Annotated in this window: 39 protein-coding genes (1 of these 39 only partly in view); 17 read left to right on the forward strand and 22 right to left on the reverse strand. The window is 71.0% G+C overall.

Annotation, left to right across the window (positions count from 1 at the left end):
* The 9 genes from fahA to ACWCQM_RS17090 all read left to right on the forward strand — a co-directional run.
* Window positions 1–947, forward strand: the 3' portion of a protein-coding gene (gene fahA / locus ACWCQM_RS17050; RefSeq protein WP_450916052.1) for a fumarylacetoacetase. 283 nt of this gene lie to the left of the window's left edge; 947 of the gene's 1230 nt are visible here — the last part of the coding sequence; the start codon falls outside the window, past its left edge; it ends in the stop codon at window positions 945–947.
* Window positions 944–1615, forward strand: a complete 672-nt coding sequence (locus tag ACWCQM_RS17055) for a GOLPH3/VPS74 family protein (RefSeq protein ID WP_450916053.1) — start codon at window positions 944–946, stop codon at window positions 1613–1615. Before fahA ends, ACWCQM_RS17055 begins: the two co-directional genes overlap by 4 nt.
* A 150-nt stretch (window positions 1616–1765) precedes the next feature.
* Entirely contained in the window at window positions 1766–2536 is a 771-nt protein-coding gene (locus tag ACWCQM_RS17060) for a GntR family transcriptional regulator (RefSeq protein WP_450916054.1), read from the forward strand.
* A gap of 45 nt (window positions 2537–2581) precedes the next feature.
* Window positions 2582–2809, forward strand: a complete 228-nt coding sequence (locus ACWCQM_RS17065) for a 4Fe-4S dicluster domain-containing protein (RefSeq protein WP_266479325.1) — start codon at window positions 2582–2584, stop codon at window positions 2807–2809.
* 15 nt (window positions 2810–2824) lie between these two features.
* Window positions 2825–4195 carry an ABC transporter substrate-binding protein gene (locus ACWCQM_RS17070; RefSeq protein ID WP_450916055.1) on the forward strand — a complete coding sequence of 457 codons (1371 nt, stop codon included), beginning with the start codon at window positions 2825–2827 and terminating at the stop codon, window positions 4193–4195.
* A complete protein-coding gene (locus tag ACWCQM_RS17075; protein ID WP_450916056.1) occupies window positions 4192–5058 on the forward strand; it encodes an ABC transporter permease in 867 nt (288 codons plus the stop codon). Before ACWCQM_RS17070 ends, ACWCQM_RS17075 begins: the two co-directional genes overlap by 4 nt.
* Window positions 5055–5807 (forward strand): ABC transporter ATP-binding protein, encoded by a 753-nt coding sequence (locus ACWCQM_RS17080; RefSeq protein ID WP_450916057.1) that lies wholly within the window; start codon window positions 5055–5057, stop codon window positions 5805–5807. Before ACWCQM_RS17075 ends, ACWCQM_RS17080 begins: the two co-directional genes overlap by 4 nt.
* A gap of 11 nt (window positions 5808–5818) precedes the next feature.
* The gene (locus ACWCQM_RS17085) at window positions 5819–8539 is read left to right on the forward strand and encodes a fumarate reductase/succinate dehydrogenase flavoprotein subunit (protein ID WP_450916058.1); all 2721 of its coding nucleotides are present in this window, start codon (window positions 5819–5821) and stop codon (window positions 8537–8539) included.
* Between the two features lie 85 nt (window positions 8540–8624).
* Entirely contained in the window at window positions 8625–9233 is a 609-nt protein-coding gene (locus ACWCQM_RS17090) for a Uma2 family endonuclease (protein WP_450916059.1), read from the forward strand.
* Window positions 9234–9246: 13 nt separating this feature from the next.
* Here ACWCQM_RS17090 and recQ read toward each other — a convergent pair whose 3' ends face one another.
* The 15 genes from recQ to ACWCQM_RS17165 all read right to left on the reverse strand — a co-directional run bounded on the left by recQ (window position 9247) and on the right by ACWCQM_RS17165 (window position 27384).
* Window positions 9247–11223: a DNA helicase RecQ gene (gene recQ, locus ACWCQM_RS17095; RefSeq protein ID WP_450916060.1), complete on the reverse strand. Its 1977-nt coding sequence runs from the start codon at window positions 11221–11223 to the stop codon at window positions 9247–9249.
* 118 nt (window positions 11224–11341) lie between these two features.
* Window positions 11342–13006, reverse strand: coding sequence for an NADH-quinone oxidoreductase subunit NuoN (nuoN, locus tag ACWCQM_RS17100; protein ID WP_450916061.1), 1665 nt, complete (start codon window positions 13004–13006; stop codon window positions 11342–11344).
* Window positions 13003–14574 (reverse strand): NADH-quinone oxidoreductase subunit M, encoded by a 1572-nt coding sequence (locus ACWCQM_RS17105; protein ID WP_073744128.1) that lies wholly within the window; start codon window positions 14572–14574, stop codon window positions 13003–13005. Before ACWCQM_RS17105 ends, nuoN begins: the two co-directional genes overlap by 4 nt.
* Before the next feature lie 4 nt (window positions 14575–14578).
* Window positions 14579–16498: an NADH-quinone oxidoreductase subunit L gene (gene nuoL, locus ACWCQM_RS17110; protein ID WP_450916062.1), complete on the reverse strand. Its 1920-nt coding sequence runs from the start codon at window positions 16496–16498 to the stop codon at window positions 14579–14581.
* A gap of 12 nt (window positions 16499–16510) precedes the next feature.
* A complete protein-coding gene (nuoK, locus tag ACWCQM_RS17115) occupies window positions 16511–16810 on the reverse strand; it encodes an NADH-quinone oxidoreductase subunit NuoK (protein WP_073744124.1) in 300 nt (99 codons plus the stop codon).
* Window positions 16807–17664: an NADH-quinone oxidoreductase subunit J gene (locus ACWCQM_RS17120; protein WP_450916063.1), complete on the reverse strand. Its 858-nt coding sequence runs from the start codon at window positions 17662–17664 to the stop codon at window positions 16807–16809. The genes nuoK and ACWCQM_RS17120 overlap by 4 nt, the downstream gene beginning before the upstream one ends.
* Window positions 17661–18257: an NADH-quinone oxidoreductase subunit NuoI gene (gene nuoI, locus ACWCQM_RS17125; protein ID WP_450916064.1), complete on the reverse strand. Its 597-nt coding sequence runs from the start codon at window positions 18255–18257 to the stop codon at window positions 17661–17663. The genes ACWCQM_RS17120 and nuoI overlap by 4 nt, the downstream gene beginning before the upstream one ends.
* Complete coding sequence (nuoH, locus tag ACWCQM_RS17130) at window positions 18250–19695, reverse strand: NADH-quinone oxidoreductase subunit NuoH (RefSeq protein ID WP_450916065.1); 1446 nt, start codon at window positions 19693–19695, stop codon at window positions 18250–18252. The genes nuoI and nuoH overlap by 8 nt, the downstream gene beginning before the upstream one ends.
* Window positions 19692–22199: an NADH-quinone oxidoreductase subunit G gene (locus ACWCQM_RS17135; protein WP_450916066.1), complete on the reverse strand. Its 2508-nt coding sequence runs from the start codon at window positions 22197–22199 to the stop codon at window positions 19692–19694. The genes nuoH and ACWCQM_RS17135 overlap by 4 nt, the downstream gene beginning before the upstream one ends.
* Complete coding sequence (gene nuoF / locus ACWCQM_RS17140) at window positions 22196–23569, reverse strand: NADH-quinone oxidoreductase subunit NuoF (RefSeq protein WP_267074206.1); 1374 nt, start codon at window positions 23567–23569, stop codon at window positions 22196–22198. The genes ACWCQM_RS17135 and nuoF overlap by 4 nt, the downstream gene beginning before the upstream one ends.
* Complete coding sequence (nuoE, locus tag ACWCQM_RS17145; protein WP_450916088.1) at window positions 23569–24387, reverse strand: NADH-quinone oxidoreductase subunit NuoE; 819 nt, start codon at window positions 24385–24387, stop codon at window positions 23569–23571. The genes nuoF and nuoE overlap by 1 nt, the downstream gene beginning before the upstream one ends.
* 29 nt (window positions 24388–24416) lie before the next feature.
* Entirely contained in the window at window positions 24417–25739 is a 1323-nt protein-coding gene (locus tag ACWCQM_RS17150; RefSeq protein WP_450916067.1) for an NADH-quinone oxidoreductase subunit D, read from the reverse strand.
* Complete coding sequence (locus ACWCQM_RS17155; RefSeq protein WP_450916068.1) at window positions 25739–26455, reverse strand: NADH-quinone oxidoreductase subunit C; 717 nt, start codon at window positions 26453–26455, stop codon at window positions 25739–25741. The genes ACWCQM_RS17150 and ACWCQM_RS17155 overlap by 1 nt, the downstream gene beginning before the upstream one ends.
* Entirely contained in the window at window positions 26452–27006 is a 555-nt protein-coding gene (locus tag ACWCQM_RS17160) for a NuoB/complex I 20 kDa subunit family protein (RefSeq protein ID WP_014154689.1), read from the reverse strand. The genes ACWCQM_RS17155 and ACWCQM_RS17160 overlap by 4 nt, the downstream gene beginning before the upstream one ends.
* A gap of 18 nt (window positions 27007–27024) precedes the next feature.
* Window positions 27025–27384: an NADH-quinone oxidoreductase subunit A gene (locus tag ACWCQM_RS17165; protein ID WP_003992243.1), complete on the reverse strand. Its 360-nt coding sequence runs from the start codon at window positions 27382–27384 to the stop codon at window positions 27025–27027.
* 776 nt (window positions 27385–28160) lie between these two features.
* Between ACWCQM_RS17165 and ACWCQM_RS17170 the strand changes: the two genes are divergently transcribed.
* Window positions 28161–28979: a C40 family peptidase gene (locus tag ACWCQM_RS17170; protein ID WP_450916069.1), complete on the forward strand. Its 819-nt coding sequence runs from the start codon at window positions 28161–28163 to the stop codon at window positions 28977–28979.
* Between the two features lie 66 nt (window positions 28980–29045).
* Here ACWCQM_RS17170 and mptB read toward each other — a convergent pair whose 3' ends face one another.
* Complete coding sequence (gene mptB / locus ACWCQM_RS17175) at window positions 29046–30527, reverse strand: polyprenol phosphomannose-dependent alpha 1,6 mannosyltransferase MptB (protein ID WP_450916070.1); 1482 nt, start codon at window positions 30525–30527, stop codon at window positions 29046–29048.
* 66 nt (window positions 30528–30593) lie between these two features.
* Window positions 30594–31877: a geranylgeranyl reductase family protein gene (locus ACWCQM_RS17180; protein ID WP_450916071.1), complete on the reverse strand. Its 1284-nt coding sequence runs from the start codon at window positions 31875–31877 to the stop codon at window positions 30594–30596.
* 97 nt (window positions 31878–31974) lie between these two features.
* Here ACWCQM_RS17180 and ACWCQM_RS17185 point away from each other — a divergent pair, with 97 nt between their 5' ends.
* Window positions 31975–32493, forward strand: a complete 519-nt coding sequence (locus tag ACWCQM_RS17185) for a GNAT family N-acetyltransferase (protein WP_450916072.1) — start codon at window positions 31975–31977, stop codon at window positions 32491–32493.
* A 12-nt stretch (window positions 32494–32505) separates the two neighbouring features.
* Here the strand turns inward: ACWCQM_RS17185 and ACWCQM_RS17190 are convergent, their stop codons facing one another.
* The gene (locus ACWCQM_RS17190) at window positions 32506–33198 is read right to left on the reverse strand and encodes a demethylmenaquinone methyltransferase (RefSeq protein ID WP_450916073.1); all 693 of its coding nucleotides are present in this window, start codon (window positions 33196–33198) and stop codon (window positions 32506–32508) included.
* Window positions 33199–33352: 154 nt separating this feature from the next.
* Here ACWCQM_RS17190 and ACWCQM_RS17195 point away from each other — a divergent pair, with 154 nt between their 5' ends.
* The 3 genes from ACWCQM_RS17195 (at window position 33353) to ACWCQM_RS17205 (ending at window position 35691) form a co-directional block, all read left to right on the forward strand.
* The gene (locus ACWCQM_RS17195) at window positions 33353–33883 is read left to right on the forward strand and encodes a SigE family RNA polymerase sigma factor (RefSeq protein ID WP_450916074.1); all 531 of its coding nucleotides are present in this window, start codon (window positions 33353–33355) and stop codon (window positions 33881–33883) included.
* 9 nt (window positions 33884–33892) lie between these two features.
* A complete protein-coding gene (locus ACWCQM_RS17200) occupies window positions 33893–34708 on the forward strand; it encodes a hypothetical protein (RefSeq protein ID WP_450916075.1) in 816 nt (271 codons plus the stop codon).
* 173 nt (window positions 34709–34881) lie between these two features.
* A complete protein-coding gene (locus tag ACWCQM_RS17205) occupies window positions 34882–35691 on the forward strand; it encodes a DUF3152 domain-containing protein (protein WP_450916076.1) in 810 nt (269 codons plus the stop codon).
* 81 nt (window positions 35692–35772) lie between these two features.
* Here the strand turns inward: ACWCQM_RS17205 and ACWCQM_RS17210 are convergent, their stop codons facing one another.
* The 4 genes from ACWCQM_RS17210 to ACWCQM_RS17225 all read right to left on the reverse strand — a co-directional run bounded on the left by ACWCQM_RS17210 (window position 35773) and on the right by ACWCQM_RS17225 (window position 40638).
* Window positions 35773–36417 (reverse strand): imidazolonepropionase-like domain-containing protein, encoded by a 645-nt coding sequence (locus ACWCQM_RS17210; protein WP_450916077.1) that lies wholly within the window; start codon window positions 36415–36417, stop codon window positions 35773–35775.
* Between the two features lie 7 nt (window positions 36418–36424).
* Window positions 36425–37624, reverse strand: a complete 1200-nt coding sequence (gene mqnC / locus ACWCQM_RS17215) for a cyclic dehypoxanthinyl futalosine synthase (RefSeq protein WP_450916078.1) — start codon at window positions 37622–37624, stop codon at window positions 36425–36427.
* A 73-nt stretch (window positions 37625–37697) separates the two neighbouring features.
* Complete coding sequence (locus ACWCQM_RS17220) at window positions 37698–39368, reverse strand: serine/threonine-protein kinase (RefSeq protein ID WP_450916079.1); 1671 nt, start codon at window positions 39366–39368, stop codon at window positions 37698–37700.
* A 391-nt stretch (window positions 39369–39759) separates the two neighbouring features.
* Window positions 39760–40638 carry a menaquinone biosynthetic enzyme MqnA/MqnD family protein gene (locus ACWCQM_RS17225; RefSeq protein WP_450916080.1) on the reverse strand — a complete coding sequence of 293 codons (879 nt, stop codon included), beginning with the start codon at window positions 40636–40638 and terminating at the stop codon, window positions 39760–39762.
* 286 nt (window positions 40639–40924) lie between these two features.
* On the opposite strand from ACWCQM_RS17225, the gene ACWCQM_RS17230 reads away from it, so the two are divergent.
* From ACWCQM_RS17230 to ACWCQM_RS17240, 3 genes are all read left to right on the forward strand, one after another.
* On the forward strand, window positions 40925–41128 hold the full coding sequence (locus tag ACWCQM_RS17230) for a cold-shock protein (protein WP_003967102.1): 204 nt from the start codon (window positions 40925–40927) through the stop codon (window positions 41126–41128).
* A gap of 321 nt (window positions 41129–41449) precedes the next feature.
* Window positions 41450–44422, forward strand: a complete 2973-nt coding sequence (locus tag ACWCQM_RS17235) for an AfsR/SARP family transcriptional regulator (RefSeq protein WP_450916081.1) — start codon at window positions 41450–41452, stop codon at window positions 44420–44422.
* Between the two features lie 194 nt (window positions 44423–44616).
* Complete coding sequence (locus ACWCQM_RS17240) at window positions 44617–44784, forward strand: hypothetical protein (RefSeq protein ID WP_450916082.1); 168 nt, start codon at window positions 44617–44619, stop codon at window positions 44782–44784.
* Window positions 44785–44924: the final 140 nt, after the last annotated feature.

Consider the following 44924-nt stretch of genomic DNA (forward strand, 5'->3'; position numbering starts at 1 on the left):
ACCGCCCGGACATGGAGCCCCTGCTGTATCCGCTGGACGAGGTGACCCTGCACCTTCCGTACGAGGTCGCCGACTACGTCGACTTCTACGCCAGCGAGCACCACGCCACCAACGTGGGCAGGATCTTCCGGCCCGACGGCGCGGCCCTCACCCCGAACTGGAAGCACCTGCCGATCGGTTACCACGGGCGGGCCGGCACGGTCGTCGTCTCGGGCACCGATGTGGTGCGTCCCTCCGGGCAGCGCAAGGCGCCCTCCGACCCGGCGCCGGTGTTCGGCCCCTCGGTGAAGCTGGACATCGAGGCCGAGGTCGGCTTCGTCGTCGGTGTCCCCTCCGAGCAGGGCACACAGGTCCCGCTCGGGGACTTCCGGGAGCACGTCTTCGGTCTCTCCCTGCTCAACGACTGGTCGGCGCGCGACATCCAGGCCTGGGAGTACGTGCCGCTCGGGCCGTTCCTGGGCAAGTCCTTCGCCACCTCCGTATCGGCGTGGGTGACCCCGCTGGAGGCCCTGGACGCGGCCCGTACGGCGCCGCCCGCCCGGGACACCCCGCTGCTCCCCTACCTGGAGGACGCGGGCGACGAGGAGCCCGGCGGTTTCGACATCCGGATCTCGGTGGAGATCAACGGGCAGACCGTCTCCGAGCCCCCGTTCTCCTCCATGTACTGGACGGCGGCCCAGCAGCTGGCGCAGATGACGGTCAACGGCGCCTCCCTGCGCACGGGCGACCTGTACGGCTCCGGCACGGTCAGCGGCGCCGAGCCCGCCCAGCGCGGCTCCCTGCTCGAACTCACGTGGAACGGCCGCGATCCGCTGGACCTGTCCGAGGGCAAGCGGACGTTCCTGGAGGACGGCGACACGGTCACTCTGACCGCCTGGGCTCCCGGCCCGCACGGCACCCGGGTGGGGCTCGGCGAGGTCACCGGACGGATCACGGCCGCGCGGTGAACGACGCGCCGGCGCTCCCCGAGGAACTGCTGCTGCTCGCCCTCGATCCCGTACGCGGCAAGCCGTACTGCCGCGGTTCCTTCCTGGAGTACGGCGTCGCGGGGGCCGTCCTGGCGGAGCTGGAGCTCCAGGGCCGGGTGACCGAGGAGCGCGGCCGGGTCGTGGTCGTGAATCCGCTGGACCCTCCCGATCCGCTGCTGGCGGTGTTCCTGCGGAGCCTTCCGGCGGCGGGCAAGAGCCGGTTCGGCTCGGGGGTGTCGGCGCAGCGCTGGGTGCGGCAGACCGGGCGGCGGGCCGAGGGCCTCTGGCTGGACGACCTGGTGGAGCGCGGTGTGCTGCGCAGGGAGACCCGCCGCTTCATCGGGCTGTTCCCGTACCACCGCCACCCCGAGGGGACGGGCGGCGGAGCGGCTGCGGCGCGGCAGCGCTTCGAGGAGTCCCGTGCGGCCGGCCACCCCGACCGCAGGGGGCGGCTCCTCGCCGCGCTGGCCGCGGCGGTCGAGCTGCCGTCGGTGGTGAGGGAGGGCGACCGCCGCGCCCGTGCGGCGGCGCGTGCCCTGGCCCGCGAGGAGTGGCCGGCGCTCGCGGTGCACCGCAACGTACGCCAGGACAAGGCCGCCCGGGCGGGCGGCGGGGACGGCGGCGGGGGCGGGGGCGGGGGCGACTGAGGTCCCGTGTCCGAGGGGTGGTCGTCCGGGGTGGCAGATCTTCGCCGCCCGGACGGATAATCGCTGGTCAGGGCGGTACGTCCCGCCCCCTCAAGTGGCGCAACACTGCAGCAACACCATCGCGTGGACCCCGTCGGTATGGTCCAGCGCATGCCAGCCGATCGCACCCGTGAGCACACCGTGCCCGTCGCCGCCGCCCGCCGGCGCCGGCTGCGCGCGGACCATGCGCGGCTGCTCGCCGACCTGCTGCGCCACCAGGTGCGGACCGGCGGCTTCCCCGGCGGGGTGCTGCCCTTCGAGGACGCGATCGGCAGCGACTACCGCGTCTCGCGCAACACCGTCCGCCAGGCCCTGGACCTGCTGCGTGCCGAGGGCCTGGTGGAGCGGCAGCCGGGCGTCGGCACCGTCGTGGTCAGCGAGAGGTACCCGCACCGCCTCGACCGGCTCCAGGGTCTGGCCGAGACCCTCCGCGAGCACGGCCGTGTCACCAACGAGGTCCGTACCGTCGGCCCCGTGCCCGCGCCGGGCCCCGTCGCACGGCGGCTGCGGATCGCGGAGCACACCGACGTGCTCTACATCGAGCGGCGCCGGCTGCTGAACGGGCTGCCGCTCTCCCTCGACCTCACCTACGTCCCCATGGACATCGGGGCCGGCCTGCTCGGCTGCGACCTGGAGAACACCGACGTCTTCCGGCTGCTGGAGAGCCTCACCAAGCAGCAGCTCGGCACCGCCGAGATCACCATGGAGGCCGTCAACGCCGACGCGCACTCCGCCGCCGTCCTGGAAACCCCGCAGGGCTCCGCCGTCCTGATGCTGGAACGGCTCACCCACCTCTGTGACGGCCGCCCCGTGGACCTGGAGTTCATCCGCTTCCGGGGCGACCGCATCAGCATGAGCGGACTGCTGCACCGGTCCGGCTGACTCCCTCCCTTTCCCGGATCTACTCCCTCTTCCCTGGAGACCGCCATGCCTCTGGCGCCCCAGCGGGCCGACGTGCCCGTGACCATCGACGAGTCCAAGTGCATCGACGGCTGCACCCTCTGCGTCGACATGTGCCCGCTCGACTCGCTGGCCATCAACCCGGACAGCGGCAAGGCGTACATGCATGTCGACGAGTGCTGGTACTGCGGCCCGTGCGCGGCCAGGTGTCCCACCGACGCGGTCACGGTCAACATGCCCTACCTCCTCCGGTGAAAGGCCCTTCCTCCCATGCGACGCACGGCATTCCGTACGGCCGGCGCCCTGCTGGCCTCCACGCTGCTCGCCCCCCTCACGGGCTGCGGCAGCGAGGCGAGCGCGGGTGACGCCGACACGGTCACGGTGACCGTCGGCTATCAGTCCAGGACCATCAACACCGTCACGGCGGGCACCCTGCTGCGCTCGCTGGGCTACTTCGAGGACGAACTGCGTGCCCGCGGCGAGCGGGACGGCGTCACGTACGAGGTGAAGTGGCAGGACTACGCGACGGGCGCCCCGATCACCGCCCAGATGACCGCGGGGAAGATCGACATCGGCTCGATGGGCGACTTCCCGCTGCTGATCAACGCCGCCCGGGGCAAGCAGCTGAACCGTCCGACCAAGCTGGTCTCGGTCACCGGCTACAACCTGCGTGGCGGGCTCAACACCGTGGTGACATCGCCCGATTCGGGGCTCGACTCCTTGAAGGACCTGCGCGGCAGGAAAGTCTCCACGAGCGTCGGCTCGGCCGCGGACGGGACGCTCGTCCGCGCGCTCCAGCAGGCCGGGCTCGACCCGGAGAAGGACATCCGCAAGCTCAACCAGCAGCCCGCGGTGGGCGCGTCGGCACTCCAGGCCGGCAGCGCCGACGCCCTCTCGCAGTTCGTGGCGTGGCCCGGACTGCTGGCGTTCCAGGGCAGGGCGAAGGCGCTCTACGACGGGGCGGAACTGGATCTGCCGACGTTTCACGGGGTCACCGTGGTCGAGGACTTCGCGAAGAAGCGGCCCGCCGTGCTGGAGGACTTCCTCCGGGCGCAGGGCCGGGCGACGGAGTATCTGCGCGAGCACCCGGTGGCGGCCTCCGAGTCGGTGGCGAAGGCGACGGGGCTGCCCGCCGAGGTCGTCCACCTCTACAACGGCGCCCAGGGCATCGCCACGTTCGACACGACGGTGAAGCCCGCCCTGGTCGCGGCGCTCAAGAAGGATGTCCCGGTGCTGCGTTCGGCGAAGCTGGTCGGGGACGTGGACGTCGACTCCTTCGTCGACGAGTCGTACGTGAAGCGGGTGTACGGCTCCGACTACGCGAAGGCGCGGGCCGCCGGTCCGCCCGCCGCGCGGGGCGGCGAGGTCTGGCTGAAGGGTGAGGACACCACCTCGGCGTTCGCCACTCCCGCCGAGGTCCTGCGGTACGCGGCCGGGCACGAGGGCAAGGTCCGCGCCGCGTACGTCCCCGACGCGGGCACCGGCACCCTGTGGTTCGCGGACCGCGCGGTCTGGGTGTCGGACGGTACGGAGCTCAGGCCGTACGTCACCGGGTCCGCGGCCCGCGCGGACGCCGCCGCGCATCCGGGCTCCCGTGTCGTCCCGTACGCCACCGCGCTCGAACTGGCCCGCGCCTCATGAGGGCGCGGCGGTGGTCGGTCGCGCTGCGGGCGCTGTCGCTGGTGGCGGCGCTGGGCATCTGGCAGCTGCTCACCTCCTACGACGTCAACCTGTGGCTGCGCTTCGAGCAGTTCCCCACGGTGACCGACGTGGCCCGTGCGTTCGGCGACCGGCTGGGCAGCGACGCGTACTGGCAGGACCTCACCGACAGCCTGACCCGGATCGTCACCGGTTTCGCCCTGGCCGCTGTCCTGGGCATCACGGCCGGCACGGCGATCGCCCGCTCGCGGCTGGTCTCGGACCTGCTGGGCCCGGTCCTGGAGGTGATACGCCCGGTCCCGGCGATCGCTCTGGTGCCCGTGGCGATCCTGCTCTTCCCCAGCAACGAACAGGGCATCGTCTTCATCACCTGCACCGCGGCGTTCTTCCCCGTCATGGTCTCCACCCGGCACGCGGTGCGTGCGCTCACCCCGGTGTGGGAGGAGGCCGTCCTGACGATGGGCGGTGGCCGGTGGAGGATCCTCGGCTCCGTCGTCCTGCCCGGCGCGCTCCCCGGCATCCTCGGGGGGCTCTCCGTCGGCATCGGGGTGTCGTGGATCTGTGTGATCTCCGCCGAGATGATCTCCGGCGAGTACGGGGTCGGCTACCGCACCTGGCAGGACTACACGGTCGTCGACTATCCGGGGGTCTTCGTCGGCATGGCCACGATCGGACTGCTGGGGTGGATCACCTCGACGGCGGTGGAGGTGCTGGGCCGCCGCCTCACCCGGTGGCTGCCGCGCACGGAGGGCAGCCGCCCTCCGGCCCCCGTGCGGTACCGGAAGCGGAACGTCCCCCCGGTGACGGCACCGGTCCCCCTGGCGAAGGAGCGGGTGCACCCATGACCACGACCACTCCCCCGGGAGTCCGGCTGACGCTGCGCGGCGCCGTGCTCGGCCGGGCCGGGGCGCCGGTACTGGACGGCGTCGATCTCGACGTCGTCCCCGGCGAGATCCTGGCGGTCGTCGGGCCGTCCGGCTGCGGCAAGTCCACGCTCCTGCGCACCCTGGCCGGGCTGCTGCCCGCCCTCGGCGGGGAGGTCGCCCAGGACGGCCAGGAGATCACCGCGCCCGGGGCCGAGCGGGCCCTCGTCTTCCAGGACGACGCACTGCTGCCGTGGCGCACGGTGCGGGCCAACGTCGAACTCCCGCTGGCGATCCGGGGCGTTCCGCGCGGGGTCCGGAGGACGCGCGCCGAGTCCTGGCTGGCCCGGGTCGGCCTGGACGGCCACGGCGCGAAGTTCCCGCACCGGATCTCGGGCGGCCAGCGCCAGCGCGTCCAGCTGGCCCGCGCCCTTGCGGCCGAGCCGCGCGCGGTGCTGATGGACGAGCCGTTCGGCGCGCTGGACGCCCAGACCAGGGCCGGGATGCAGCAGTTGCTCGTCGACGTCCTCGCCGGCACGGGTGCCACGGTCGTGTTCGTCACACACGACGTGGACGAGGCGCTCTTCCTCGGCGACCGGATCGCGCTCCTGCCGGCCGGACGCGTCCTGGACGTACCGCGTCCCCGCGAACGCGCCGCGCACACCGATCCTGCGACCGTCGCGCTGCGCCGCCACGTCCTGGAGTCCCTCGCCCCCGCCACCTCCGACTGAAAGGCCCGACCGTGCAGATCCCCGCCCTCGCCGACGCCGAAGAACTCTCATGCGACGTACTGGTCGTGGGGGGCGGCACGGCCGGCACCATGGCCGCGCTCACCGCCGCCGAACACGGTTCCTCCGTCCTGCTGCTGGAGAAGGCGCACGTCCGACACTCGGGCGCCCTCGCCATGGGTATGGACGGTGTGAACAACGCGGTGATCCCGGGGCGGGCCGAACCCGACGACTACGTCGCGGAGATCACCCGTGCCAACGACGGCGTCGTCGACCAGTCGACCGTCCGCCAGACGGCGGTGCGCGGGTACGGGATGGTGCGGCGGCTGGAGTCGTACGGGGTGAAGTTCGAGAAGGACGAGCACGGGGAGTACGCCGTGCGCCAGGTGCACCGCTCCGGCGCGTACGTGCTGCCGATGCCCGAGGGCAAGGACGTCAAGAAGGTCCTCTACCGGCAACTGCGGCGCCGGGAGATGAGGGAGAGGATCCGGATCGAGAACCGGGTGATGCCGGTCCGGATCCTCACCGGCGACGACGGCCGGGCGATCGGCGCGGCTGCCTTCAACACCCGTACCGGCGCGTTCGTCACCGTGCGCGCGGGGGCCGTCATCCTGGCCACCGGCCCCTGCGGACGGCTGGGCCTCCCCGCCTCGGGGTACCTCTACGGGACGTACGAGAACCCCACCAACGCGGGCGACGGCTATGCCATGGCGTACCACGCGGGCGCCGAGCTGACCGGCATCGAGTGCTTCCAGATCAACCCGCTGATCAAGGACTACAACGGACCGGCCTGCGCCTACGTCGCCAATCCCTTCGGGGGCTACCAGGTGAACCGGCACGGCGAGCGGTTCGTCGACTCCGACTACTGGTCGGGGCAGATGATGTCCGAGTTCGCGGCGGAGGTCGCCTCGGACCGCGGTCCGGTGTACCTGAAGCTGAGCCACCTGCCCGAGGAGTCCGTCAGCGCGCTGGAGGGCATCCTGCACTCCACGGAGCGACCGACCCGGGGCACGTTCCACGCGAACCGGGGCCACGACTACCGCACCCACGACATCGAGATGCACATCTCCGAGATCGGCCTGTGCGGCGGGCACTCGGCGTCCGGGGTGCGTGTCGACGACCACGCCCGCACGACGGTGCCCCGCCTCTACGCGGCCGGGGACCTGGCCTGCGTCCCGCACAACTACATGATCGGCGCGTTCGTCTACGGCGATCTCGCCGGAGCCGACGCCTCCCAGTACTCCGCGTACGAGGGCGAACTGCCCGCGGACCAGCTGAAGGAGGCCCATGAGCTGGTCTACCGGCCGCTGCGGAATCCGGAGGGACCCCCGCAGACCCAGGTCGAGTACAAGCTGCGCCGCTTCGTGAACGACTACGTGGCCCCGCCGAAGTCGGGGGCCCGGCTCTCGCTCGCGCTGGAGCACTTCGAGCGGATGCGCACGGACATCGCGGAGATGGGTGCGACCACCGCGCACGAGCTGATGCGCTGCGCGGAGGTGAGCTTCATCCGGGACTGCGCCGAGATGGCGGCACGCTCCTCGCTGGCCCGTACGGAGTCCCGCTGGGGGCTCTACCACGAGCGCACGGACCATCCGGAGCGCGACGACGAAGGCTGGTTCCACCACCTGGACCTGCGCAAGTCGGCCTCGGGCACGATGGAGTTCACGGCCCGGCCGGTGGCGCCGTACCTCGTGCCGGTGGACGGATTCGACCCGGTGGGCGGGGCCTCGCGGGAGCTCGGCGAGGTCGAGGCCGAGCAGGTGGCGATCGCCGGGGCGAAGGAGGCCGCCCCGTCCGGTGCCACGGCGACCGTCCGCGCCGGGGCCGCCGCGGCCCCCTCGGCCGGACCTTCCCCGCGCATCCTCGAACTCCTCGCCCTGGCGGAGGACCAGCCGGAGCTGGCGGACCTCGCCCCGTATCTCGGCGACCCCGACCCCGTGGTCCGGCGCGCGGTGGTGGCGGCGCTCACCGAGTCGACCCCGGAGGGCGCCGGGCCCGCGCTGGCGGCGACGCTCGCGGACCCGGTCCCGTCCGTGCGGGCGGCGGCGGCATCCTCCCTGCGGGAGCTGGTCGAGGTGCTCCCGGCCGAACCGGCGCTGCGCGAGCCGCTGGTGGCGGCGCTCGGCTCCGGGGACCCCGTCGTACGGGCCACGGCGCTGGACACCCTGCGGGCGCTGCGCCTGGGGGACGCGGAGCTGTACGCCGGCACGCTCGGCGACCCCGACATCGACGTACGCGTCCACACGGTGAGCGCCCTGGTCTCGGTGGACGCCACCGGTCTGCTGGCCGGGGCCGTGGCCGACCCGTCCCGCGAGGTCCGGGTGGCCGTCGCGAAGGGGCTGGCGGCCACCCGCTCCCCCGGGCCGGAACCTCTGGCCCCGCTCCTGTCGGACCGGGACCCGCTGGTGCGGGCAGCGGCCCTGGGTGCGCTCGCTGCCACGGGGTGCCCGGGGCCGTTCGCCGCGACGGCGGTCACGGCCCTTTCCGATCCGGCCTGGCAGGTCCGGGCGGGGGCCGCGACGGCGCTCTCCTCGGCGGACCCCGCATCCGCGGTGGGCCCGCTGGCCGGGGCACTGGACGATCCCAACGCCGACGTACGCAAGGCGGCGGTCCTGGCGCTGCTCCACCACACGGCCCACGACGCGGCCGGGGAGGCGCTGGCCGGAGTGCTCACGGACCCGGACGCGGACGTGCGCGCGTACGCGGCAAGAGGAGCAGCGGTCAACGGCGCATAACTCGCTCACACGTTTGGGCGGCCATGATCGGTTTTCGCCGGATACGCTGAACGCACCCGCGAGACTTCTTCGTATGGGAGCACTGATGAGCATCGAACCCGAGGCCCCTGAGCCGCGGTGGGCGGTTCCGCCCGTGGGCGGCTGGACCGCCGATGACCTGGACACACTCCCGAATCTGCCTCCGCACACGGAGCTGATCGACGGGAGCCTGGTTTTCGTGAGTCCGCAGACCGTATTCCATGAGCGTGCGATCGACTACCTCAAGTGGCAGTTGCAGTCGGTAGCGCCGCACGACCTGGAGGTCTTCCGGGAATTCACCATCGATGTCGACTTCCAGAACCGGCCCGAACCCGATGTCGTCGTCGTACGCGCGGACGCGGTCGAGAGCTTGCGGCAGACACGGTTCCCCGCGAGCAGTGTGCTGCTCGCGATCGAGGTCGTATCGGACGAGTCCGTCACCCGTGACCGGGAGACCAAGCCCGTGAAATACGCCCGAGCGAAGATCCCGCACTACTGGCGGGTGGAGAACCAGGACGGCCGGGCGGTGGTCTATGTCTTCGAGCTGGAGCCCGCGACCGGCGCGTACACCTCCACGGGGATCTTCCATGACCGGATGAAGGTGTCCACTCCCTTCACCATCGATCTCGACCTGACCGCGATCGTCTCGCGCCGCCGGGCGGCGCAGCCGGAGTAGTCCCGGCCTCCGCTCACTCGAACTCCGGCGGCTCCTCGTCCCAGCCGAACTCCGGGTCGGCCTCCTGGACGGCGGGCGGCGCCTTCGGCTCCGGGGTCCGGGCCGCTGCGGGAGCCGGCTCCGGTGCTGCGGCGGGGGCCGCGTCGCCCAGTCCGGCCAGCACCTCCAGCACTCCCTCGCCGTATGTCGCGAGCTTCTTCTCGCCCAGGCCGCTGACCCCGCCGAGCTCCGCGAGGGAGCCCGGGCGCAGCGACGCGATCTCCCTCAGCGTCGCGTCGTGGAAGATCACATAGGCCGGGAGGCCCAGCTCCTTCGCCGTGGCCCCGCGCCAGGCGCGCAGCGCCTCGAAGACCGGGACGGCCTCCTCCGGCAGGTCGGCCGCTGCCGCCGCCGACTTGGCCTTGCGCTCGCCGCCGGACGAGGACCGGGTCGTCGGCCGCTTCGGTTCCTTCCGCAGGAGCACTTCGCGCTCCCGGCCGAGCACGGAACCGCTGTCCTCGGTCAGCACCAGCGTGCCGTACTCGCCCTCGACCGCGAGCAGCCCCTGCGCGAGCAACTGGCGCACCACGCCCCGCCACTCCGCCTCGGCCAGCTCCTCGCCGATGCCGAAGACGGACAGCTGGTCGTGGTCGAACTGGATCACCTTCGCGGTCCTGCGGCCCAGCAGGATGTCGATGATCTGCCCGGCCCCGAACTTCTGATTCCGCTCGCGCTTCAGCCGGACCACGGTCGACAGCAGCTTCTGGGAGACCACCGTGCCGTCCCAGGTCTCGGGCGGGGTGAGGCAGGTGTCGCAGTTCCCGCAGGCCTGGTCGCCGGGCTCCTGGCCGAAGTACGTCAGGAGCTGGGCGCGGCGGCACTGGACGGTCTCGCAGAGCGCCAGCATGGAGTCGAGGTGCGAGGCGGCACGACGCCGGAAGGCCTCGTCGCCCTCACCGCTCTGGATCAGCTTGCGCTGCTGGACGACGTCCTGGAGTCCGTATGCCATCCAGGCCGTGGACGGGGCCCCGTCACGTCCCGCACGGCCGGTCTCCTGGTAGTAGCCCTCGACGGACTTGGGCAGGTCGAGGTGGGCGACGAAACGCACGTCGGGCTTGTCGATGCCCATGCCGAAGGCGATCGTCGCGACGACGACGAGACCCTCCTCGCGCAGGAAGCGCGACTGGTGGGCGGCGCGCGTCCCGGCGTCGAGGCCCGCGTGGTACGGCACGGCCTCGATGCCGTTGCGGCTGAGGTACTCGGCGGTCTTCTCCGTCGAATTGCGCGAGAGGCAGTAGACGATGCCCGCGTCCCCCGCGTGCTCCTCCTTGAGGAAGGTGAGCAGCTGCTTCTTCGGGTCGGACTTCCCCACGATGCGGTACTGGATGTTGGGCCGGTCGAAGCTGGCCACGAAGTGCTTGGCCTCGGGCATACCGAGCCGCTGCGTGATCTCCCGGTGCGTGGCCTCGGTCGCCGTGGCGGTGAGGGCGATACGGGGCACGTCGGGCCAGCGCTCGCCCAGGACGGAGAGGGCCAGATAGTCCGGGCGGAAGTCGTGGCCCCACTGGGCGACGCAGTGCGCCTCGTCGATCGCGAAGACGGAGATCTCCCCGCGGGCGAGGAGGGCGAGCGTGGAGTCGAGGCGCAGCCGCTCGGGGGCCAGATACAGGATGTCGAGCTCGCCCGCCACGAACTGGGCCTCCATCGAGCGGCGCTCGTCGAAGTCCTGCGTGGAGTTCATGAAGCCCGCGCGGACCCCGAGCGCGCGCAGGGCGTCGACCTGGTCCTGCATGAGCGCGATCAGCGGGGAGATCACGATGCCCGTGCCCGGCCTGACCAGGGCGGGGATCTGGTAGCAGAGGGACTTGCCGCCGCCGGTGGGCATGAGCACGACGGCGTCGCCGCCCTCGACGACATGCTCGATCACCGCGCCCTGCTCACCGCGGAACGCCTCGTACCCGAACACCCGGTGCAGCGTCTGCTGCGCAGCGCTCTCGGTCGTCACACTCATGGTCGCGCCCGTCCGTCCGTCTTCACCCGTCCACAGCAACCATAGGCGCCGCCTGTGACAACGCCGGACGGGCTTGACTTTCCAGGCCCGTCCGGCGTCGTCGTGGTGGTGCGGTGCGTCACCGCACGAAGACTCCCGCCTGGCTCGCCAGGTCCAGGAAGTACTGCGGGGCCAGGCCCAGCACCAGGGTCACGGCGACCCCGACCGCGATCGTGGTCATCGTCAGCGGGGACGGGACGGCGACCGTGGGGCCGTCCGCCTTCGGCTCGCTGAAGAACATCAGGACGATGACCCGGATGTAGAAGAAGGCGGCGATGGCCGACGAGATCACACCGACCACGACCAGACCGCCCGCGCCGCCGTCCGCCGCCGCCTTGAAGACGGCGAACTTGCCGGAGAAGCCCGAGGTGAGCGGGATGCCGGCGAAGGAGAGCAGGAAGACGGCGAAGACCGCCGCGGTCAGCGGCGAGCGCCTCCCGAGACCGGCCCACTTCGACAGATGGGTCGCCTCGCCGCCGGCGTCCCGCACCAGGGTGACGACGGCGAAGGCACCGACGGTCACGAAGGAGTACACCCCGAGGTAGAAGAGGACCGAGGAGACGCCGTCCGGGCTGGCCGCGATGACGCCGGCGAGGATGAAGCCCGCATGCGCGATCGAGGAGTAGGCCAGGAGCCGCTTGATGTCGGTCTGGGTGATCGCGACGATCGCCCCGCCCAGCATGGTGACGATCGCGACGCCCCACATGACGGGACGCAGGTCCCAGGTGAGGCCCGGCAGCACGACGTACAGCAGGCGCAGCAGCGCGCCGAAGGCGGCGACCTTCGTGGCGGCGGCCATGAAGCCGGTGACCGGGGTCGGGGCGCCCTGGTAGACGTCCGGGGTCCACATGTGGAAGGGGACCGCGCCGACCTTGAAGAGCAGGCCCATGAGGATCATCGCGCCGCCGATCAGGAGCAGCGCGTCGTTGCCCATGGTGGCGGCGAGGGCGGGATCGATCTCCTGGACGGTGCCGTCGACGACGTTGGCGATGCCCGCGTACGAGACGGTGCCCGCGTATCCGTAGAGCAGGGCGATCCCGAAGAGCAGGAACGCCGAGGAGAACGAGCCGAGCAGGAAGTACTTCACGGCCGCTTCCTGGGACATCAGCCGCTTGCGGCGGGCGATGGCGCACAGGAGGTAGAGCGGGAGGGAGAAGACCTCCAGCGCGATGAACAGCGTCAGCAGGTCGTTGGCCGCCGGGAAGACCAGCATGCCCGCCACGGCGAAGAGTGTCAGCGGGAAGACCTCGGTCGTGGTGAAGCCGGCCTTGACCGCGGCCTTCTCCCCGTCGCTGCCGGGGACGGCACCCGCCTGTGCGGCGAAGGAGTCCACGCGGTTGCCGTGCGAGGCGGGGTCGAGGCGGCGCTCGGCGAAGGTGAAGACGGAGACCATCGAGACGAGCAGGATCGTGCCCTGGAGGAACAGGGCCGGTCCGTCGACGGCGATGGCTCCCATGGCCGCGATGTGGGCGCTCTTCGCGGCGTAGCCGTCGGCGGCGAGCCCCACCACCGCGGCGAACGAGGCGGCGATCGCGACGACGGTCAGGAACACCTGGGTGGTGTACCTGGCCCGGCGCGGGACGAACGCCTCCACGAGGATTCCGAGGACGGCGGCACCGACCACGATCAGGACGGGCGCCAGCTGGGCGTACTCGATGGTCGGGGCGGTGAACTTGTCGCCCGCGGCTGCCGATGTCACCCCGCCCGCTGTCGTCCACAGGCTGTGGACAGCTGTTGCGCTCACTTGGCGGCCTCCACCTCGGGCTGGGGGTCCTTCTTCTGTACGTCGTGCATGGTGTGCTGGACCGCCGGGTTGACGACCTCGGTGAGCGGCTTCGGGAAGACGCCCAGGAAGATCAGCAGGGCGATCAGGGGAAGGGCCACCGCCAGCTCACGGACCTTGAGGTCGGGCATGCCCCCGATGCCTTCCCTGACCGGCCCCGTCATCGTCCGCTGGTAGAGGACGAGGACGTAGAGCGCGGCGAGCACGATGCCGACGGTGGCGATGATGCCGACCACCGGATACGCGCTGAACGCGCCGACCAGGACCAGGAACTCACTGACGAACGGCGCGAGGCCGGGCAGCGAGAGCGTGGCCAGGCCGCCGATCAGGAAGGTCCCGGCCAGCAGCGGCGCCACCTTCTGCACCCCGCCGTAGTCGGCGATGAGCCGGGAACCGCGCCGGGTGATCAGGAATCCGGCGACCAGCATCAGCGCGGCCGTCGAGATGCCGTGGTTGACCATGTAGAGCGTGGCGCCCGACTGGCCCTGGCTGGTCATCGCGAAGATGCCGAGCACGATGAAGCCGAAGTGCGAGATCGACGCGTAGGCGATGAGCCGCTTGATGTCGCGCTGGCCCACGGCGAGCAGGGCGCCGTAGATGATCGAGATCAGCGCCAGGACGAGGATCACCGGCGTCGCCCACTTGCTGGCCTCCGGGAAGAGCTGGAGGCAGAAGCGGAGCATCGCGAAGGTGCCGACCTTGTCGACGACCGCCGTGATGAGGACGGCCACCGGGGTGGTCGCCTCGCCCATGGCGTTGGGCAGCCAGGTGTGCAGCGGCCAGAGCGGGGCCTTCACCGCGAAGGCGAAGAAGAAGCCGAGGAACAGCCACCGCTCCGTGGAGGTCGCCATGTCCAGCGAGCCGTTGGCCCGGGCCTCGGCGATCTCGGAGAGCGAGAAGCTCCCCGCGACGACGTAGAGCCCGATGACGGCGGCCAGCATGATGAGGCCGCCGGCCAGGTTGTAGAGGAGGAACTTCACGGCGGCGTAGCTGCGCTGTGCCGCGGCGTTCTCGTCGCTGCCGGTGTGCGCCCGGTCCCCGAAGCCGCCGATGAGGAAGTACATCGGGATGAGCATGGCTTCGAAGAGGATGTAGAAGAGGAAGACGTCGGTGGCGACGAAGGACAGGATCACCATCGCTTCGACCATCAGGATCAGGGCGAAGAAGCCCTGGGTCGGCCGCCACCGGCTGGAGTTGGTCTCCAGGGGGTCGGCGTCGTGCCAGCCCGCCAGGATCACGAAGGGGATCAGCAGCGCGGTGAGCGCGAGGAGCGCCACCCCGATGCCGTCGACGCCCAGTTCGTACCGGACGCCGAAGTCCTTGATCCAGGCGTGCGATTCGGTGAGCTGGTAGCGCTCGCCGCCCGGTTCGAAGCGGGCGAACACGATGCCGGCCAGAACGAGCGTGGCCAGCGAGACGGCCAGGGCCAGCCATTTGGCCGCCGTGCGCCGGGCGGCCGGGACCGCCGCGGTGGCGATCGCACCGATCGCCGGGAGCGCGGCCGTCGCTGTCAGGAGGGGAAAGGACATGGGATCAGACCGCCCTCATCAGCAGGGTCGCGGCGATGAGTACCGCCGCACCGCCGAACATCGAGACCGCGTAGGAGCGGGCGTAGCCGTTCTGCAGCTTGCGCAGCCGGCCGGAGAGCCCGCCCATCGAGGCGGCCGTGCCGTTGACGACGCCGTCGACCAGGGTGTGGTCGACATAGACCAGGGAGCGGGTGAGGTGCTCGCCGCCGCGGACCAGGACCACGTGGTTGAAGTCGTCCTGGAGAAGGTCCCGGCGGGCCGCCCTGGTGAGCAGCGAGCCGCGCGGGGCGACGGCGGGGACGGGCCTGCGCCCGTACATCGCCCAGGCGATCGCCACACCGATGACGAGCACCACCATGGTGGCGGCGGTGACGGTCGTCGCGCTGACCGGGGCGTGTCCGTGGTCGTGCCCGGTGACGGGCTCCAGCCAGTGCACGAAGCGGTCGCCGATGGAGAAGAAGCCTCCGGCGAAGACCGACCCGAAGGCCAGCACGATCATCGGGATCGTCATGGACTTCGGCGACTCGTGCGGGTGCGGCTCGTGGCCCTCGCCCGCGGCGGAGCCGCCATCGGATGCAGTCGGCTGCCAGCGCTTCTCGCCGAAGAACGTCATCAGCATCACGCGCGTCATGTAGAACGCGGTGATCGCGGCGCCCAGCAGGGTGACGGAGCCGAGGATCCAGCCCTCGGTGCCGCCCTTGGCGAAGGCCGCCTCGATGATCATGTCCTTGGAGAAGAAGCCGGACAGGCCCGGGAAGCCGATGATCGCGAGGTAGCCGAGGCCGAAGGTGACGAAGGTGACCGGCATGTACTTCCGCAGGCCGCCGTACTTCCTCATGTCCACCTCGTCGTTCATGCCGTGCATGACCGAACCGGCGCCGAGGAAGAGCCCGGCCTTGAAGAAGCCGTGCGTCACCAGGTGCATGATCGCGAAGACGTATCCGATGGGACCGAGGCCCGCGGCGAGGATCATGTAGCCGATCTGCGACATCGTCGAGCCCGCGAGGGCCTTCTTGATGTCGTCCTTCGCGCAACCGACGATCGCACCGAAGAGGAGCGTGACGGCTCCGACGACCACGACGACCAGCTGCGCGTCGGGCGCGGCGTTGAAGATCGCGCCGGAGCGCACGATGAGGTAGACGCCGGCGGTCACCATGGTGGCGGCGTGGATGAGGGCCGAGACCGGGGTCGGGCCCTCCATCGCGTCACCGAGCCAGGACTGCAGCGGCACCTGGGCCGACTTGCCGCAGGCCGCGAGGAGCAGCATCAGGCCGATCGCGGTGAGCTTGCCCTCGCCGGTGTCCCCGGTGGCTTCGAGCACCGGCCCGAAGGCGAAGGTACCGAAGGTGGTGAACATCAGCATGATCGCGATGGACAGGCCCATGTCGCCGACCCGGTTGACCAGGAAGGCCTTCTTCGCGGCGGTGGCCGCGCTGGGCTTGTGCTGCCAGAAGCCGATGAGGAGGTACGACGCCAGGCCGACACCCTCCCACCCGACGTACAGCAGGAGGTAGTTGTCGGCGATGACCAGGAGGAGCATCGCCGCGAGGAAGAGGTTCAGATAGCCGAAGAAGCGGCGCCGTCGCTCGTCGTGCTCCATGTAGCCGATGGAGTAGATGTGGATCAGCGTGCCCACACCGGTGATCAGCAGGACGAACGTCATCGACAACTGGTCGAGCTGGAAGGCCACATCGGCCTGGAAACCCTCGACGGGGATCCAGCTGAACAGCTTCTGGTGCAGGGCGCGGTCCTCGGCGCCCTTGCCCAGCATGTCGGTGAAGAGCACGACACCGACGGCGAAGGACGCGGCGGCGAGCACCGTGCCGATCCAGTGGCCCGTCCGGTCGAGCCGGCGGCCTCCGCAGAGCAGGACCGCCGCTCCGAGCAGGGGCGCCGCGACCAGCAGCGCAATCAGGTTTTCCACGATTCCGACCCCTTACAGCTTCATCAGGCTGGCGTCGTCGACCGAGGCCGAGTGGCGGGAACGGAACAGCGACACGATGATCGCGAGCCCCACGACGACCTCCGCGGCGGCGACGACCATCGTGAAGAAGGCGATGATCTGGCCGTCGAGATTGCCGTGCATCCGGGAGAACGCGACGAGCGCGAGGTTGCAGGCGTTGAGCATCAGCTCGATGCACATGAACACCACGATCGCGTTCCGCCTGATCAGCACGCCGGAGGCGCCGATCGTGAACAAAAGGGCCGCGAGGTAGAGGTAGTTGACCGGATTCACTTGGCGACCTCCTCCTCTTCTTCTGCGGTGTGGTCGCGGGCCGGCCCGCGGTCACGGCCGAGCCGCTCCCCGGAGCGCTGTTCCAGCGCCTTGAGATCGGCGAGCGACTCGCTGGACACGTCGCGGATCTGGCCGCGCTGCCGGAGTGTCTGCATGACGGTGAGCTCGGACGGGGTGCCGTCCGGGAGCAGTCCCGCGATGTCCACCGCGTTGTGCCGGGCGTAGACGCCGGGGGCGGGCAGCGGCGGCACATGGCTGCTGCGCACCCGCTCCTGGGAGAGCTCTCGCTGCGTCTTCGCGCGTTCGGTGCGCTCGCGGTGGGTGAGCAGCATCGCGCCGACGGTCGCCGTGATCAGCAGGGCGCCGGTGATCTCGAACGCGAAGACGTACTTGGTGAAGATGAGGTTGGCGAGGCCCTCGACGTTTCCGCCGTGCTGGGCGTTGGCCGCGCCGAGGCCGTTGAACGTGCTGAGCGAGGCCTGCCCGATGCCGGCGATCAGCAGGATGCCGAAGCCGAGTCCGCAAGCGGCGGCCAGCCACCGCTGCCCCTTGAGGGTCTCCTTCAGCGAGTCGGCCGCCGTGACACCGACGAGCATGACCACGAAGAGGAACAGCATCATGATCGCGCCGGTGTAGACGACGACCTGCACGATGCCCAGGAAGTAGGCGCCGTTGGCGAGATAGAAGACCGCCAGCACGATCATGGTGCCGGCGAGCGAGAGCGCGCTGTGCACCGCCTTCTTCATCAGGACGGTGGAGAGCGCCCCGATGACGGCGACGGTGCCGAGAATCCAGAACTGGACGGCCTCGCCGGTCGAGGTGGCGGTGGCCGCTGCGGCCAGGGTGGAGGTCATGCGTCGACCTCCTTGTCCGCTTCTCCCTTGGAGACGGCCGTCTGGCGCTCCGTGCCCGGGGCGGCCTCGGTCACCAGGCCCCGGTAGTAGTCCTGTTCGTCCATGCCCGGGAAGATCGCGTGCGGGCTGTCGACCATGCCTTCCTCCAGGCCCGCGAGCAGCTCGTCCTTGGTGTAGATGAGGCTCTCGCGGGTGGTGTTGGCGAGCTCGAACTCATTGGTCATGGTCAGAGCCCGGGTGGGGCACGCCTCGATGCAGAGCCCGCACAGGATGCAGCGTGCGTAGTTGATCTGGTAGACGCGGCCGTAGCGCTCGCCGGGGGAGTAGCGCTCCTCGTCCGTGTTGTCCGCGCCCTCGACGTAGATCGCGTCGGCCGGACAGGCCCAGGCGCACAGCTCGCAGCCGACGCACTTCTCCAGCCCGTCGGGGTGACGGTTGAGCTGGTGCCGGCCGTGGAAGCGCGGCGCCGTGACCTTCTGCGTCTCCGGGTACTGCTCGGTCAGCCGCTTCTTGAACATGGCCTTGAAGGTCACGCCGAAGCCGGCCACAGGATTCTGGAACTTCTCCCCTGAGGGTTCCGGTGACTCAGACACCGTCGGCCTCCCTTCCGTCACTCGAACTTCCGGCACTCGGACTTCCGGCACTCGGACTTCCGCCACCCAGGTCGTCACTCCGAGTATCCGGTCCACCACTGACAACGAGCTCCCGCTCACGTCGCGGCGTGCGGCGCGGCACCGGGGGCAGGGTCTGGCCGGGCAGCGGGGGCACGGGGTACCCGCCCGCCATCGGGTCGAACGCCGGCTCCGGTCCCGCCGCCTCCTCGGCGGCCTTGGCCTTCCGGTCGCGGAAGACGTCGGCGACGAAGGAGACGAGCAGGACCGCGATGACGGCCCCGGCGACGTACAGCAGGATCTGCGAGAAGTCGTAGCCCTCGTTGTTCAGCGCCCTGACGGTGGCGACCATCATCAGCCAGACCACGGAGACCGGGATCAGGACCTTCCAGCCGAGCTTCATCAGCTGGTCGTAACGGACGCGTGGCAGCGTGCCGCGCAGCCAGATGAAGAAGAAGAGGAGCAGCTGCACCTTGATGACGAACCAGAGCATCGGCCACCAGCCGTGGTTCGCGCCCTCCCAGAAGGTGCTGACCGGGTACGGAGCCCGCCAGCCGCCCAGGAAGAGGGTCACGGAGACCGCGGAGACGGTGACCATGTTGACGTACTCGGCGAGCATGAACATCGCGAACTTGATCGACGAGTACTCGGTGTTGAAGCCGCCGACGAGGTCGCCCTCGGACTCCGGCATGTCGAACGGCGCGCGGTTGGTCTCGCCGACCATCGTGACGATGTAGATGATGAAGGAGACCGGCAGCAGGAGCACGAACCAGCGGTCCTCCTGCGCCGCCACGATCTCCGAGGTCGACATCGACCCGGAGTAGAGGAACACCGAGGCGAAGGCGGCGCCCATCGCGATCTCGTAGCTGATCATCTGGGCGCACGAGCGCAGACCGCCGAGCAGCGGGTACGTCGATCCGGAGGACCAGCCGGCCAGCACGATGCCGTAGATGCCGACGGAGGCGACCGCGAGGATGTACAGCATCGCGATCGGCAGGTCGGTGAGCTGCATCGTCGTACGGTGGCCGAAGATCGAGACCTCGTTGCCCGACGGGCCGAACGGGATCACGGCGATCGCCATGAACGCCGGTGCGGCGGCGACGATCGGGGCCAGGATGTAGACGACCTTGTCGGCCCGCTTGACGACGACGTCTTCCTTGAGCATCAGCTTGATGCCGTCGGCGAGCGACTGGAGCATGCCCCAGGGGCCGTGCCGGTTGGGGCCGATGCGCAGCTGCATCCAGGCGACGACCTTGCGCTCCCACACGATGGAGAAGAGCACGGTCACCATCAGGAAGGCGAAGCAGAACACCGCCTTGACGACGACGAGCCACCAGGGGTCGGTGCCGAACATCGAGAGATCCTCGGCCGCGAGGACGGTCCCCCGCGGTGCCGCGGTGAGTTGGGCGAGGCCGGTCACTCTCCTACCTCCGTTGTCACGACGTGGGAGCCCGGGGCGGCCGGACCGATCCTGACCAGTCCGCCCGGCTGGGCGCCGGTGTCGGCGGGGACGCCACGTCCGACGGAGTTGAGCGGCACCCACACCACCCGGTCGGGCATCTCGGTGACCACGAGCGGGAGTTCGGTGGAGCCGGCGGGTCCGGTGACGGCCAGCAGATCGCCGTCCTTCACCCCGGACTCGGCCGCGGTGGCCGGGGAGAGCCGGGCGACCGCGGCGTGCCGGGTGCCGGCGAGCGCCTCGTCGCCCTCCTGGAGCCGGCCCCGGTCGAGCAGCATCCGGTGTCCCGCGAGCACGGCCTCGCCGTCCCCGGGCCGGGGCACCGGACGGGACTCCGCCCGCGGGTCGTCGGCGTGACGCACGTCCTGGCCGCCGAGGCGGTCGAGCTCGCGGCGGGCCGCCCTCAGGTCTGGCAGTCCAAGGTGTACGTCGAGCGCGTCGGCCAGCATGTGCAGCACGCGCGCGTCGGTCGGGCAGAGCGTCCTCGGCAGCTGCTCGGGCTTGAGCGCGGCCTCGAACATGCGCGCCCTGCCCTCCCAGTTGAGGAAGGTGCCGGGCTTCTCCGGGACGGCGGCGACGGGCAGGACCACGTCGGCGCGCTCGGTCACCGCGCCGGGGCGCAGCTCCAGCGACACGAGGAAGCCGACCTCGTCCAGCGCCTGGAGCGCCCCGGCCGGGTCCGGCAGGTCCTCGGGGTCGACGCCCGCGACCAGCAGCGCGGCCAGCTCGCCGGTGGCCGCGGCCCGGAGGATCTGCCCGGTGTCGCGGCCGAAGCGCGAGGGGAGTTCGGCGACGCCCCAGACGGAGGCCACCTCGTCCCTCGCGCGGGGGTCTGTCGCGGGACGGCCGCCGGGCAGCACCGACGGGAGCGCGCCCGCCTCCAGTGCGCCGCGTTCGCCGGCCCGGCGCGGGATCCACACCAGCGCGGCACCGGTCGCCGTGGCGGTGCGCACGGCGGCGGTCAGTCCGCCGGGCACCGCGGCGAGCCTCTCGCCCACCACGATGACCGCGCCTTCGCCGCGCAGCGCCTCGGCCGCGACGGCTCCTTCGCCCTCCAGGCCGACTCCGCCCGCGAGCGCGTCCAGCCATTCGGTCTCGGTGCCGGGTGCGGCGGGGAGCAGCGTGCCGCCCGCCTTCTCCAGGCCCCGGCTGGCGTGCGAGGCGAGGGCGAACGTCCGCTGCCCGTGCTTGCGGTGGGCCTTGCGCAGCCGCAGGAAGACGCCGGGCGCCTCCTCCTCGGACTCGAAGCCGGCCAGCAGGACGGCCGGGGCCTTCTCCAGCGAGGTGTACGTGACCCCGCTGCCGTCCAGATCGCGTCCGCGTCCCGCCACCCGCGCGGCCAGGAAGTCGGCCTCCTCACCGCTGTGGACGCGGGCCCGGAAGTCGATGTCGTTGGTGTCGAGGGCGACCCGCGCGAACTTGCTGTAGGCGTAGGCGTCCTCGACGGTCAGCCGCCCTCCGGTGAGCACGCCGGTCCTGCCGCGCGCACCCGAGAGTCCGGCAGCCGCGGCTTCCAGCGCCTCCGGCCAGCTCGCCGGCTCCAGCACACCCTCCGCGTTGCGCACGAGCGGGGTGGTGAGCCGGTCGCGCTGCTGGGCGTAGCGGAAGCCGAAGCGGCCCTTGTCGCAGAGCCACTCCTCGTTGACCTCGGGGTCGTTGGCGGCGAGCCGCCGCATGACCTTGCCGCGCCGGTGGTCGGTCCGGGTGGCGCAGCCGCCCGCGCAGTGCTCGCACACCGAGGGCGTCGACACCAGGTCGAAGGGCCGGGAGCGGAAGCGGTACGCCGCCGAGGTCAGCGCCCCGACGGGACAGATCTGGATGGTGTTGCCGGAGAAGTACGACTCGAAGGGGTCGCCCTCGCCCGTACCGACCTGCTGGAGCGCGCCGCGCTCGATCAGCTCGATCATCGGGTCGCCCGCCACCTGGTTGGAGAACCGGGTGCAGCGGGCGCAGAGCACGCACCGCTCGCGGTCCAGCAGCACCTGGGTGGAGATGGGGACGGGCTTCTCGAAGGTGCGCTTCTTCCCGTCGAAGCGGGAGTCGGCGCCGCCGTGCGACATCGCCTGGTTCTGAAGGGGGCACTCGCCGCCCTTGTCGCAGACCGGGCAGTCCAGCGGGTGGTTGATGAGCAGGAGCTCCATCACCCCCTTCTGGGCCTTCTCCGCGACGGGCGAGGTGATCTGCGACTTCACGACCATGCCGTCGGTGCACGTGATGGTGCAGGACGCCATCGGCTTGCGCTGGCCCTCGACCTCGACGATGCACTGCCGGCAGGCGCCGGCCGGGTCGAGGAGCGGGTGGTCGCAGAAGCGCGGGATCTCGATGCCCAGGAGTTCGGCGGCGCGGATGACGAGGGTGCCCTTGGGCACGCTGATCTCGATGCCGTCGATCGTGAGCGTGACCAGGTCCTCGGGCGGAACGGCCGCCTCGCCGCCCCCGGAGGGCGCACTCGTGGTGACTGTCATGCGTTCACCCCCCGGTGAGCGTTCTTGTCGTCTTTGTCGTCGGCCCAGAGGGTCGACCGGGCCGGATCGAAGGGGCAGCCCCTGCCGGTGATGTGCTGTTCGTACTCCTCGCGGAAGTACTTGAGCGAGGAGAAGATCGGCGAGGCCGCGCCGTCGCCGAGGGCGCAGAAGGACTTGCCGTTGATGTTGTCCGCGATGTCGTTGAGTTTGTCGAGGTCGGACATCTGTCCCTTGCCGGCCTCGATGTCGCGGAGCAGCTGGACGAGCCAGTAGGTGCCCTCACGGCACGGGGTGCACTTGCCGCAGGACTCGTGGGCGTAGAACTCGGTCCAGCGGGTGACGGCGCGGACCACGCAGGTGGTCTCGTCGAAGCACTGGAGCGCCTTGGTGCCGAGCATGGACCCGGCGGCGCCGACCCCCTCGTAGTCCAGGGGGACATCGAGGTGTTCGTCGGTGAACATCGGGGTGGAGGAGCCGCCCGGGGTCCAGAACTTCAGGCGGTGCCCCTCGCGGATGCCGCCGCTCATGTCGAGCAGCTGCCGCAGGGTGATGCCGAGCGGGGCCTCGTACTGGCCGGGGCTGGTGACGTGGCCGCTGAGCGAGTACAGCGTGAAGCCCGGGGACTTCTCGCTGCCCATCGACTTGAACCAGTCCTTGCCCCTGTGCAGGATCGCGGGAACCGAGGCGATGGACTCCACGTTGTTCACCACGGTGGGGCAGGCGTACAGACCGGCGACCGCGGGGAAGGGGGGACGCAGCCGGGGCTGGCCGCGCCGTCCTTCCAGCGAGTCGAGCAGCGCGGTCTCCTCGCCGCAGATGTACGCGCCGGCGCCCGCGTGCACCGTGAGTTCGAGGTCCAGCCCCGAGCCCAGGATGTTCTCCCCCAGATAGCCCGCCTCGTACGCCTCGCGTACGGCCTCGTGCAGCCGCCGCAGTACGGGGACCACCTCGCCACGCAGATAGATGAAGGCGTGCGAGGAGCGGATCGCGTAACAGGCGATCACGATGCCCTCGATGAGGCTGTGCGGGTTCGCGAAGAGGAGCGGGATGTCCTTGCAGGTCCCGGGCTCCGACTCGTCGGCGTTGACCACGAGGTAGTGCGGCTTGCCGTCGCCCTGCGGGATGAACTGCCACTTCATCCCGGTGGGGAAGCCCGCTCCTCCGCGTCCGCGCAGACCGGAGTCCTTGACGTACGCGATGAGGTCGTCGGGCGCCATGGCCAGGGCCTTGCGCAGTCCCTCGTATCCGTCGTGGCGACGGTAGGTGTCCAGGGTCCAGGACTCGGGCTCGTCCCAGAAGGAGGACAGCACGGGGGCCAGGAGCTTCTCCGGGCTGGTCCCGTTCTTGTCGATCTCGGCTGCCAAGGTCATCACTCCCCCTCCTCGGCTGCGGGCCCGGCCGGGTTGTCCGGGTCGGAGGCCGCCGTCTGCTGCGGTGCGTCGTGCGAGCTGAGGTGCTCGGCGCCCTTCTGCGGCTGTGCGTCCTGCGGCGCCTCGCCGCGCTGCCCGACGACGCGCGCGTGCGGTGCGGCTTCGCCCTTGGCCAGCTTCAGCCCGATCAGCGAGGCGGCTCCCGCTCCTCCGCTGGCCTCGACGGCGCCGGGGCGCTCGTCGGGGAAGCCGGCCAGGATGCGGGCCGTCTCCTTGTACGTGCACAGGGGCGCGCCCCGGGTGGGCTCCACGGTCCGGCCGGCGATCAGGTCGTCGACGAGCCGTGTCGCGCTCTCCGGTGTCTGGTTGTCGAAGAACTCCCAGTTCACCATCACGACGGGGGCGAAGTCGCAGGCCGCGTTGCACTCGATGTGTTCGAGCGTGACCTTGCCGTCCTCGGTCGTCTCGGCGTTGCCGACGCCCAGGTGCTCCTTGAGCCGGTCGAAGATGGCGTCGCCGCCCATGACCGCGCACAGGGTGTTGGTGCAGACCCCGACCTGGTAGTCCCCGCTGGGCCGGCGCCGGTACATCGAGTAGAAGGTGGCGACCGCGGTGACCTCGGCGGTGGTGAGGCCGAGCCGGTCGGCGCAGAACGCCATGCCCGTACGGGAGACGTATCCCTCCTCGGACTGCACCAGGTGCAGCAGCGGCAGCAGCGCGGAGCGGCTTCCGGGATAGCGGGCGATCACCTTCTCCGCGTCCGCTTCGAGCCGGGCGAGCACCTCGGCCGGGTAGGCGGGGGCAGGGAGCTGCGGCATCCCCAGGCTGACTTCTCGGTTGGCTGCGGTCACCGGTCGACGCCTCCCATCACGGGGTCGATGGACGCGACGGCGACGATGACGTCGGCGACCTGGCCGCCCTCGCACATCGCCGCCATGGCCTGGAGGTTGGTGAAGGACGGGTCGCGGAAGTGGACCCGGAAGGGCCGGGTGCCCCCGTCCGAGACGACGTGCACGCCGAGTTCGCCCTTGGGCGACTCGATGGCGGTGTACGCCTGCCCGGCCGGGACCCGGAAGCCCTCGGTCACCAGCTTGAAGTGGTGGATCAGGGCCTCCATGGAGGTGCCCATGATCTTCTTGATGTGGTCGAGGGAGTTGCCGAGTCCGTCGGGCCCCAGCGCGAGCTGTGCGGGCCAGGCGATCTTCTTGTCGGCGACCATGACCGGTCCCGGCTCCAGCCGGTCGAGGCACTGCTCGACGATCCTGAGCGACTGGCGCATCTCCTCCAGACGGATGAGGAAGCGGCCGTAGGCGTCGCAGGTGTCGGCGGTGGGCACGTCGAACTCGTAGTTCTCGTAGCCGCAGTACGGATCGGTCTTGCGCAGGTCGTGCGGGAGTCCGGCGGACCTGAGCACCGGGCCGGTGGCGCCGAGCGCCATGCAGCCGGTCAGGTCGAGGTAACCGACGTCCTGCATGCGGGCCTTGAAGATGGGATTGCCGGTGGCGAGCTTGTCGTACTCCGGCAGGTTCTTCTTCATGGTCTTCACGAACTCGCGGAGCCGGTCGACCGCGCCCATGGGAAGGTCCTGGGCGAGGCCGCCGGGCCGGATGAACGCGTGGTTCATGCGGAGGCCGGTGATCAGCTCGAAGAGATCGAGAACGAGTTCACGATCACGGAAGCCGTAGATCATGATCGTCGTGGCGCCGAGCTCCATGCCGCCGGTGGCGATGCACACCAGGTGCGAGGAGATCCGGTTGAGCTCCATCAGGAGCACGCGCAGGACGGTCGCCCGGTCGGGGATCTGGTCCTCGATGCCGAGGAGCTTCTCGACCCCGAGGCAGTAGGCCGCCTCGTTGAAGAACGGGGTGAGGTAGTCCATGCGCGTGACGAAGGTGGTGCCCTGCGTCCAGTTCCGGAATTCGAGGTTCTTCTCGATGCCGGTGTGGAGGTAGCCGATGCCGCAGCGGGCCTCGGTGACGGTCTCGCCGTCGATCTCCAGGATCAGCCGCAGCACGCCGTGCGTGGACGGGTGCTGGGGACCCATGTTGACGATGATGCGCTCGTCGTCCGACTTGGCGGCGGACTCGACGACCTCGTCCCAGTCGCCGCCGGTGACTGTATATACAGTCCCCTCGGTGGTCGCCCTGGGCGTTGCGTGGGGAGTAGTCATCAGCTGTACGACCTCCGCTGGTCCGGAGCCGGGATCTGGGCGCCCTTGTACTCGACGGCGATGCCGCCGAGCGGGTAGTCCTTGCGCTGCGGGAAGCCCTGCCAGTCGTCCGGCATCATGATCCGGGTCAGGGCGGGGTGCCCGTCGAAGATCAGGCCGAAGAAGTCGTAGGTCTCGCGCTCGTGCCAGTCGTTGGCCGGGTAGACCCCGACGAGCGACGGGATGTGCGGGTCGCTGTCGGGGGCGGACACCTCCAGGCGGATCAGCCGCCCGTGGGTGAGCGAGCGCAGGTGGTAGACCGCGTGGAGCTCGCGCCCCTTGTCCCCCAGGTAGTGCACACCGCTGACGCCCGTACAGAGCTCGAAGCGCAGGGCGGGGTCGTCGCGCAGGGTGCGGGCGACCTGGACCAGGTGCTCACGGGCGATGAAGAAGGTGACCTCGCCCCGGTCGACGACGGTCCTCTCGATGACGTTCGCGGGAAGCAGGTCCTGTTCCTCCAGGGCCCCTTCCAGCTCGTCGGCCACTTCGTCGAACCAGCCGCCGTACGGCCGGGAGGCCGCGCCCGGCAGGGTCACCGTGCGGACGAGTCCGCCGTAGCCGGAGGTGTCGCCGCCGTTGTTGGCGCCGAACATCCCCTTGCGTACGCCGATGACCTCGCCGGAGTCGTCCCGCGGGACCGGCACCTGGCCGCTGTTGGTGTTCTGTTCGTCGCTCATCGCAGCAGCCCCTTCATCTCGATCAGGGGAAGTGCCTTGAGCGCCGCCTCCTCCGCCTCGCGGGCGGCCTCCTCCGCGTTGACCCCGAGCTTGGAGCCCTGGATCTTCTGGTGGAGCTTGAGGATGGCGTCGATCAGCATCTCGGGCCGCGGCGGGCAGCCCGGCAGATAGATGTCGACCGGGACAATATGATCAACACCCTGAACAATGGCATAATTGTTGAACATTCCACCCGATGATGCGCAAACCCCCATGGAGATGACCCACTTGGGGCTCGGCATCTGGTCGTAGACCTGCCTCAGGACGGGCGCCATCTTCTGGCTGACCCGTCCCGCGACGATCATCAGATCCGCCTGCCGCGGCGATCCGCGGAAGACCTCCATCCCGAAACGGGCCAGGTCGTACCGCCCGGCGCCGGTCGTCATCATCTCGATGGCGCAGCAGGCGAGGCCGAAGGTGGCGGGGAATACGGAGGACTTCCGTACCCAGCCGGCGGCCTGCTCGACAGTGGTCAGCACAAAGCCGCTCGGCAGCTTCTCTTCGAGTCCCATGGTGTGCCCCTCAGCCCCTCAGTCCCATTCCAGGCCGCCGCGGCGCCACACATACGCGTAGGCGACGAAGACGGTGAGCACGAAGAGCAGCATCTCCACGAGCCCGAAGATCCCCAGGGCGTCGAAGGTGACCGCCCAGGGATAGAGGAAGACGATCTCGATGTCGAAGACGATGAACAGCATCGCCGTCAGGTAGTACTTGATGGGGAAACGGCCGCCTCCGGCTGGAGTGGGGGTGGGTTCGATGCCGCACTCGTACGCTTCGAGCTTTGCCCGGTTGTACCGCTTGGGGCCGATTAGCGTGGCCATGACCACGGAGAAGATCGCAAACCCTGCCCCGAGGGCGCCGAGCACGAGGATGGGCGCGTAGGCATTCACGCTCCTCGCTCCTTCCAGTCGTCCTTGACCGTTGGACCGCATCGGGCGACCGGCTCACCACCTCATCAAGATCGTGCACATGTGAGGCAGTTCACAAGCCCGACTGCCCCGCATCCTATGCCTGCCGTCCTGTGATCTGCGACACGGGGTACACCAACGTCTTTGTGATCTCCACCACCTGACGAACGATCATGAAGTCGGATGAGCGGTGATCTTCACACTCGAAGCGGCAGAGCGGTTACGAGACGTGACATCTCGCGTTGTTACCGCTGGTCAAAGACGTGTGGCTCTATCAATGGACGGCCTCTACATGCAAATTGGCGATGGACGCCGAGTGGGTGATATAGGAACCGGCCCCAGATCGCGGCCACTCGGACGGGGGGCTCGCGGTACCGAAGTGGACATTGCGCACGCATTCACGAACTTCCGGGCGTACGCGCCGGGTGGGTACGGAGGGCCGGCTACCCGCCGGGGCCGTACGCGGCGCGCACCCGCGCGGTTGCCTCTCACGGGAGGGCCACACTGTGACCTGCGTCACTCCATGAGCACTTCAAGAAAAGCGGGCTTGGCCAACCGTGTGAACGGATGGTAAGCGACGGGCAATTCGGGCGTATTGAAAGAACCCCGTGATCACAGCGCTGATCACTGCCGCCCGATTTGCCCGTTAGGGCGTCAATAAAGGCCCCTGATAAGCGGATTCACAGATTCCGAACGTAACTGTGTCGCAACACACGTTTCTTGATGGGACCCCTACAGCCCTGATAGCGCTAGTACTCATGTCCCACACCGCTCACATACCCAGCCACCGGAAGCCCCGCCAGCGTGCCTCGAAGACGGCGCTGCGGGCAGGAGTTGCCGGTGGCGTCCTCAGCACCATCGCGGTCGCGGGTGCCGCCGGTCCGGCCCAGGCCGAGCCGGTGACCCAGACCATCGAGATGCCCACCATCACGGCAGGCCTCTCCACCTCCGTCGCGGCCTCCGCGCAGGCGACCCAGGCGGTCGCTCTCGACCTGGAGACGCAGGCCCACGAGGACGCCGCAGCGGCCAGCGCCGCCAAGACCGCCAAGAAGGCCAAGGCCGAGGCGGTCCGCAAGGCCGAGGCCAAGAAGAAGGCCGAAGCAGCCGCCAAGGCCAAGGCGGAGGCCGCCGAGCGCGCCTCCCGTACGGCCGAGCGCACCACGCTCAGCGCGCCCTCCGGCTCCTCGTCCTCCTCGTCCTCCTCCTCGTCGTCCACCGCCACCGGCTCCGCCGCGTCCGTCATCGCGTTCGCGCAGTCGCAGGTCGGTGACGCGTACGTCTCCGGCGGCACGGGCCCGAACTCGTGGGACTGCTCGGGTCTGGTCCAGGCCGCCTTCGCCACGGTGGGCATCGACCTGCCGCGCGTCTCGCAGGACCAGTCGACGGCCGGCACGCAGGTCTCGCTCGACAACCTCCAGCCCGGCGACATCCTGTACTGGGGCGGCGCGGGCAGCGCGTACCACGTCGGGATCTACGTGGGCGGCGGCCAGTTCGTCGGCGCGCAGAACTCCAGCACCGGCGTCGTGCAGAAGTCCCTGGACTACGACCCGCCGTCGGGCGCGGTCCGCGTTCTCTGATTCACAAGCTCCGCACACCGGGGCACGATCGCGGGCCGTCCCTCCCTCATCCGGAGTGACGGCCCGTCATCGTGCCCCGGTCGCGCCCGTCTCCACGGCGGTCTCCACCGGCGTGCGCTGGCCGGGCACATGGGCCCGGCCGCGGCCGGCCCGCTCCTTGCGCAGCAGCATCACGCCCGCCGCGCACGCCAGGGCCGCCAGCACGAAGCCGTACGCCGGGGTGGAGCCCGACGGCTGGGTCTCGTAGACGAGCGCCGCCGACAGCACGACGAGCGCGTCCCGGACCCTGCTGCCGGCCGCCGTCGCGGCCAGCACGGCTGTCCCCCAGAGCAGGTACCAGGGCTGCACCATCGGGGAGAGCGCCACCAGGGCCACCAGCCCGAGGCCCAGCCCGTGCACGGCTTCCAGCCGTCCGGTGGCAGAACGCCACGCCAGCAGCAGGATCAGGGCGACCCCGGCGGCCAGACCCAGGTTCTGCACGGCGGCCTTCACGGGGTCCGGGTCGGTCCCGGCGAGCAGCCGCAGGAGTTCACCGAGCCCGAGGCCCAGATCGCTGCTCACCGAGAGCGCGGTGTGGATACGCCCCGCGACACCCTGCGTGGCCACCCAGCCGAAGCCGGTCCCGCCGAGCAGGGTCATCAGCACGACGACCGCCCCGGCCACCGCTCCCGGCCCGGCCAGCCCCTTCGCCACCCGGCGCGGGAGCCCGCCGCCGGCGGCCCGGCCCACCAGGACGGCGATGAAGAGCAGCGCCACCGCCGCCGGGGTCTTGACCATCATGGCGAGTCCGACAAGCACCGACCCGCTGATCCATCGCCCGCGCAGCGCGAGCACGACGCCCGCCAGCATCAGGCCGATCATCAGGCCGTCGTTGTGGAGCCCGCCCGCCACGTGCATCAGCAGCAGCGGGTTGAGCGCGCCCAGCCACAACGCGGCGCCCGGGCTGCGGCCGTGCTCCCGCGCGAGGTGCGGCAGCGCCCAGGCGATCAGCGCCAGCGCCCCCAGGGCGACCAGCCGCATCGCGAGGACGGCGGGCACGATCGTGCCCCCGGTCGCCCAGGTCACGCCGCGCGCCACGATGAGGAAGAACGGGCCGTACGGCGCGGGGGTGTCGGTCCAGTGCCCGCCGACGCTCGCCGCGGCGTCGCCGCCCGGTCCCGCCGGGTCCAGGACGGACGGGCCCACGTCGTAGACGTCGTGCCCTTCGAGGACCATGGCACCCTGCGCGATGTAGCTGTAGACATCGGCGCTGTAGAGCGGCGGGGCCACCACGAACGGCGCGGTCCACCACCCCAGGGTGACCAGACTGTCCCGTACGCCGGCGCCGGTCCTGCCGTACATCCACCAGGCGACGACGAGCACGGTCAGTCCGCCGTACGCCAGGGCGTAGCCGGCCGCCGTGACGGCGGTGCCCTGCGGCACCCAGAGCCCCCACGGGTCGTGGGCGGGCAGCGTCCCGACGGCCCAGCCCCCCGCGACGGCCGCCGTCGCCCCTGCCGCACCCAGCAGTCGGTACGTTCCGCCGTTCCCTGCCCCCGGTGCCCACATGGTCCGCAAACCTATCGCAGCGGGTCCGGGCGGCCCACCGGTGCTCGGGGCCGCCCGCTCAACCGGTCAGGCCTTCGGGGCGACCTTCGAGAGGCCGTTGATGATGCGGTCCATCGCGTCGCCGCCCGTCGGGTCGGTGAGGTTGGCGAGCATCTTCAGCGTGAACTTCATCAGCAGAGGGTGGGTCAGACCGCGCTGCGTCGCGATCTTCATGACCTTCGGGTTGCCGATCATCTTCACGAAGGCGCGGCCCAGCGTGTAGTAGCCCCCGTAGGTGTCCTTGAGAATCTTCGGGTAGTGCTGGAGCGCCAGTTCCCGCTGTGCCGGGGTCGCGCGGGCGTGCGCCTGGACGATGACGTCGGCGGCGATCTGGCCGGATTCCATGGCGTACGCGATGCCTTCGCCGTTGAACGGGTTGACCAGGCCACCGGCGTCACCGACGAGCAGCAGGCCCTTGGTGTAGTGCGGCTGGCGGTTGAACGCCATGGGGAGCGCGGCCCCGCGGATCGGCATCGTCATGTTCTCGGGGGTGTAGCCCCAGTCCTCCGGCATGGAGGCGCACCAGGCCTTGAGGACCTCGCGCCAGTCGAGCTCCCGGAAGGCCGACGAGGAGTTGAGGATGCCGAGGCCGACGTTGGACGTGCCGTCGCCCATGCCGAAGATCCAGCCGTAGCCCGGCAGCAGCCGGTCCTCGGCGCCGCGGCGGTCCCACAGCTCCAGCCAGGACTCCAGGTAGTCGTCGTCGTGGCGGGGCGAGGTGAAGTACGTACGGACCGCGACGCCCATCGGGCGGTCCTCGCGGCGGTGCAGGCCCATGTTGAGCGAGAGCCGGGTGGAGTTGCCGTCGGCGGCGACGACCAGCGGGGCGTGGAAGGTGACCGGCGTCTTGTCCTCGCCGAGCTTGGCGTGGACGCCGGTGATGCGGCCGGTGCGCTCGTCCTTGACGGGCTCGCCCACGTTGCAGCGCTCGTGGAGCCGCGCGCCCGCCTTCTGGGCCTGGCGGGCCAGCTGCTCGTCGAAGTCGTCGCGCTTGCGGACCAGTCCGTAGTCCGGGTACGAGGCGAGGTCCGGCCAGTCCAGCTGGAGGCGGACGCCGCCGCCGATGATGCGCAGGCCCTTGTTGCGCAGCCAGCCGGCCTCTTCGGAGATGTCGATCCCCATGGAGACGAGCTGCTTGGTGGCACGCGGGGTGAGACCGTCGCCGCAGACCTTCTCACGCGGGAAGGCCGTCTTCTCCAGGAGGAGGACGTCGAGTCCGGCCTTGGCGAGGTAGTACGCGGTCGTGGAGCCGGCTGGGCCCGCTCCGACGACGATCACGTCCGCGCTGTGTTCGGAGAGGGGCTCGGTCACGGTCGGATCTCCCGAAGACTCGAATTCGCGTGCCGCGCGGCACATGTCGCGTGCAGTCTATGGGTGCCTGCCGATCAACCTCCCGAAGGGCTCCCCGATGCCGCACGTGCCTGGTTCGACCCCGTCCGTCCGTCTGCGCGTCCCGACCGACGAGGACGCCCTTGCCTGGTACCGGGTGTTCGACGATCCGGAGGTGATGGAGTTCCACGGCGGCCGCCGGGCGGAGTACTCCGTGTACGAGGAGCTGACCGCCCGCCAGCGCCGCCACGACGCGGAGCTCGGCCACTGCCTGTGGACGGTGCTGGACGACTCCGGCGAGGTGCTCGGCTTCACCGGCGCCCAGCCGTGGCCGCACGAGTCCTTCGGGCCGGTGGGCGAGGTCGAGATCGGCTGGCGGCTGGGCCGGGCGGCCTGGGGACACGGTTACGCGACCGCCGCGGCCCGCACCACGCTGGAGCGGATGAGGGCGCTCGGGGTGCCGGAGGTCGTGGCGATGATCAATGCGCGCAACGCGCGCTCGGTCGCGGTGGCGGAACGTCTCGGGATGCGCCGGGCCGAGACGTACACGACCCCGGTGTCGCGGCAGGAGGCGTACTGCTACCGGCTGGAGCTCTGAGCCCGGGGGGCCTCAGTCGCGCACGCCCCGGTGCAGCGCCACCACGCCGCCGGTGAGGTCGCGCCAGGCCACGTTCGACCAGCCGGCCTTCTGGAGCAGCGTCGCCAGGCCGGCCTGGTCGGGCCAGGCGCGGATCGACTCGGCGAGGTAGACGTACGCGTCGGGGTTGGAGGACACGGCGCGGGCGACCGGCGGCAGCGCGCGCATCAGGTACTCCGTGTAGACGGTCCTGAAGGGCGCCCAGGTCGGCTGCGAGAACTCGCAGATCACGACGCGTCCGCCGCGCTTGGTCACCCGGTACAGCTCGCTCAGCGCGGCGCCGGTGTCCTGGATGTTGCGCAGCCCGAAGGAGATGGTGACCGTGTCGAAGGTCTCGTCCTTGAAGGGGAGCTTCGTGCCGTCCCCCGCGGTGAAGGGCATCCACGGGTGGCGCTCCTTGCCGACCCGGAGCATCCCGATCGAGAAGTCGCACGGCACGACGTAGGCGCCCGCGCGGGCGAAGGGCTGCGAGGAGGTCGCCGTACCGGCTGCCAGGTCGAGGATCTTCTGGGCCGGTCGGGCGTCGACGGCGCGGGCGACCTCCTTGCGCCAGAGCCGCGCCTGTCCGAGCGACAGCACGTCGTTGGTGAGGTCGTAGTTCGCCGCCACGTCGTCGAACATCGAGGCGACTTCGTGCGGCTGCTTTTCCAGGGATGCTCGGGTCACCCTCCCATTCAAGCAGCCCCGCCCCCGGCCGCTCCCGGCGGCGTGCGCGGCCCGGCCCCGGTCGCCCCGGCGGCGTGGAACGGGCTTCAACCTTTCGGGGCCGACAGCGCTCGTACAGGGGTGAGACCAACCGGAGAACGTGAGAGGAGCGCGGATGCCCGTCCTGCGCGACAAGGGCTCCACCGGGCCGAGTGGCTTCGCGGACGCCTTCGAGGATTTCGCCCGGGCGAACCAGCAGTCTCTGTACCGCACCGCATACCTGCTCTGCGGTGACCGGGAGGGGGCCCGGGACCTGACCCAGACGGCCCTGACGAAGATCTTCCAGCACTGGCGGCGGGTGAGCGCGGCCGACCGCCCAGAGGCCTACGCGCGCACGGTCCTGACGCGGACGTTTCTCGCCGAGCGCCGGCGCCGGCTGCGCGACCTCCTGGCCCACACCCCCGTCGAGGTGCCCAGGGCCGCGGTCGGCCCGGACCTGACCGTGACGCTGCTGGCCGCACTCGCGGAACTGCCTCCACGGGCGCGGGCGATGGTGGTCCTTCGCTACTGGGAGGACCTCAGCGTGGAGTCGGTCGCCGAGCTGCTCAGATGCAGCGAGTCGACCGTCAAGAGCCAGTGCTCGCGTTCCCTGGCCCGGCTGCGGGAGCGGCTGGGACCGGCTCATGTCTACGTCACCACGAACTGAGGAGCTCACATGACGGACCAGGACGCCCTGCTCGTCAAAGACGTCATGCGGCGCACGGCCGACGGTCTGGGCCCGCTTCCCGACCTGGTGCCCCAGGCCGTCGCCCGGGGCAGGCGCCGTCGGGCGAGGACCCGGCTCGCGCTCACGGCGAGCGCCTTCGGGGCGGTCACCCTGGGCGTGCTCGGCGCGGCGGCGCTGTCGGGCGGCGGCTCCGGGCCGAGCCCCGCGTCCGGTACGGGAGTGGCCGCGGCCCCGGCGCCGTACCGCACGCCGGTCCATGTGGAGCCGTCCCCCGGGGAGGCGGAGGAGGGCGGCCTCTCCGGTCTGCCCGCCGGGGAGAGGCAGCGCCTGGAGGACTTCCAGCAGCGCGCGGCCGTGGCACTGGACGACGCTCTGCCGGACACCGTCGGCACGATCCACCCGGTCGACTCCACCGTCGCGCGCTACCAGGGGGAGGCGGACGGAAACGTCTTCACCGTGCACTTCACCGTCCGGCCCGCCGACGGCGCGGCGCCCGGGGAGTGCCGGAACGTCCCGCAGAAGCGCATGACCTGCGTAAAGGCGGAACTCACCGGAGGCGTCGAGGCGCAGCTCCGGCGCGCCGCGGTCAACTCCCTCGATACGGAGTCCACATCGATCTTCTTCGAATTCGGGAACAGCACGGTCCTGATCGACGTCTCACCGGACGAGGAGAAAGGGGTTTCCGCGCCGGTGACCGTTCAGCAGCTCCTGGACGGGGTCAGGGGCAGTGGGCTGCTGGACGTCGTGCGGTACGCGGACGAGCACCCGGTGCTCGAGAAGCAGGTCAGCGTGCAGGGCGGGTGAACGCACCCTTCCTGGACGGACGTTCCGAGACCACGGAAAGCCACCAGAAGATGAACAACGGCGACACCCATCGCCGGCGGAGCGCCTCGGGCGCCCGCCGGGGGGCCGGAGCATCCGCTCCGGCGGCACGGACTTCGCGCTTACAGGCCAGGGCCACGAACCGACGAAGACGGATGCGAAGACGGCGTGCCGTCCTCGCCGGGACCGTGGTCGCGGCGGCCGCCGTCGCCGCCTTCCTCCACGTCGCCCCGCCGTGGCAGAACAACGGCGCCGCGGTGGCGACCGGGCGGGAGCCGGAGCGGAGCACCTCCCCGACGGCCACCGCTCCGGAGGCGCCGGAGGCATCGGCGAGCCCCACGCCCTCGAAGTCCTCCGAGCCCCCCGAGGCCTCGCCGGACGCCGAGGAGCCCGTCGACCCGGACTCCGTGCCGTCCTCGGGCCCCGGCACGTTCACGGTGGCGCACACGGGCGTCACCTCCGGCGGCGGCAGCCGCTACCGCGTCGAGGTCGAGGACGGCATCGGGGTGGACCCGGACAGTGCCGCCGAGGACATCGCGGAGATACTCGCCGACCCCCGGGGGTGGAGCGAGGGCGGGAGCCGTACCTTCCGCCAGGTCGACGACGGCAGCGCCGGGCTGGTGATACGCATAGGGACACCGCGCACCACCGACCGGCTCTGCGGGCAGTACGGGCTGAACACCGGAGGGGAGGTCAACTGCCGCGGCGGGAAGAACGTCATGGTCAACCTCGCCCGCTGGCAGCTGGGTTCACCGACGTTCGACGGGTCCGCCGCCGAGTACCGGGCCCTGATCATCAACCACGAGGTCGGCCACTGGCTGGGCCACGGCCACGAGACCTGCCCCGGCGCCGGGAAGCCCGCGCCCGCGATGATGCAGCAGATCAAGGGGCTGAAGGGCTGCGTCTCCAACGCCTGGCCGTACGACGCGCGGGGTCGCTACCTGGGCGGGCCCTCCGTGCCGTGAGGCCGGGGCGGCCGGCGTCGTACGTGCGGTGAGGCCGGGGCGGCCGGCGCCGTACGTACGGTGAGGCCCGGGCCGGTGCCCTCAGCGCCCCCGGTACACCAGCCGCCCGCCGAGCACCGTGGCCACACAGGTCCGGGCGCCGGCCGCGCGGAGCGCCGCCTCGTCCGGCACGTCGAAGACCGCGAGATCGGCCCGGCCTCCCACGACGAGCGGGCCGTGCGCGGTTCCGGCGAGGCCGTGCCCCCGGGCGAACGGGTCGAGGTCCGGTTCGCCTGCCGGAGCACCGGCCGGCCCGGCCTCCGTCAGACCCGAGCGGCGCACCGCGGTACGTACGGCGGGATCGGCGAAGGCCCCCGCGACATGGGTGGTCCCGTGGCGCAGCATGCGCTGGAGTCCCCGGCGTACGCTGCCGCCCCGGCGCCGCTCGTCCAGCTGACCGGCCAGCCGCTCGAACTCCTCGCCCGTGACGGGCTGTTCGCCGAGCTCGTCCGCCTCGCGCGGATCGGGGTGGTAGCACCGGGTGAGCAGCGGGAGGGCGTCCCGCTGGCACAGTCCGGGGGTGAGGACGCCGGGCCACCGCCTGACCCGGGCCGCCGGGTGGGCGTCCATGACCCGGTCGTACGGCCCGAGGGCCACGATCCGGTCGCCGTCCACGGCGACCGCGCCCCCGGGAACGGCTGCCGCGCCGACCGGAAGGACCAGCGGCGCGGCATGAACGGTCAGCACCGCTGCGTCAGTTGGCGTTGAGGAGCTTGAGCTCCGGGTGCGCGGTGCCGCCCGCGATCGCGGTGGAGGAGATGTGCGAGACGACGCGCTCGTCGACCGGGTCGTTCGCCGGGTCGTCGTGGACGACCAGGTGCTCGTAGGTCGTGGCGCGCTGGGCGGGGACGCGGCCGGCCTTGCGGATGAGATCGATGATCTCCAGCCGGTTCGAGCGGTGCTTGGCACCGGCCGAGGAGACGACATTCTCCTCCAGCATGATCGAGCCGAGGTCGTCGGCGCCGTAGTGCAGGGACAGCTGGCCGACCTCCTTGCCGGTGGTCAGCCAGGAGCCCTGGATGTGGGCGACGTTGTCGAGGAAGAGCCGGGCGATGGCGATCATCCGCAGGTACTCGAAGAGGGTGGCCTGCGTCCGCCCCTTCAGCTTGTTGTTCTCCGGCTGGTAGGTGTACGGGATGAAAGCGCGGAAGCCGCCGGTGCGGTCCTGCACGTCACGGATCATCCGCAGGTGCTCGATGCGCTCGGCGTTGGTCTCGCCGGTGCCCATCAGCATGGTGGAGGTGGACTCGACACCGAGGCCGTGGGCAATCTCCATGATCTCCAGCCAGCGCTCGCCGGACTCCTTGAGCGGGGCGATCGCCGTACGCGGCCGGGCGGGCAGCAGTTCGGCGCCGGCGCCTGCGAAGGAGTCGAGACCGGCGGCGTGGATGCGCTCGATGGCCTCCTTCGCGGAGACACCGGAGATCCGGGCCATGTGCTCGATCTCGGAGGCGCCCAGCGAGTGGATGACCAGCTGCGGGAACGCCTTCTTGATCGCGGAGAAGTGCTCCTCGTAGTACTCGACGCCGTAGTCCGGGTGGTGGCCGCCCTGGAACATGATCTGTGTGCCGCCCAGCTCGACGGTCTCCGCGCAGCGGCGCAGGATGTCGTCGAGGTCGCGGGACCAGCCCTTGGCGGTGTCCTTGGGCGGTGCGTAGAACGCGCAGAACTTGCAGGCCGTGACGCACACGTTGGTGTAGTTGATGTTGCGCTCGATGATGTACGTCGCGATGTGCTCGGTACCCGCGTAGCGGCGGCGGCGCACGGCGTCGGCGGCTGCTCCCAGCGCGTGCAGGGGGGCCGACCTGTAGAGGTCGAGCGCCTCCTCCGGAGTGATCCGACCGCCTTCGGCGGCTCGGTCGAGGACGGGCTGAAGGTCGGCCTTCTCGGTCACCGGGCTGTCACCTTTCGGCGGTTTCTTCTGCGGATCCACGGACCGATCCAGCCTACGCCAGCCCCTGCCCGGGTCAGCCGTCGGACCGGGTGAGTGTGCCCTTCGGCGTGCCCGCGGCCTCCTCGTGGGACTCGTAGAGCAGGGTCCCGCCGGAGGCGAGGGTGAAGACGAGGTCGGCTTCGCCCCCGGTGCACAGGGCTCCGGTGCGGGCGTCGGGATCGGCGCGCTCCTTGATCTTCAGTTCGGTCGCCGTGCCGGAGACGAGCGTGCCGACACCCTTGCAGAGGACCGTCGTGCCGAGCGCGTCGAAGCGGTAGGTGAGCCGGACCACTTCCTCGCCCTTCCTCCCCTCGACGAACACGGCGGTGACCGTGCCGTGGGGGGCACCGCTGCGTTCGGTCGCGGGGCCCTTCCAGGTCCCGGCGAACGCCTTGGGCAGTTCGCTCACCGAAGCGGTCCCGGTCGGGGCCGGGGTCGGGGCCGGGGTCCCGCCGGGCGCGGCGTCCGTCGGCTCCTTCGTCCCGGTGGCGGGCGGCTGCTGCGCGACGTCGTTGCCCTGCTCCCCACCGCCGCCGCCGGTGAACAGGTCCCCCATCATCGCGGCGCCGACGGTCATCACGGCGAGCGCGCCCGCGACGGCGAGCGCGACGGTGCAGCTGACCCGCCGCCGGCGCGGACCGGGCCGCGGGCCCCCCGAGTCCATGGTGACGGCGATGCGCGCGCCCTGGCCGCGCTCCCCGGGCGGCTCGGCGGGCTGGGGCGGAAGCGGCGGGCCGAAGGCGCCGAGCGGCGCGGCTCCCAGCGAGGCGTTGCTGAAGGGCACCGGGCCCGACTGCACGGGCGCGTCCTGCGGCTCCAGGTCCAGCAGGGCCACCGCCGACCGGCTGACCTCGCGCACCACGGGGCCCGGCAGCCAGCCCGGCGCCACCAGCGCGGCGGCCCCGCCGGGGGCGAGCCTGCGGGCGAGCTCGGCGGGCGCGGGCCGGGCGGCGGGGTCCTTGGCGAGGCACCCGGCCACCAGCTCGCGCAGCTCGCCCTCCAGGTCGCCGAGTTCGGGTTCCTCGTGCACCACCTTGTAGAGGAGTACGGCGGACGAGTCGCCCGGGAAGGGCGCGGCACCGGTCGCGGCGTAGGCGAGGACCGCGCCGAGCGAGAAGACGTCGGCGGCGCCCGAGATGTCCAGGCCCCGGATCTGTTCGGGCGCCATGTAGCCGGGCGAGCCGACGGAGACGCCGGTGGAGGTGAGCGAGACGGCGGCGCCGAGGGCGCGGGCGATCCCGAAGTCGATCAGCCGGGGGCCGTCGAGGGCGAGCAGGACGTTGGAGGGCTTCACGTCCCGGTGGACGAGGCCGTGCGCGTGTACGGCGTCGAGTGCCTCGCCGAGCCCCGCGCCCAGCGTGCGTACGGCGTACTCGGGCAGCGGGCCGTAGCGGGTGACCGCGTCGGAGAGCGGGGGCCCGGCCACGTAACCGGTCGCCACCCAGGGCACGGCGGCGTCGGGGTCGGCGTCCAGGACCGGCGCGGTCCACTGCGCCCCGAGGCGCCGCGCGGCGTCCACCTCGCGCCGGAACCTGGCCCGGAACTGCTCGTCCAGGGCGAAGTGGGGGTGGACGACCTTGACCGCGACGGTACGCCCGCCGGCGCTGCGGCCCAGATAGACCCGGCCCATCCCGCCGGCGCCGAGTCTGCCGAGCAGCCGGTAGGCGCCGATGGTGTGCGGTTCGCCGGCTTCCAGCGGCTGCATACGGTCTCCCCCTGTGGACCCCGGTCTCGACCGAGAGCCTAGGGTGCACGGCCCGGGGGGTCACCGTTCCCCCTTCCGCCGATTTCGCCCCTATCGGCACGAAGCAGGGATTTCGCCACACCGAAAGGCGCGAATACGCCGTTCGTCCGCCCCTATCGGCGTTCACCGGCCGGATACCGGAAGGCGTTCCGGGGGACATCAGCTATTCGGCCGCACGCGTACGGGAAGGGACTCCTCGACAGAACTCCGGACATTCGCGCCCTTTCCCCGGAACGGAATGCCGGAGCCTCGCGTCCGTACGAAAGGGCCGTCCGGGGAAGGGGCCGGGAAGGGAGTCCGGGATGGTGCAGGATTCATCTTCTTTGCCGCACCATTCCCGGGAGCGAACGCGTCAGCCGCCGAGCAGCTCGACCTTCACGTCCGCGGGGAACCCGGTCGTCGGGCCGGTCCGCCGGGCGAACTCGCGCACACCCGCCAGCTGCTCCGGGCCGAAGCGGAAGTCCAGGGTGGTGAAGTAGCGCTCCAGCACCTCGGAGTCGAAGGCCTCCCAGCGGGCGGCCTGCTCGGCCACCTTGGTGACCTCCTCCAGCGAGAGGTCACGGGAGGCGAGGAACGCCTCGTGGACCTTCTCGACGTATTCGGGGTGCGTGGCCAGGTAGTCCTTGCGGGCCGCCCAGACCGCGAAGACGAACGGCAGGCCCGTCCAGTCCTTCCACATCTGTCCCAGGTCATGGACCTCGAGCCCCAGCCTGGGGGCGTCGTGGAGGTTGGCGCGCAGCGCGGCGTCACCGATGAGGACGGCCGCGTCGGCCTCCTGCATCATCAGGCCCAGGTCCGGCGGGCAGGTGTAGTAGTCGGGCGTGACGCCGTAGCGCTCGGCGAGCAGCAGCTGCGCCAGCCGTACGGAGGTGCGCGAGGTCGAGCCGAGGGCCACCCGGGCGCCGTCCAGCTGCTCCAGCGGGAGCTGGGACACGATCACGCACGACATCACGGGGCCGTCGCAGCCGACGGCGATGTCGGGGAGGGCCACCAGGTCGTCGGCATTGCGCAGGTACTCGACCAGGGTGACGGGACCGATGTCGAGATCCCCTCTGACCAGCTGCTCACTGAGTCTTTCCGGGGTGTCCTTCGAGAGCTCCAGGTCGAGCAGGGTTCCGGTCCGTGCCAGGCCCCAGTAGAGGGGGAGGCAGTTCAGGAACTGGATGTGGCCGACGCGCGGCCTGCTGCGACGATCGTCGCCTTCTACGGGAGAGACGGTTGAATTGTCCACATCGCGAGGCTAGACCCGTGCCCGGAGGCGGGCATCATCGGGGCTCCCGGACCGCTCTCCGGACGCCTTGTCCGTCACCTCTCCGGGGGCCCAATCAAACATCCGGGTGAAGTGATCTTTCCCTCTACCGCTCCCTGTGGACTGCGTGCTAGGCTCATTCGCAAGTTGCAGTTTGGTTTCCCTTGCAGTACAGAGCCTGCGGAGCATGTAACCCGCAGGCTTTTGTAGTTTTCAGACTTGTTTGCAGGTTCTGGAGCAGGGCAACCCTTTGGCCCAAGGAGGGCTTATGGCTACCGGAACCGTCAAGTGGTTCAACGCTGAAAAGGGCTTCGGCTTCATCGCCCAGGACGGCGGCGGCCCGGATGTCTTCGTCCACTACTCCGCGATCAACGCGTCCGGGTTCCGCTCCCTCGAGGAGAACCAGGTCGTGAACTTCGACGTCACTCAGGGACCCAAGGGTCCGCAGGCTGAGAACGTCACCCCGGCCTAGTTGCCCGGGTCGGCCGATCGCGGCCGAGTGAGCATTACCCAAGGAGCCCCGCTCCCCCGCTTCGGCGGAGGAGCGGGGCTCCTGCCCTTTCCCCGGGCCTTCCGCTCGTTCCGGATGCCATGCCCGCGGAGTGCCCGGCCCTCCCGTCGCTCCGCCGGCCGGGCCCTCGCCCCCAATCATTCATTGTCGAGGCCCTGTGCAGAGCGTCACCCGATGCTGACGAGCCCGCCCATAACAAGGCAGACTGTTGACCGCGATACCAGCGGTACGGAACAGAGCGGGATCAGCAGGACCGGCGGGGCGAGCAGGACAGGGGGCATCATGGACCGCGACGACGGACCCGGTGTGCGCGTTCCGGAGCAACGCGCTCCGCGGGAACGGGCGGCCGTCACCGATCTGCGCTTCACCGTGCTCGGCCCCGTACGCGCGTGGCGCGGCGGCGAGGCCCTCCCGTCCGGCTCCCCGCAGCAACGCGCCCTGCTGGCCGCCCTGCTGCTGCGCGAGGGCCGCACGGCCACCGCGGCCGAACTCATCGACGCCCTCTGGGGCGACGACCCCCCGTCCCAGGCGCTGGCCACGGTACGGACGTACGCGTCGCGGCTCCGCAAGACGCTGGGCCAGGACACCCTGGTCAGCGAGTCCGGCGGCTACGCGATCCGCATCCCGCGCGAGGCCCTCGACCTGACGCTCGCCCAGGACCTGGCGGCCGAGGCGGAGAAGGCCCGCGGCGGCGGGGACCGCTGCCAGGCGCGCACCCTGATCAACAAGCTGCTCGGCCTGTGGGACGGCGAGGCGCTCGCCTCCCTCCCCGGTCCGTACGCCGACAACCGCCGTACCAGCCTGGAGGAATGGCGCCTCCAGCTCACCGAGGCCCGTCTCGACCTGGACCTGGAGGTCGGCTGCCACGCGGAGGCGGTCTCCGAGCTGACCGCCCTCACCGCGGCGCACCCCCTGCGCGAGCGGCTGCGCGAGCTGCTGATGGTCGCCCTGTACCGCAGCGGCCGGCAGGCCGAGGCCCTCGCGGTGTACGCCGACACCCGCCGGCTGCTCGCGGAGGAGCTCGGCGTCGACCCGCGCCCGGAACTCTCCCAGCTCCAGCAGCGGATACTCCAGGCCGACGAGGAGCTGGCCCGCCCGGCCGACGAGCCGGCCCCGGCCTCCGCCCCGGTCCGGCCCGCCCAGCTCCCGGCCACCGTCCCGGACTTCACGGGCCGCGCCGCGTTCGTGCGCGAGCTGGGCGCCCGGCTCGCCACCGCCGAGGGCTCCGTCATGGCCGTCTCCGCGCTGGCCGGGATCGGCGGCGTCGGCAAGACCACCCTCGCCGTGCACGTCGCCCACCAGGCCCGCCCGCACTTCCCGGACGGCCAGCTGTACGTGGACCTCCAGGGCGCGGGAGCCCGGGCCGCCGAACCCGAGACCGTCCTCGGCGCGTTCCTGCGGGCGCTGGGCACCGCGGACTCCGCGATCCCGGACACCCTGGACGAGCGGGCCGCGCTCTACCGCTCCGCCCTCGACGGCCGCCGCATTCTGATCCTGCTGGACAACGCCCATGACGCGGCCCAGATCAGACCGCTGCTCCCCGGCACCGCGGGGTGCGCGGCGCTGGTCACCAGCCGGGTCCGCATGGTCGACCTGGCGGGCGCGCATCTGGTGGACCTGGACGTGATGTCCCCCGAGGAGGCCCTCCAGCTCTTCACCCGGATCGTCGGTGACGAACGCGTGAGCACGGAGCGCGAGGCGGCGCTGGACGTGGTCGCGGCGTGCGGCTTCCTGCCGCTGGCCATCCGCATCGCCGCCTCCCGGCTGGCCTCCCGGCGCACCTGGACGGTCTCGGTGCTGGCCGCGAAGCTGGCCGACGAGCGGCGCCGCCTCGACGAGCTCCAGGCGGGCGACCTCGCGGTGAAGGCCACCTTCGAGCTCGGCTACGGCCAGCTGGAGCCGGCCCAGGCCCGCGCCTTCCGGCTGCTGGGCCTGGCGGACGGCCCGGACATCTCCCTCGCCGCCGCGGCGGCCCTGCTGAACCTGGACCTCCACGCGGCCGAGGACGTCCTGGAGACCCTGGTCGACACGAGCCTGCTGGAATCCGCCGCCCCGGGCCGCTACCGCTACCACGACCTGGTGCGGCTCTACGCGCGTGCCTGCGCGGAGCGCGACGAACACCCCCCGGTGGAGAGGGAGCTGGCGCTGTCGCGGCTGCTGGACTTCTACCTGTCCACGGCGGCGGGGGTGTACGCGCTGGAGCGGCCGGGTGAGCGGGTGCTGGAACACTTCTCGCGCACCGTGCACCCCGGGCTCACTTTTCAGGTCCGCGAGGCCGCCCTGGACTGGCTCTTCTCCGAATCCAGCGGGCTGCTCGCCTGCGCACGCCAGTCCGCGGCGTCCGGAATGCCGAGACGAGCCGCCGATCTGCTCATGGCGGTGGTGGACCTCGGTGAATCCGGCGCGAACGCACGCCAGTTCGCCACCGCCGCCACAGCGGTGAGCGAGGCGGCGCGGGAATCGGGCGACGCGCGCGCGGAGGGGCGTGCCCGCACGATGCTGGCCCATGTCCTCAGCGTGTCCGGCCGGTTCGCCTCCGCGGAGGCCGAGGCCCAGCAGGCCCTTGAACTCGGCCGTCTGGCCCACGACCCGGTTTCCCTGGCCCAGGCTCCGAACCAGCGGGGCATCATCGCCCTGTACGAGAACCGGCACACGGATGCCGAAACGCATCTGACCGCGGCCCTGGCCGCGTTCCGCGCGGACGGCAACAGGCCGGGCGAAGCCTCGGCCCTGTGCAACCTCTCCCGTGTCCACCTGGCGACGGGCCGGACGGCGAGTGCCGTGGAACTGGCGCAGATGGGCGTCGGTATCTACGAGACGGACGCCTCCGGCCTGGCCCTGCGGCTCGCCAACGGGAAGTACGCACTGGGACTGGCTCTCAGCGGTTCGGGCCGGACCGACCTGGCTCTGGCGACGCTGACCGACGCCATGTCCGTATTCCGTGACAGCCGTCAGCAGTTGTGGCACGGGATGACCCTGTTCCGGCTTGCCGAGCTGCACCTCGCCATCCGCCAGCCCGCCAGTGCGGCGTCACACGCCGAACAGGCGCTGGCCATCCTCCGGGGTATCGGCGGCGAGTGGCGACGCGGCAACGTCCTCATCACGCTGGGGCGCGCGCTCGTGGGCATCGGCCAGACCGACCGCGCACAGGTCTGCTGGAGCGAGGCACTCTCGATCTTCGAGGACCTGGGCTCGCCGGAGGCCGACTCCGTCCGTGAACTGCTGGCCCCGGTCCCGGCCGCCAGAGCCTCCTGACGGGCGTTCATCAATCGTTTATCGCCTCCCGGCACTCTCTACACATCGATCCGTCGCGTCGGGGGGCAGACGGATCGGCGAGTGGCCTCACCGTTAGGGTGAACGGCCCTGGAAGGCCCGCCCGGCGATCCACGGGGGAACCGCCGGGCGGGCCCGCCCATCCGCTGCCAGAACCTTTTCAGGAGTTGAGCTTCATGGCTGACAAGATCCTCAAGCCCACGGACGCGCACGCGACCGGCGAGGAGATCACCACTCAGGACGCCCACGCGACCGGTTCGCCGATCAAGCCGACGGACGCGCACGCCACGGGCGAGGAGATCACCACTCTGGACGCGCACGCCACGAGCGAGCCGGCCAAGTAGACCTATCTGCACGGGGAACGGCCGCGGCGGCGCGGAGGGGGAGCCGTCGCGGCCGCCGCACGTCCGGACGCGGGCGGGGGCGCTGTCGTGCGTGGGGTCAGGCATCCTCGGTGACGGGATGCAGCACGAGGCTTTCTCCA

This window comes from Streptomyces sp. NPDC002125 (assembly GCF_053593715.1).

Bases quoted from the DNA above. Each gene is read 5' to 3' on its own strand.
- ACWCQM_RS17060 (WP_450916054.1), top strand. From the start codon at position 1,766: ATGCCAGCCGATCGCACCCGTGAGCACACCGTGCCCGTCGCCGCCGCC.
- ACWCQM_RS17065 (WP_266479325.1), top strand. From the start codon at position 2,582: ATGCCTCTGGCGCCCCAGCGGGCCGACGTGCCCGTGACCATCGACGAG.
- ACWCQM_RS17070 (WP_450916055.1), top strand. From the start codon at position 2,825: ATGCGACGCACGGCATTCCGTACGGCCGGCGCCCTGCTGGCCTCCACG.
- ACWCQM_RS17075 (WP_450916056.1), top strand. From the start codon at position 4,192: ATGAGGGCGCGGCGGTGGTCGGTCGCGCTGCGGGCGCTGTCGCTGGTG.
- ACWCQM_RS17080 (WP_450916057.1), top strand. From the start codon at position 5,055: ATGACCACGACCACTCCCCCGGGAGTCCGGCTGACGCTGCGCGGCGCC.
- ACWCQM_RS17090 (WP_450916059.1), top strand. From the start codon at position 8,625: ATGAGCATCGAACCCGAGGCCCCTGAGCCGCGGTGGGCGGTTCCGCCC.
- recQ (WP_450916060.1), bottom strand. From the start codon at position 11,223: ATGAGTGTGACGACCGAGAGCGCTGCGCAGCAGACGCTGCACCGGGTG.
- ACWCQM_RS17105 (WP_073744128.1), bottom strand. From the start codon at position 14,574: ATGTCCTTTCCCCTCCTGACAGCGACGGCCGCGCTCCCGGCGATCGGT.
- ACWCQM_RS17120 (WP_450916063.1), bottom strand. From the start codon at position 17,664: ATGACCTCCACCCTGGCCGCAGCGGCCACCGCCACCTCGACCGGCGAG.
- ACWCQM_RS17135 (WP_450916066.1), bottom strand. From the start codon at position 22,199: ATGACAGTCACCACGAGTGCGCCCTCCGGGGGCGGCGAGGCGGCCGTT.
- nuoF (WP_267074206.1), bottom strand. From the start codon at position 23,569: ATGACCTTGGCAGCCGAGATCGACAAGAACGGGACCAGCCCGGAGAAG.
- nuoE (WP_450916088.1), bottom strand. From the start codon at position 24,387: ATGCCGCAGCTCCCTGCCCCCGCCTACCCGGCCGAGGTGCTCGCCCGG.
- ACWCQM_RS17150 (WP_450916067.1), bottom strand. From the start codon at position 25,739: ATGACTACTCCCCACGCAACGCCCAGGGCGACCACCGAGGGGACTGTA.
- ACWCQM_RS17155 (WP_450916068.1), bottom strand. From the start codon at position 26,455: ATGAGCGACGAACAGAACACCAACAGCGGCCAGGTGCCGGTCCCGCGG.
- ACWCQM_RS17160 (WP_014154689.1), bottom strand. From the start codon at position 27,006: ATGGGACTCGAAGAGAAGCTGCCGAGCGGCTTTGTGCTGACCACTGTC.
- ACWCQM_RS17170 (WP_450916069.1), top strand. From the start codon at position 28,161: ATGTCCCACACCGCTCACATACCCAGCCACCGGAAGCCCCGCCAGCGT.
- mptB (WP_450916070.1), bottom strand. From the start codon at position 30,527: ATGTGGGCACCGGGGGCAGGGAACGGCGGAACGTACCGACTGCTGGGT.
- ACWCQM_RS17185 (WP_450916072.1), top strand. From the start codon at position 31,975: ATGCCGCACGTGCCTGGTTCGACCCCGTCCGTCCGTCTGCGCGTCCCG.
- ACWCQM_RS17195 (WP_450916074.1), top strand. From the start codon at position 33,353: ATGCCCGTCCTGCGCGACAAGGGCTCCACCGGGCCGAGTGGCTTCGCG.
- ACWCQM_RS17200 (WP_450916075.1), top strand. From the start codon at position 33,893: ATGACGGACCAGGACGCCCTGCTCGTCAAAGACGTCATGCGGCGCACG.
- ACWCQM_RS17205 (WP_450916076.1), top strand. From the start codon at position 34,882: ATGCGAAGACGGCGTGCCGTCCTCGCCGGGACCGTGGTCGCGGCGGCC.
- ACWCQM_RS17220 (WP_450916079.1), bottom strand. From the start codon at position 39,368: ATGCAGCCGCTGGAAGCCGGCGAACCGCACACCATCGGCGCCTACCGG.
- ACWCQM_RS17230 (WP_003967102.1), top strand. From the start codon at position 40,925: ATGGCTACCGGAACCGTCAAGTGGTTCAACGCTGAAAAGGGCTTCGGC.
- ACWCQM_RS17235 (WP_450916081.1), top strand. From the start codon at position 41,450: ATGGACCGCGACGACGGACCCGGTGTGCGCGTTCCGGAGCAACGCGCT.
- ACWCQM_RS17240 (WP_450916082.1), top strand. From the start codon at position 44,617: ATGGCTGACAAGATCCTCAAGCCCACGGACGCGCACGCGACCGGCGAG.